Origin of the sequence: Sphingomonas sp. Leaf412, assembly GCF_001425405.1 — a bacterium.
In the GTDB taxonomy this organism is placed as follows: Bacteria; Pseudomonadota; Alphaproteobacteria; order Sphingomonadales; family Sphingomonadaceae; genus Sphingomonas.
In genome coordinates, this window is sequence record NZ_LMQP01000003.1 from 1395526 (window position 1) to 1451721 (window position 56196).

At 69.5% G+C, this 56196-nt stretch carries 56 protein-coding genes (1 of these 56 only partly in view); 25 read left to right on the forward strand and 31 right to left on the reverse strand.

All coding sequences use genetic code 11. The features are described from left to right. The first annotated feature begins 32 nt into the window (after positions 1–32). Complete coding sequence (gene dinB, locus ASG29_RS13840) at positions 33–1109, forward strand: DNA polymerase IV (RefSeq protein ID WP_268796239.1); 1077 nt, start codon at positions 33–35, stop codon at positions 1107–1109. 79 nt (positions 1110–1188) lie between these two features. Here dinB and ASG29_RS13845 read toward each other — a convergent pair whose 3' ends face one another. Beyond that, on the reverse strand, positions 1189–1950 hold the full coding sequence (locus ASG29_RS13845) for a competence/damage-inducible protein A (RefSeq protein WP_055984976.1): 762 nt from the start codon (positions 1948–1950) through the stop codon (positions 1189–1191). A 51-nt stretch (positions 1951–2001) separates the two neighbouring features. Here ASG29_RS13845 and map point away from each other — a divergent pair, with 51 nt between their 5' ends. After that, on the forward strand, positions 2002–2832 hold the full coding sequence (map, locus tag ASG29_RS13850) for a type I methionyl aminopeptidase (protein ID WP_055984979.1): 831 nt from the start codon (positions 2002–2004) through the stop codon (positions 2830–2832). A gap of 71 nt (positions 2833–2903) precedes the next feature. After that, positions 2904–4565, forward strand: a complete 1662-nt coding sequence (locus ASG29_RS13855) for a helicase HerA-like domain-containing protein (protein ID WP_055984982.1) — start codon at positions 2904–2906, stop codon at positions 4563–4565. Positions 4566–4694: 129 nt separating this feature from the next. Here the strand turns inward: ASG29_RS13855 and ASG29_RS13860 are convergent, their stop codons facing one another. Further along, on the reverse strand, positions 4695–5651 hold the full coding sequence (locus ASG29_RS13860; RefSeq protein WP_055984985.1) for an isopenicillin N synthase family dioxygenase: 957 nt from the start codon (positions 5649–5651) through the stop codon (positions 4695–4697). A 104-nt stretch (positions 5652–5755) separates the two neighbouring features. Here ASG29_RS13860 and ASG29_RS13865 point away from each other — a divergent pair, with 104 nt between their 5' ends. The 3 genes from ASG29_RS13865 to ASG29_RS13875 all read left to right on the forward strand — a co-directional run bounded on the left by ASG29_RS13865 (position 5756) and on the right by ASG29_RS13875 (position 7798). Then, complete coding sequence (locus tag ASG29_RS13865) at positions 5756–6988, forward strand: multidrug effflux MFS transporter (protein ID WP_055984988.1); 1233 nt, start codon at positions 5756–5758, stop codon at positions 6986–6988. Positions 6989–7049: 61 nt separating this feature from the next. Continuing rightward, on the forward strand, positions 7050–7385 hold the full coding sequence (locus ASG29_RS13870) for a hypothetical protein (protein WP_055985703.1): 336 nt from the start codon (positions 7050–7052) through the stop codon (positions 7383–7385). Continuing rightward, on the forward strand, positions 7382–7798 hold the full coding sequence (locus ASG29_RS13875; protein ID WP_055984990.1) for an MliC family protein: 417 nt from the start codon (positions 7382–7384) through the stop codon (positions 7796–7798). Before ASG29_RS13870 ends, ASG29_RS13875 begins: the two co-directional genes overlap by 4 nt. A 186-nt stretch (positions 7799–7984) precedes the next feature. Here the strand turns inward: ASG29_RS13875 and grxD are convergent, their stop codons facing one another. From grxD to ASG29_RS13920, 9 genes are all read right to left on the reverse strand, one after another. Then, entirely contained in the window at positions 7985–8305 is a 321-nt protein-coding gene (gene grxD, locus ASG29_RS13880) for a Grx4 family monothiol glutaredoxin (RefSeq protein WP_055984993.1), read from the reverse strand. Between the two features lie 29 nt (positions 8306–8334). Further along, complete coding sequence (locus ASG29_RS13885) at positions 8335–8568, reverse strand: BolA/IbaG family iron-sulfur metabolism protein (RefSeq protein WP_055984996.1); 234 nt, start codon at positions 8566–8568, stop codon at positions 8335–8337. 4 nt (positions 8569–8572) lie between these two features. Beyond that, the gene (locus ASG29_RS13890; RefSeq protein ID WP_055984999.1) at positions 8573–8896 is read right to left on the reverse strand and encodes a DUF1476 domain-containing protein; all 324 of its coding nucleotides are present in this window, start codon (positions 8894–8896) and stop codon (positions 8573–8575) included. A 62-nt stretch (positions 8897–8958) separates the two neighbouring features. Further along, positions 8959–12447, reverse strand: a complete 3489-nt coding sequence (gene dnaE / locus ASG29_RS13895) for a DNA polymerase III subunit alpha (RefSeq protein WP_055985001.1) — start codon at positions 12445–12447, stop codon at positions 8959–8961. A gap of 177 nt (positions 12448–12624) precedes the next feature. Further along, positions 12625–13098 (reverse strand): glutathione peroxidase, encoded by a 474-nt coding sequence (locus ASG29_RS13900; protein WP_200932468.1) that lies wholly within the window; start codon positions 13096–13098, stop codon positions 12625–12627. Continuing rightward, entirely contained in the window at positions 13095–13679 is a 585-nt protein-coding gene (locus tag ASG29_RS13905) for a GNAT family N-acetyltransferase (protein ID WP_055985007.1), read from the reverse strand. The genes ASG29_RS13900 and ASG29_RS13905 overlap by 4 nt, the downstream gene beginning before the upstream one ends. Beyond that, entirely contained in the window at positions 13676–14347 is a 672-nt protein-coding gene (locus tag ASG29_RS13910; RefSeq protein ID WP_055985010.1) for an ABC transporter ATP-binding protein, read from the reverse strand. The genes ASG29_RS13905 and ASG29_RS13910 overlap by 4 nt, the downstream gene beginning before the upstream one ends. Before the next feature lie 150 nt (positions 14348–14497). Continuing rightward, positions 14498–15748 (reverse strand): lipoprotein-releasing ABC transporter permease subunit, encoded by a 1251-nt coding sequence (locus ASG29_RS13915; protein WP_055985013.1) that lies wholly within the window; start codon positions 15746–15748, stop codon positions 14498–14500. Between the two features lie 931 nt (positions 15749–16679). Then, positions 16680–19133, reverse strand: coding sequence for a TonB-dependent receptor domain-containing protein (locus ASG29_RS13920; RefSeq protein ID WP_082516122.1), 2454 nt, complete (start codon positions 19131–19133; stop codon positions 16680–16682). Between the two features lie 223 nt (positions 19134–19356). On the opposite strand from ASG29_RS13920, the gene ASG29_RS13925 reads away from it, so the two are divergent. After that, positions 19357–19824, forward strand: coding sequence for an Hsp20 family protein (locus tag ASG29_RS13925; protein WP_055985018.1), 468 nt, complete (start codon positions 19357–19359; stop codon positions 19822–19824). An 82-nt stretch (positions 19825–19906) separates the two neighbouring features. Here the strand turns inward: ASG29_RS13925 and ASG29_RS13930 are convergent, their stop codons facing one another. From ASG29_RS13930 to secG, 4 genes are all read right to left on the reverse strand, one after another. After that, entirely contained in the window at positions 19907–20359 is a 453-nt protein-coding gene (locus ASG29_RS13930) for a SitI3 family protein (RefSeq protein ID WP_055985021.1), read from the reverse strand. A gap of 33 nt (positions 20360–20392) precedes the next feature. Next, positions 20393–21148 (reverse strand): hypothetical protein, encoded by a 756-nt coding sequence (locus tag ASG29_RS13935; protein WP_055985024.1) that lies wholly within the window; start codon positions 21146–21148, stop codon positions 20393–20395. A 291-nt stretch (positions 21149–21439) separates the two neighbouring features. Further along, on the reverse strand, positions 21440–23074 hold the full coding sequence (locus ASG29_RS13940; RefSeq protein ID WP_055985026.1) for a CTP synthase: 1635 nt from the start codon (positions 23072–23074) through the stop codon (positions 21440–21442). Between the two features lie 177 nt (positions 23075–23251). Further along, positions 23252–23605: a preprotein translocase subunit SecG gene (gene secG / locus ASG29_RS13945; protein ID WP_055985029.1), complete on the reverse strand. Its 354-nt coding sequence runs from the start codon at positions 23603–23605 to the stop codon at positions 23252–23254. Positions 23606–23844: 239 nt separating this feature from the next. Here secG and ASG29_RS13950 point away from each other — a divergent pair, with 239 nt between their 5' ends. The 9 genes from ASG29_RS13950 (at position 23845) to ASG29_RS13990 (ending at position 31783) form a co-directional block, all read left to right on the forward strand. Further along, positions 23845–24165, forward strand: coding sequence for a MarR family transcriptional regulator (locus tag ASG29_RS13950; protein ID WP_055985031.1), 321 nt, complete (start codon positions 23845–23847; stop codon positions 24163–24165). Between the two features lie 52 nt (positions 24166–24217). Beyond that, the gene (locus ASG29_RS13955; RefSeq protein WP_055985034.1) at positions 24218–24475 is read left to right on the forward strand and encodes a hypothetical protein; all 258 of its coding nucleotides are present in this window, start codon (positions 24218–24220) and stop codon (positions 24473–24475) included. After that, complete coding sequence (argC, locus tag ASG29_RS13960; protein WP_055985037.1) at positions 24472–25383, forward strand: N-acetyl-gamma-glutamyl-phosphate reductase; 912 nt, start codon at positions 24472–24474, stop codon at positions 25381–25383. The genes ASG29_RS13955 and argC overlap by 4 nt, the downstream gene beginning before the upstream one ends. An 89-nt stretch (positions 25384–25472) precedes the next feature. Next, entirely contained in the window at positions 25473–26936 is a 1464-nt protein-coding gene (gene zwf / locus ASG29_RS13965) for a glucose-6-phosphate dehydrogenase (protein ID WP_055985041.1), read from the forward strand. A 133-nt stretch (positions 26937–27069) separates the two neighbouring features. Continuing rightward, a complete protein-coding gene (gene pgl, locus ASG29_RS13970; RefSeq protein WP_055985045.1) occupies positions 27070–27774 on the forward strand; it encodes a 6-phosphogluconolactonase in 705 nt (234 codons plus the stop codon). A gap of 73 nt (positions 27775–27847) precedes the next feature. Next, positions 27848–29659, forward strand: coding sequence for a phosphogluconate dehydratase (gene edd / locus ASG29_RS13975; protein WP_055985047.1), 1812 nt, complete (start codon positions 27848–27850; stop codon positions 29657–29659). Positions 29660–29782: 123 nt separating this feature from the next. Then, the gene (gene glk, locus ASG29_RS13980; RefSeq protein WP_055985050.1) at positions 29783–30751 is read left to right on the forward strand and encodes a glucokinase; all 969 of its coding nucleotides are present in this window, start codon (positions 29783–29785) and stop codon (positions 30749–30751) included. Between the two features lie 14 nt (positions 30752–30765). Then, a complete protein-coding gene (eda, locus tag ASG29_RS13985) occupies positions 30766–31365 on the forward strand; it encodes a bifunctional 4-hydroxy-2-oxoglutarate aldolase/2-dehydro-3-deoxy-phosphogluconate aldolase (protein ID WP_055985704.1) in 600 nt (199 codons plus the stop codon). 34 nt (positions 31366–31399) lie between these two features. After that, positions 31400–31783: a hypothetical protein gene (locus ASG29_RS13990; RefSeq protein ID WP_055985053.1), complete on the forward strand. Its 384-nt coding sequence runs from the start codon at positions 31400–31402 to the stop codon at positions 31781–31783. Positions 31784–31789: 6 nt separating this feature from the next. On the opposite strand, the gene mltG is transcribed toward ASG29_RS13990, so the two are convergent. The 8 genes from mltG to ASG29_RS14030 form a co-directional block, all read right to left on the reverse strand. Further along, positions 31790–32755: an endolytic transglycosylase MltG gene (gene mltG, locus ASG29_RS13995; protein WP_055985056.1), complete on the reverse strand. Its 966-nt coding sequence runs from the start codon at positions 32753–32755 to the stop codon at positions 31790–31792. Positions 32756–32837: 82 nt separating this feature from the next. Then, positions 32838–34097, reverse strand: coding sequence for a beta-ketoacyl-ACP synthase II (gene fabF / locus ASG29_RS14000; protein ID WP_055985059.1), 1260 nt, complete (start codon positions 34095–34097; stop codon positions 32838–32840). Between the two features lie 150 nt (positions 34098–34247). Beyond that, complete coding sequence (locus tag ASG29_RS14005) at positions 34248–34484, reverse strand: acyl carrier protein (protein WP_055985061.1); 237 nt, start codon at positions 34482–34484, stop codon at positions 34248–34250. 139 nt (positions 34485–34623) lie between these two features. Continuing rightward, the gene (gene fabG, locus ASG29_RS14010; RefSeq protein WP_055985707.1) at positions 34624–35361 is read right to left on the reverse strand and encodes a 3-oxoacyl-[acyl-carrier-protein] reductase; all 738 of its coding nucleotides are present in this window, start codon (positions 35359–35361) and stop codon (positions 34624–34626) included. Next, positions 35361–35795: a GxxExxY protein gene (locus ASG29_RS14015; RefSeq protein WP_055985064.1), complete on the reverse strand. Its 435-nt coding sequence runs from the start codon at positions 35793–35795 to the stop codon at positions 35361–35363. The genes fabG and ASG29_RS14015 overlap by 1 nt, the downstream gene beginning before the upstream one ends. A 69-nt stretch (positions 35796–35864) precedes the next feature. Then, the gene (gene fabD, locus ASG29_RS14020; RefSeq protein WP_055985067.1) at positions 35865–36824 is read right to left on the reverse strand and encodes an ACP S-malonyltransferase; all 960 of its coding nucleotides are present in this window, start codon (positions 36822–36824) and stop codon (positions 35865–35867) included. A gap of 48 nt (positions 36825–36872) precedes the next feature. Next, positions 36873–38165 carry a metal-dependent hydrolase family protein gene (locus tag ASG29_RS14025; protein ID WP_055985070.1) on the reverse strand — a complete coding sequence of 431 codons (1293 nt, stop codon included), beginning with the start codon at positions 38163–38165 and terminating at the stop codon, positions 36873–36875. A 33-nt stretch (positions 38166–38198) separates the two neighbouring features. Next, a complete protein-coding gene (locus ASG29_RS14030; RefSeq protein ID WP_055985073.1) occupies positions 38199–39647 on the reverse strand; it encodes a glycosyltransferase family 39 protein in 1449 nt (482 codons plus the stop codon). Positions 39648–39805: 158 nt separating this feature from the next. Between ASG29_RS14030 and rpsF the strand changes: the two genes are divergently transcribed. The 3 genes from rpsF to rplI are packed head-to-tail and all read left to right on the forward strand — an operon-like array spanning position 39806 to position 41091. Next, positions 39806–40237 carry a 30S ribosomal protein S6 gene (rpsF, locus tag ASG29_RS14035; protein WP_055985076.1) on the forward strand — a complete coding sequence of 144 codons (432 nt, stop codon included), beginning with the start codon at positions 39806–39808 and terminating at the stop codon, positions 40235–40237. Continuing rightward, complete coding sequence (rpsR, locus tag ASG29_RS14040; RefSeq protein ID WP_007403456.1) at positions 40237–40461, forward strand: 30S ribosomal protein S18; 225 nt, start codon at positions 40237–40239, stop codon at positions 40459–40461. Before rpsF ends, rpsR begins: the two co-directional genes overlap by 1 nt. 12 nt (positions 40462–40473) lie before the next feature. Next, positions 40474–41091 carry a 50S ribosomal protein L9 gene (gene rplI, locus ASG29_RS14045; protein WP_055985080.1) on the forward strand — a complete coding sequence of 206 codons (618 nt, stop codon included), beginning with the start codon at positions 40474–40476 and terminating at the stop codon, positions 41089–41091. 307 nt (positions 41092–41398) lie between these two features. Here the strand turns inward: rplI and ASG29_RS17750 are convergent, their stop codons facing one another. Next, on the reverse strand, positions 41399–41524 hold the full coding sequence (locus tag ASG29_RS17750) for a hypothetical protein (protein ID WP_268796241.1): 126 nt from the start codon (positions 41522–41524) through the stop codon (positions 41399–41401). Between the two features lie 92 nt (positions 41525–41616). On the opposite strand from ASG29_RS17750, the gene ASG29_RS14050 reads away from it, so the two are divergent. The 3 genes from ASG29_RS14050 to ASG29_RS14060 are packed head-to-tail and all read left to right on the forward strand — an operon-like array spanning position 41617 to position 43918. Then, a complete protein-coding gene (locus ASG29_RS14050) occupies positions 41617–42177 on the forward strand; it encodes a DUF1285 domain-containing protein (RefSeq protein WP_055985082.1) in 561 nt (186 codons plus the stop codon). Further along, a complete protein-coding gene (locus tag ASG29_RS14055) occupies positions 42174–42758 on the forward strand; it encodes a CoA pyrophosphatase (RefSeq protein WP_055985085.1) in 585 nt (194 codons plus the stop codon). The genes ASG29_RS14050 and ASG29_RS14055 overlap by 4 nt, the downstream gene beginning before the upstream one ends. Further along, positions 42752–43918: a CCA tRNA nucleotidyltransferase gene (locus ASG29_RS14060; RefSeq protein ID WP_055985087.1), complete on the forward strand. Its 1167-nt coding sequence runs from the start codon at positions 42752–42754 to the stop codon at positions 43916–43918. The genes ASG29_RS14055 and ASG29_RS14060 overlap by 7 nt, the downstream gene beginning before the upstream one ends. A gap of 20 nt (positions 43919–43938) precedes the next feature. On the opposite strand, the gene ASG29_RS14065 is transcribed toward ASG29_RS14060, so the two are convergent. From ASG29_RS14065 to ASG29_RS14090, 6 genes are all read right to left on the reverse strand, one after another. Then, complete coding sequence (locus ASG29_RS14065; RefSeq protein WP_082516125.1) at positions 43939–45576, reverse strand: bifunctional diguanylate cyclase/phosphodiesterase; 1638 nt, start codon at positions 45574–45576, stop codon at positions 43939–43941. A gap of 107 nt (positions 45577–45683) precedes the next feature. Next, entirely contained in the window at positions 45684–47936 is a 2253-nt protein-coding gene (gene parC, locus ASG29_RS14070; protein ID WP_156458015.1) for a DNA topoisomerase IV subunit A, read from the reverse strand. A gap of 89 nt (positions 47937–48025) precedes the next feature. After that, positions 48026–49690, reverse strand: a complete 1665-nt coding sequence (locus ASG29_RS14075; protein WP_055985717.1) for a putative bifunctional diguanylate cyclase/phosphodiesterase — start codon at positions 49688–49690, stop codon at positions 48026–48028. Positions 49691–49777: 87 nt separating this feature from the next. Further along, positions 49778–50311 carry a Smr/MutS family protein gene (locus tag ASG29_RS14080; RefSeq protein WP_055985090.1) on the reverse strand — a complete coding sequence of 178 codons (534 nt, stop codon included), beginning with the start codon at positions 50309–50311 and terminating at the stop codon, positions 49778–49780. Next, positions 50289–51587: a murein transglycosylase A gene (locus ASG29_RS14085; RefSeq protein ID WP_055985720.1), complete on the reverse strand. Its 1299-nt coding sequence runs from the start codon at positions 51585–51587 to the stop codon at positions 50289–50291. The genes ASG29_RS14080 and ASG29_RS14085 overlap by 23 nt, the downstream gene beginning before the upstream one ends. A gap of 10 nt (positions 51588–51597) precedes the next feature. Beyond that, on the reverse strand, positions 51598–52257 hold the full coding sequence (locus tag ASG29_RS14090) for a Tim44/TimA family putative adaptor protein (RefSeq protein ID WP_156458016.1): 660 nt from the start codon (positions 52255–52257) through the stop codon (positions 51598–51600). 159 nt (positions 52258–52416) lie between these two features. Between ASG29_RS14090 and secB the strand changes: the two genes are divergently transcribed. From secB to trpS, 3 genes are all read left to right on the forward strand, one after another. Continuing rightward, on the forward strand, positions 52417–52917 hold the full coding sequence (gene secB, locus ASG29_RS14095; protein WP_055985096.1) for a protein-export chaperone SecB: 501 nt from the start codon (positions 52417–52419) through the stop codon (positions 52915–52917). A 124-nt stretch (positions 52918–53041) separates the two neighbouring features. After that, complete coding sequence (murJ, locus tag ASG29_RS14100; protein WP_055985098.1) at positions 53042–54613, forward strand: murein biosynthesis integral membrane protein MurJ; 1572 nt, start codon at positions 53042–53044, stop codon at positions 54611–54613. Next, positions 54613–55620, forward strand: a complete 1008-nt coding sequence (gene trpS, locus ASG29_RS14105) for a tryptophan--tRNA ligase (RefSeq protein ID WP_055985101.1) — start codon at positions 54613–54615, stop codon at positions 55618–55620. The genes murJ and trpS overlap by 1 nt, the downstream gene beginning before the upstream one ends. A gap of 427 nt (positions 55621–56047) precedes the next feature. Here the strand turns inward: trpS and recJ are convergent, their stop codons facing one another. Continuing rightward, positions 56048–56196, reverse strand: the final stretch of a protein-coding gene (gene recJ, locus ASG29_RS14110; RefSeq protein ID WP_055985723.1) for a single-stranded-DNA-specific exonuclease RecJ. 1600 nt of this gene lie beyond the right edge of the window; the window shows 149 of its 1749 coding nt (coding positions 1601–1749); its start codon lies off the right edge, out of view — the gene reads right to left on this strand; its stop codon occupies positions 56048–56050.

Sequence of the window (56196 nt, forward strand, 5' to 3'; positions counted from 1 at the left end):
CCGTTCCGGGGAGGAATGCTATATCCGGCGGAGTGACCGAAAACACTCGCAAGATCATCCACATCGACATGGACGCCTTCTACGCGTCGGTGGAGCAGCGCGACGCGCCCGACCTGCGCGGGCGGCCGGTGGCGGTGGGCAGCGCGAAGGGACGCGGGGTCGTGGCGGCGGCCAGTTACGAGGCGCGCGCGTTCGGGGTGCGGTCCGCCCTGCCCTCCGTCACCGCGCTCAGGCGCTGTCCCGACCTGGTGTTCGTGCCCCCGCGCTTCGACGTGTATCGCGCGGTCAGCCGGCAGATCCACGCCATCTTCGCCGACTATACCGACCTGATCGAGCCTTTGTCGCTGGACGAGGCGTATCTGGACGTGACCCAGGACCGCCGCGCGCTGGGATCGGCGAAGGCGATCGCGCAGGAGATCCGCGCGCGCATCCGCGCCGATACCGCGCTGACCGCATCGGCGGGGGTCAGCTACAACAAGTTCGTCGCGAAACTGGCATCGGACCAGAACAAGCCCGACGGCCTGTGCGTCATCCCGCCCGCGAAGGGCGCGGCGTTCGTCGCCGCGCTGCCGGTAAAGCGCTTCCACGGCGTCGGCCCCGTCACCGCGGCGAAGATGGCGCGGCTGGGGATCGAAACCGGCGCGGACCTGCGCGACCGCCCGATCGATGTCCTGCGCGCGCATTTCGGCAGCCATGCGGATTACCTGTACGGCGCCGCGCGCGGGATCGACGAGCGTCCGGTGCGCGCCGACCGGGAGGCGAAGTCGATCGGTGCGGAACGGACGTTCGAAACCAACCTGACCGGGGAGGACGACCTGCGCGCTGCCCTAGAACGCGTCGCCGACGCCGCCTGGATCCGCATCGAGCGGCACGAGGCGCGCGGGCGGACGGTGACGCTGAAACTGCGCCACGCCGATTTCCGCACCGTCACGCGCGCGCGGTCGACCACGGTGGCGGTGACGACGCGGGAGGTGCTGCTGGAGACGGGATGGTCGCTGCTGCTGGCCGAGCTGCCCGTGCCGGGCGGTATCCGCCTGCTGGGCCTGACGCTGTCGGGACTGATGCGCGAGGCGGAGGGACCGGTGCAGCCGGGGTTGCCGTTCGCTTAGATCCTTTCGTGTCCCCGCGAAGGCGGGGACCCAGTCTGGGCTCCCGCCTTCGCGGGAGAACAATGAGGCAGGGTAGCGGCTAGATGCCCCCCGCCGTCACCTCATATCCCACCGCCTCCAGCTCGGCGGTCAGGTCGTTCAGGCAGGCATCGACCAACGCTTCGTCGGGCGAGCGCACCACGAAATTGGCGCCCACGCGCCCTTCGCGGAAGAACGGATAACTGCCGATCGCGACGCCCGCGTGGCGCTTCTCGGCCGCGCTCAGCAAGTCCGCGACCTCGCTTTCCGCGACCCAGCCGCCGATCGACTTGCTGACCACCGGGCGCCCGCCCTCCAGCGTGCCGGTCAGCGCGTCGAGCATCCCCGCGGTGATGTGCGGGACGCCTGCCATTATGAAGACGTTGCCGATGCGGATGCCCGGCGCGCCCGACAGCCGGTTCTCGATCAGGTCCGCGCCCTCGGGCACGCGCGCCATGCGCAATCGCGCCTCGGTCACCGCCCCGCCCTTCGATTCGTAATAGCGCGTCAGCACCGCGACCGCCTTGGGATGATGCACGACCGCCACGCCCAGCGCCGCGGCGATGGCATCGACGGTGATGTCGTCGTGCGTCGGCCCGATCCCGCCGGTGGTGAACAGATAGTCGTTGCGGGCGCGCAACGTGTTCACCGCCTCCACGATCGCTTCCTCGCGATCCGCGACGACGCGCACCTCGGCCAGCCGGATGCCCTGCACGTTCAGCCACTGCGCGACCTGCGCGATATTCCTGTCCTGCGTGCGCCCCGACAGGATCTCGTCGCCGATCACCGCCAGCGCCGCGGTCCAGATGCGTTCCTCTGCCATGTGCGTGGGCATAGCCTCGCAAAGCCGTACGCACCACGCTATATCGCGCCGATGACCGAATACGTGACCGTCACCTCCGACGCCCCGCTCGTGCGCACGGGCGCGATCAAGCTGCATGGACCGGAGGCGTTCGCGGGGATGCATGCGGCGGGGCGGCTGTGCGCCGAGACGCTGGACATGCTGGTCCCGCACATGGTGCCGGGCGTGACGACGGGCGAGATCGACCGGATGATCCACGATTTCGTCGTGGCGCGCGGCGGCACGCCCGCGACGCTGGGTTATCGCGGCTACACCCATTCCAGCTGCATCTCGATCAACCACGTCGTCTGTCACGGCATTCCCGGCGATCGCGCGCTGAAATCGGGGGAGATCGTCAACGTCGACGTCACCCCCATCCTCGACGGCTGGCACGGCGATTCCAGCCGCATGTACCTGATCGGCGACGTGCCGTTGAAGGCGCGGCGGCTGGTCGACGTCACGTACGAATGCCTGATGCTGGGCATCGAGCAGGCGCGGCCCGGCAACACGATGGGCCACGTCGCGCATGCGATCCAGCGGCATGCGGAAGGGCATCGCTACGGCGTGGTGCGCGATTTCTGCGGCCATGGCCTGGGCCGCCTGTTCCACGACGCGCCGGAGGTGGTCCACGTCGGTCGTCCGGGGACCGGGCCGGAGTTGAAGCCCGGCATGATCTTCACGATCGAACCGATGATAAACATCGGCCGCCCGGACGTGAAACTGCTGGAGGACGGGTGGACGGCGGTGACGCGCGACCGGTCGCTGTCGGCGCAGTTCGAACATTCGATCGGCATCACCGAGGACGGGTGCGAGATCTTCACGACCTCCCCCGCCGGGCTGGACCGGCCACCCTACGCGGCATAGCGCCTGCACGCGATCGCTTCCCCACCGCCGCGCCGACACCTAAGGTCGGCGCAAACACGGGAGGACGGCGAGTGACCGAGGGCAGCATCTTCATCGGCGCGCAGGCGGGCGGCGCGCAGCCGCAGAACCTGGAACTGAAGCGCGCCAATCGCCACGGCCTGATCGCGGGCGCGACCGGCACGGGCAAGACCGTGACGTTGCAGGGGATCATCGAGGGATTCTCCGCCGCGGGCACGCCGTGCTTCGTCGCGGACGTGAAGGGGGACCTGTCGGGCCTCGCCATGCCCGGGTCCCCCACCGCCAAGACCCACCCCATCTTCGCCGCACGCGCGGCGGAGATCGGCATGACCGACTGGGCCTATGCCGACACGCCGGTGCAGTTCTGGGACCTGTACGGCGAACAGGGCCACCCGATCCGTACCACGATCAGCGAAATGGGACCGCTGCTCCTCGCCCGCCTGATGGCGCTGAACGAGGTGCAGGAGGGCGTCCTGACGATCGCGTTCCACGTCGCGGACAAGGACGGGCTGCTGCTGATCGACCTCGACGATCTCCAGGCGATCCTGACGCATTGCGGCGACCGCGCCGACGAGCTGACGACCACATACGGCAATGTCAGCAAGCAATCGATCGGCGCGATCCAGCGATCGCTGCTGCAATTGCGCAGCCAGGGGGCCGAGCATTTCTTCGGCGAGCCTGCGCTGGACCTCCACGATTTCATCGGCACCGACGATCGCGGCCGGGGCATCGTGAACGTGCTGGCGGCGGACAAATTGATGTCCTCGCCCAAATTGTACGCGACGTTCCTGTTGTGGCTGCTGTCCGAATTGTTCGAGGCGCTGCCCGAGGTCGGGGACGTCGACAGGCCGGTGCTGTGCTTCTTCTTCGACGAGGCGCACCTGCTGTTCGACGACGCGCCCGAGGCGCTGGCGGAGAAGATCGAGCAGGTCGTGCGCCTCATCCGCTCCAAGGGCGTCGGCGTCTATTTCATCACGCAGAATCCGATCGACATCCCCGACAAGGTCGCCGGACAGCTGGGCAATCGCGTGCAGCACAAGCTGAACGCCTTCACCCCGCGCGACCAGAAGGCGGTGGCGGCGGCGGCGGACACGTTCCGGCCCAACCCCGCGATCGACGTGAAGGCCGCGATCACCGAATTGAAGGTCGGCGAGGCGCTGGTGTCGCTGCTCCGGCCCGATGGCGCGCCGTCGCCGGTCGAACGCACGCTGATCCGCCCGCCCGCCAGCCGCGTCGGCCCGCTGACCGCGGTGGAGCGCGGCGTGCTGATCGCCAACGATGCGATCGGGGAGAAATACGACACGCTGGTGGATCGCGAATCGGCGGAGGAATTGCTGGCGGCCAAGACGCAGGAGGCCGCCGCGGCCGTTTCCGCCGCGCGCGCGCAGGACGATGCGGCGAAGGCCGCGGCGTTGCAGGCGAAGGAGGACGCGCGCCTCGCCAAGGAAGCGGAGCGCGCGCGCATCGCCGACCGGCGCGAGGCCGACCGCGCGGCGCGCGAGGCGGAGCGCACGCAGCGCGCGGCGGAGCGCGAGGCGGCGAACTCGCCGTGGAACAAGGCGGTAACGTCGGCGACCCGCTCCGCCTCGTCCACGATCGGGCGCACGGTGGCGAGCGAGGTGACGAAGGCGGTGCTGGGCGGCGGGCGGGGGAAGTCCGGCGGCCTGCTGGGGCAGGTGATGCGCGGCGTGCTGGGCGGATTGTTGCGGCGGTAGGGCACGCCGCCCACCACCTCCGGTCGGGCTGACCATGACCCCCGTTCGGGCTGAGCGACGTCGAAGCCTGTGCGCGACCGTCGGCGGATACCCTTCGACTTCGCTCAGGGCGAACGGAGGTGGTGAGGATCAGGCCTTGATGAGCCCGATCTCCACCAGCCGCTCGTGCAGGTAATCATGCGCGGTGATCGGCGTCGGATACCGGTCCGGCCGCGCCGCCGATACGCATCCCGGCAACGTCTCGATCAGGAAATCGGGCGCGGGGTGCAGGAAGAAGGGCATGGAATAGCGCGAATGCCCGCGCCGCTCGGGCGGCGGGTTGACGACGCGGTGCGTGGTCGACGGCAGGACGTGGTTCGTCAGCCGTTGCAGCATGTCGCCGACGTTCACGACCATCGCCCCCTCGGGCGGCTTGATCGCCAGCCAGCGGCCGTTCTCGCGATCCAGCAGTTCCAGCCCCGCTTCCTCCGCGCCCAGCAGCAGGGTGATGAGGTTGATATCCTCATGCGCGCCCGCCCTGACCCCTTCCGCATCGGCGGGGATCGGCGGATAGTGGAGCAGGCGCAGCACCGAATTGCCGTGCTTCACCGCCGGATCGAACCAGTCGGGGGTCAGCCCCAGGTGCCGCGCGATCGCGGACAGCAGGCGGTCGCCTGCGCGATCGAACGCGGCGAACAGCTCGACGAACGTGTCCCGGAACCCCGCGGGGCGCGTCGGCCAGATGTTGGGCGACATGACGTCGGCGAAGCGATGCCCCGCGGGCAGCTCGCGCCCCACATGCCAGAATTCCTTCAGGTCGACGTGCGTCGCGTCCTTCGCGATTTCCGTCTTGAACGGCGTATAGCCGCGCGCGCCGCCGCCGCCCTCGACGAAATAGCCGCGCTTCTCCGCATCGGGCAGGGCGAACAGCGCCTCGGTCTCCCGCCACGCACGCGCGATCAGGTCCTGCGGCACGCCGTGGTCCGCGACGATCGCGAAACCGAAGCGTTCGAACGACCCGCCGAAGGCGGCGGCGAAGCCGTCGGGGTCGCGGTCCTGATCCGCGAGGCTCAGCGTCGGGACCTGTTCGGCGGGGGTGTCGAGCATATGCAACTATCCGTTTTCCTTGGACGACCGATATAGCCGCCCGGCCGCCGCACGGCCACCCTTCAACCGTGACACCGCCCGCTCCGCCGCCTACAGGCGCCGCCATGGCCGATCGCGACACCCCCCTTCCCGCCGGGCACGGCGCGCCGCTGGCGTTGCCCGAATTCGTGGCGCTGGTCGCCGCGCTGATGGCGCTGGGCGCGCTGGGGATCGATTCGATGCTGCCCGCGCTGCCCGCGATCGGATCGGCGCTGGGCACCGCGGACGCGAACGCGAACCAATATGTCATCACCGCCTTCTTCGCCGGGTTCGGCGCGGGGCAGTTGATCCACGGGCCGCTCGCCGACCGCTACGGCCGCCGCCGCGTCCTGATCGTCGCGCTGGCGATCTACGCCGTCGCCAACGCCCTTTGCGCGGTCGCGGCCAGCTTTCCGTTGCTGCTGGCGGCACGGCTGATGGGCGGGCTCGCGGTCGCCGCCACGCGCGTCGCGACCGTCGCGATGGTGCGCGACTGCTTCCACGGGCGCGCGATGGCGCGGGTGATGTCGATCGTGATGATGGTGTTCATGATCGTCCCCGTGCTGGCGCCCGCCTTCGGCGCCGCGGTGCTGGTGTTCGGCGGGTGGCGCGACATCTTCTGGGCGATCGTGGCGACCGCGGGCATCGTGCTGGCATGGTTCGCGTGGCGGATGCCCGAGACGCTGCACGCCGGGGACCGGCTGCCGATGTCGTTGTCGCGCATCCTGGCGGGATGGCGGACGACCGTCACCGACCGCCGCTCGCTGGGCTACACGCTGGCGACGGCGGTGCTGCTGGGCGCGTTGTACGGCTACCTCAATTCGGTGCAGCAGATCATGGCGCAGACCTTCGCGCGCGCCGACCTGCTGGTCGTCATCTTCGGCGCGACCGCGTCCACGATGGCGGTCGCGAACCTGTTCAACGCGCGGCTGGTCATGCGGCTGGGAATGCGGCGGCTGGGGCATGGCGCGGTCGCCGCGATGCTGGTCGCCAGCATCGTCCACCTCGCCATCGCCGCGTCCGGCCACGAAAGCCTGCTGACCTTCGCGATATTGCAGGCGGTGACGATGGCGTCCTTCGGCCTGTCGACCGCCAATTTCTCCGCCATGGCGATGGAGGACATGGGCCATATCGCGGGCGTCGCGTCCAGCGTGCAGGGGTTCCTGAGCATCTCGATCGCGGTCGGGATCGGCGCGGTCGTCGGACAGGCGTTCGACGGCACCACGCTGCCGCTGGCGACGGGCTTCGTCGTGGCGTCCGGCCTCGCGCTGCTGATCGTCGCATCGACCGAGCGCGGTCGGCTGTTCGCCGCGACCTGACGGAACCCCGCCCCTCATGCGCCGTTCGACGGAAACGAATAAAACGAAGGAGCGCAACGCGATGGGCGGCCACCAGGTGAACAGCCACGGTTCCGGCGACGACGGCTACGACGAGGACGGCTACGACGAGAGCCAGCGCGCCGAAATCCTGGAGGCGACGCGCGACGGCCCCAGCGACGGGACGATCATCACCGATCTGGAACCCGACGTGGACCAGGACGACGACGAGGACGAGGACGCGCTGACCATGGCGGAGGGCGAGGTCGGCACCGTCGATTCCGGCGCCGCGCAGGACGAGGAGGACCTGGAGGAAGACGACCTTCAGGAGGATTTCGAGGACGGCACCGTGGCCGAGGGCGAGATCGCGGATCGCGACGACGACAGCCTGCGGCCGTGACGATCGCGCGGGCGGCGCTGGTGTCCCTCGCCGCCTGCCTTTTGGCCGCGTGCGGATCGCGGGCGCGCGACGCATCGTCGACGGTCGACATCGCGGATGCGGCGGCGGACGCCAGCAATTCCGTCGCCGCCTACGACCGGGTCACTCCGCGACGGCTGCTGCCCGCCGGGATGCCCGCGGTAGCGGTCGCGACCTATCGCTGCGCGGGCGCCGTCACGCTCGATGCCCGGTTCGACAACCGGGCGGATAACGTCCGGCTGCGCGGGGCAGGCATCGCCGCAACGCTGGCGGGGCAGCATCCGGCGTCGGGCATCTGGTACGGCGGGAAGGGGGGCGAATTGCGCGGCAAGGGCCGGAACGCCACCTTCACCTATCCGGACGGCCGCGCGATCGCGTGCGTCGCCGACGACTGACTGTCGGTCAGGCTTACACCTGTCCCGCCCGCACCCGCGCGATTAACCATCGAAACCCGCGCAACTCCGTCGCCGGCGTGTCGTGGCACGGGGGATGCAGAATGGATCGTGCACCGAGCGTCTCGACGCTTTCAGCCGGGCGGGGGCCCGCTTCTTCGATCTCGCGCCCCCGCCCGCACCCGGTGCCTACGCCGCCTCCGCCTTCAGCAGGTCGGCCAGCTCGCCCGATTCGTACATCTCCATCATGATGTCGGACCCGCCGACGAATTCGCCGTTCACGTACAGCTGCGGGATCGTGGGCCAGTCCGAATAGGCCTTGATCCCCTGGCGCACGCCCTGGTCCTGAAGCACGTCGACGCTCTCGAACTCGGCGCCCAGCCGCTCCAGGATCGCGATCGCGCGGCTGGAGAAGCCGCACTGCGGGAACAGCGGCGTGCCCTTCATGAACAGGACGACGGCGTTGTTCTTCACCACCGCATCGATGCGGGCGTTGGCGTCTTCGGTCATGTCGCAAATTCCTTGATCGTCCGAGGACGCTATTTCGGGACGGCGGTCGTCAGCTGCAAGGCGTGGAGCACGCCGCCCATCCGCCCGCCCAGCGCGGCATAGACCGCCTGGTGCTGCTTCACCCGCGGCATCCCGGCGAAGGACGCGCTGACGACCCGCGCGGCCCAGTGGTCGTCGTCGCCCGCCAGGTCGGTCATCTCGACCGTCGCATCGGGGATCGCGGCGGTGATGAGCGCCACGATCTCATCGGCTGCCATCGGCATGTCGCTATTCCGACTGCATGAGCTGGCGGCGCGCCTCGACGGTCTGCTCGTCCAGCGCGCGGCGGACGGTGGCCTCGTCCATGTCGACGCCCGCGGCGGTTAGGTCGCCGACCAGCTTGCGCACGACGTCCTCGTCCCCCGCCTCCTCGAAATCGGCCTGCACCACCGCCTTGGAATAGGAATCCGCCTCCTCCGGGGTCAGCTTCATCAGCGTCGCGGCCCATTGCCCGACCAGGCGGTTGCGCCGCGCGGTGATGCGGAACGCGACTTCCTCGTCACGCGCGAACTTGGTTTCGAAGGCGCGCTCGCGATCGTCGAAGGTGGTCATGTGGGCTCCGATGCTTGATTTGGGACAACCTAGGGCGATGCGACCGGGCGCGCAACGTCGCGTCAGCCGACCGACTTCAGCCGCGTCTCCTCGATATCGAACGCGACCGCGGTGACGCCCGGCAGCGCCTCGATATGGTCCGCCAGTTCGGCGTCGATGCGGAAATGCCGCCCCAGCAGCACGCGCGCGACCGCCCCGTCGGGCAGGGGCGCGAGCAACGTCACCTTCCCCCGCGCATCGCGCTCCGACCCCAGCAACGCGGCCAGCCCCGCGACCCCGCGCGCGTCCGCCACCGTCACCTCCAGCGCGAAGCGCGTGGTGGTCGCCAGCCCCTCGAACGGCTTCAGCGCCTTCACCGTCACGCGCGGCGTCTCCTCGCCCGGGCGTCGATCCAGCTCGACCGTCGCCAGCGCGCAGCCGCCGACCCGCGCCGCATCCTCCAGGTCCTTCGCGACGGGATCGTCGAAACAGGTCGCGACGAACTGCCCGCTGGCGTCGGACAGCGTCGCCATCATGTACCTCTTGCCGCGCGCCGACGTGCGCCAGCGCGCCTCCTCCACCAGCACCGCCATCGTCGCGCCGACGCGCGCGCCGTCCGCGATCGCCAGGTCGCCGAGCGCGGCATAGCTGCGCGCGCCGTGCATCTTGGCCAGGTGGCGGTGGCGATCGACGGGGTGGGCGGAGAAATAGAAGCCGAACGCCTCCTTCTCCTGCTCCATCCGGTCCGCGATGCTCCAGCGGACCGACTGCGGCAGCTTGATCGCGTCGCCAGCATGCGCCTCCGCACCGAACAGGCCGCCCTGCCCGCTGATCCGCCCTTCATGCGTGCGCGCGGCGACCGCCAGCATCGTTTCCGCGACCGCATGGACCTTCGCGCGATCGGGCTCCAGTGCGTCGAACGCGCCGCCCGCGGCCAGCGTCTCCAGCTGCCGCTTGTTCACCAGCCGCGGATCGACGCGCGTGGCGAAATCGTCGATCGTGGCGAAGGCGCCGTTCGCGCGTTCCTCGACCAGTTTCTCCATCGCGCCCTCGCCGACCGATTTCAGCGCGGCCAGCGCGTAGCGCACGGCGTTGCCCTCCGCCGTCTCCTCGACATCGAATTCCGCCACGCTGGCGTTGATGCACGGCGGCAGCAGCGGCACGCCCATGCGCCGCGCATCGTCGACGAACACCGCCAGCTTGTCGGTCAGGTGCAGGTCGTAGCACATCGATGCGGCGTAGAATTCGGCCGGGTGATGCGCCTTCAACCACGCGGTCTGGTACGCCAGCAGGGCGTAGGCCGCGGCGTGCGACTTGTTGAAGCCGTAGCCTGCGAACTTGTCGATCAGGTCGAACAGCTGGTTGGCGTAGGCCGCGGGGATTTGGTTATGCGTCGCGCATCCCTCGACGAAGGTCGCGCGCTGCGCGTCCATCTCCGCCTTGATCTTCTTCCCCATCGCGCGCCGCAACAGGTCCGCGCCGCCCAGCGAATAGCCCGCCAGCACCTGCGCCGCCTGCATCACCTGTTCCTGGTAGACGAAGATGCCGTAGGTTTCGTTCAGGATCGGTTCGAGCAGCGGGTGTGGATAGGCGATGTCCTCCTGCCCCTGCTTGCGGCGGCCGAACGACGGGATATTGTCCATCGGGCCGGGGCGGTAGAGCGAGACGAGCGCGATGATGTCGCCGAAATTCGACGGGCGGACCGCGGACAGCGTGCGGCGCATCCCCTCCGATTCCAGCTGGAACACGCCCACCGTGTCGCCCTTCTGGAGCAATTTGTAGACCGCCTCGTCGTCCCACGACAGCGCGTCGAGATCGATCGCGACGCCGCGCTTCGCCAGCAGTTGCACCGCCTTCTTCAGCACCGACAGCGTCTTCAGCCCGAGGAAGTCGAACTTCACCAGCCCGGCATCCTCGACATATTTCATGTCGAACTGCGTCACCGGGATGTCCGACCGCGGATCGCGATACAGCGGCACCAGCTGCGCCAGCGGCCGGTCCCCGATCACCACGCCCGCGGCGTGGGTCGACGAATGGCGCGGCAGTCCCTCCAGCTTGGTGGCCAGGTCCCACAGGTGGCGGACCTGGTTGTCGTTCGAATATTCCTTCGCCAGCTCGGGCACGCCGTTCAGCGCGCGCTTCAGGTCCCACGGATCGGTCGGGTGATTGGGCACCAGCTTCGCCAGCCGGTCGATCTGGCCGTAGCTCATCTGCAACACGCGGCCGGTGTCCTTCAGCACCGCGCGTGCCTTCAGCTTTCCGAACGTGATGATCTGCGCCACCTGATCGCGGCCGTATTTCTCCTGCACGTACCGGATCACCTCGCCGCGCCGCGTTTCGCAGAAGTCGATGTCGAAATCGGGCATCGACACGCGCTCGGGGTTCAGGAACCGTTCGAACAGCAGGCCCAGCTGCAACGGGTCCAGATCCGTGATCGTCAGCGACCACGCCACGACGCTGCCCGCGCCCGATCCGCGGCCCGGACCGACGGGGATGTCCTGTCCCTTCGCCCATTGGATGAAGTCCGCGACGATCAGGAAATAGCCGGGGAACCCCATCTGGATGATGACGTCCAGCTCGAACTCCAGCCGGTCGCGATAGGGCCGGCGCCAGTCGCCCTCCCCGCCCTTCCCCAGTTCCGCGATCCGCTGCAACCGCGCGTCGAGCCCGCGCCGCGCCTCCTCGCGCAGCATCGTCGCCTCGCCCTCGCGGTCGCCCGCCAGGCTGGGCAGGATCGGCTTGCGCTTGGGCGCCGCCACCGCGCAGCGCTGCGCGACGATCAGCGTGTTCTCGACCGCCTCGGGCAGATCGGCGAACAGCCGCCGCATCTCGTCCGCGCCCTTCATCCACGCATGGCCGCAGCTGCGGATGCGGTCGTCGCTTTCGACATAGGTGGAATGCGCGATGCACAGCATGGCGTCGTGCGCGTCGCCGAACGCCGCCTCCTCGAAACAGCAGGGGTTGGTCGCGACCAGCGGCAGGCCGCGGTCGTACGCCAGGTCGACCAGCTCCGCCTCTGCCGCCATCTCCACCGCGTCGTCGCGGCGGCACAATTCCACGTACAATCGGTCGCCGAACGCCGCCGTCAATCCATCGACATAGGCGCGCGCGCGATCGGGCTGCCCCTCCGCGAACAGGCGCGCCAGCCCGCCCTCGCCCCCCGCGGTCAGCGCGATGACGCCCGCCGCATGCGTCGCCAGCATCGCGAAGGGCACGTGCGGCACCTGCTCGATCGGGCGATCGAGGTGGGCGTGGCTGACCAAGGCGCACAGATTGTCGTAACCGCCCGCGTCCTGCGCATATAATGCGATCCAGTCGACCTGCGGCGCGACCCCCTCGGGCAGGCCGGGACGCGCGACGCCCAGCATCGTGCCGATGACGGGCTGCACCCCCGCGCCGAACGCCGCGTCGGAAAAGGCCATGGCGGCATACAGGCCGTTGCGATCGGTCAGCGCGGCGGCGGGAAAGCCCAGCTTCGCCGCACGCTTCGGGATCGCCTTCGGCTCGATCGCGCCGTCCAGCATCGTGTAGGACGAGAAGATGCGGAGCGGCACGAACCCGGAATGTTGCATGCCCGTGACGCTACAGCGCGCGGCGCGATTCGACCAGCGACGAAGGGCTCGGCCCGTCGCGCAATCCCGACCGGCGACCGGCATCGCATGGCCTTCGACGACGCTCAGGCCGAACGGATCGCAGCGACAATCACCCCCACCCGTTCATGCTGAGCGAAGTCGAAGCACTTGTGCCGCCTACAGCAACGCCTCGATATCCCGCGCGATATCTTCCGGCCGGGTCGTCGGTGCGTAGCGGCGCACCGTCCGGCCCTCGCGGTCGATCAGGAACTTCGTGAAGTTCCACTTCACCGCCTTCGACCCCATCAGGCCGGGCGCCTCCGCCTTCAACCGCTCGAACAGCGGGTCGGCGTTCGCGCCGTTGACGTCGACCTTCGCGAACACCGGGAAGGTCACGTCGTAGGTCAGCGTGCAGAAATTCGCGATCTCCGCGGCATCGCCCGGCTCCTGCGCGCCGAACTGGTTGCAGGGAAAGCCCAGCACCGCGAACCCGCGCGCGCCGTATGTGCGGTGCAGCGCCTCCAGCCCCTCATACTGCGGGGTGAAGCCGCATTTCGACGCGGTATTGACGACCAGCAGCACCTTTCCGCGATACGCGTCCAGCGCCACCGCGCCGCCGTCCGCGGCCTTCACGGTCAAATCGTCGATCATCGCGCACGCTCCAGCAGCCAGTCGAGGTTGCGGCGGACGCCCGGCCATTCGGACGCCAGCACCGAATAGACCACGATATCGCGCACGCGGCCATCCCGCACCTGATGCCCGCGCAGCACGCCGTCGCGCTTCGCCCCCAGCCGCTCGATCGCGGCCTGCGACCGTTTGTTGAACCAGTCGGTGCGGATCTGGACGACGTTGCATCGCATCGCGTCGAACGCATGCGCGAACAGCATCCGCTTCGCCTCCGTGTTCACGCCGGTCCGCTGCACGGCGCGCGCGTAGAAGGTGCCGCCGATCTCCACGCGCCGATGCGCTTCGTTCATCCGCATCAGCCGCGTGACGCCCACGACCGCGCCGTCGGGCCGGCACACCGCCAGCGGAAAGGCGCGGCCCTCGTCGCGTTCCCGGACCATCGCCGCCATCGCCGCGTCGGGATCCGCGAACAGCGACACGTTGGCGAAGAACAGGTCCAGCTGGTCCGCCGCCGCGGCGGCCAGCGCATCGCGATCACCCGGCTCCAGCGGGCGCAGGACGGCATGGCGGCCGACCAACGTCGGCGCGTCACGCCACGGGTTCATGTCAGCACGCCCTCGTGCAGGCGCACGACGCGGTCCATCTTCGCCGCCAGCCGCTCGTTATGCGTCGCCACCAGCGCCGCCGAGCCTTCGCCACGCACCAGCCGCAGGAATTCGGCCAGCACCTTGTCCGCGGTATGTTCGTCCAGGTTCCCGGTCGGCTCGTCCGCCAGCACCAGCGCGGGGCGGTTCGCCAGCGCGCGCGCCACCGCGACGCGCTGCTGCTCGCCGCCCGACAGTTGCGCGGGCCGGTGCCGCAACCGGTGCCCGACGCCCAGCGCGGTCAGCAGCACCGCCGCCCGCTCCTCCGCCGCCGCGCGCTCCGCGCCATGGATCAGCTGCGGCAGGACGACATTCTCGGTCGCGTCGAAATCGGGCAGCAGGTGGTGAAATTGATAGACGAAGCCGAGCTGGTCGCGCCGCACCGCGGTCCGCCCCGCCGCATCCAGCTTCGCCGCCTCGGTGCCTGCGATCCGGATCGATCCCTCGAACCCGCCCTCCAGCAGGCCGACCGCCTGCAACAACGTCGACTTGCCCGACCCCGACGGCCCCAGCAGCGCGACGATCTCCCCCGGCGACACCGACAGGTCGACGCCGCGCAGGACGTGGATCGTCTCGCCCCCCTGCGTGAAGCTGCGCGAGAGGGAGGTGGTCTGAAGGACGGCGCTCATCGATCCTCCCCGAGCCTGCTCGGGGAGGGGGACCATGCCGCAGGCATCGTGGAGGGGCAGGCCCCGCCATCGTGCCGCACCGGCCACTCCACCACGCGCTGCGCGCGCGGTCCCCCTCGCCAGGCGAGCCTGGGGAGGATCGGTATGCCCCTATTCATACCGCAGCACCTGTACCGGATCGGTGCTCGCCGCCTTGTACGCGGGATAGACCGTCGCCAGGAACGTCATCACCAGCGTGATCGCCACGATCGCGCCGATCTCCACGAAATCGGGCTTCGACGGCAATTCGGTCAGGTAGCGGATCGACGGGTCCCACAGATTCTGTCCCGTCACCAGCTGCACGAAATTCACCACCGCCTGGCGATAGAACAGGAACACCGTCCCCAGCACCAGCCCGGCCAGCGTCCCCAGCACGCCGATCGTCGTCCCCACCGTCATGAAGATCCGCAGCATCGCCCCCCGGCTCGCCCCCATCGTGCGCAGGATCGCGATGTCGCGCGTCTTGGCGCGGACCAGCATGATGAGGCTGCTGGCGATGTTGAACGCCGCGACCAGGATGATGATGCACAGCACGACGAACATCGCCACGCGCTCCACCGCCAGCGCGTCGAACAGTTCGGCGTTCAGCCGCCGCCAGTCCGCGATGATGCCGATCCCCGCCACCTTGGGCGCCAGCGGGGCCAGTATCTCCCCGACCCGGTCCGCATCCACGGTGTCCAGCTCCACCATGCCCACGCTGTCGCCCATCAGCAGGAACGTCTGCGCGTCGGGCAACGGCATCATGACGTATGCCTTGTCGTAATCGTAGATGCCGACCTCGAATATCGCGGCGACGCGGTAGTTCACGATGCGCGGCACCGTGCCGAACGGCGTCGTCTGCCCCTGCGGACTGACCAGCGAGATCTCCGACCCCACCGTCGCGCCCAGCGCTTCGGCCAGCCGCGCGCCGATCGCGATGTTGTTGCTGCCCGCGGTCACGCTGCTCAGGCTGCCGACGACCACCTTGCTGCGGATCGCGGGGTTGGCGCGGATATCCTCGACGCGCATGCCGCGCAGCAGGATGAATTCGGCGCGGCCGTTGTACGTGGCGAACAAGGGCTGCTCGATCAGCGGCGTCGCGCTGGTCACGCCCGGCGTCGCCTTCGCCTCCGCCACCACGCGGCGCCAGTCGGGCAGGCGGCCGTTGAACCCCTGCACGACGGCATGGCCGTTCAGCCCGACGATCTTGTCGAACAGCTCGGCGCGGAAGCCGTTCATCACGCTCATGACGATGACGAGCGCGGCGACGCCCAGCATCACCGCCCCCAGGCTGAACCCCGCGACGAGCACGATGAACCGCTCGCCCTTGCCCGGCAGCAGATAGCGCCGCGCGATCATGCCTTCATAGCGCGACAGCAACATGCGCGTGTCCCTAGGGGCTGCCGCTCATCCGTGCAATCGGGCGTGTGGCGGGCGTGTGGCGGAATCGTCACAGGGTTTCGGCAATCCGTTTATCTCCCGTTCATTTCGGTCGACACGCCCCCATGGCGGACCGTACACGAATGCCACTGGCACACAGGCAATGGCCGTGGTTCGGGGAAAAGGGTCCACCAGCCCCGCTTCGTTTGACGAGGCGCGCGGGCAGGAGGAAAAATGGGGGCTGACGAGCGATCGTCACGCAGGCGCCCGGATCGCGACACCGCGGTCCGGGCGTTTGGCGTTTTGGGCCGAACCGCCGGTCGAGGCGTGGGCAAATACTTATCGTTAACGGCGATCCAGCCAATAAATCGTCTTGAGAGATAGACGATATTCTGGCGATCTTGCCTCGGCATCCCGGTTGATTCACAAAAACCGAAAATATGGCAGATAAGTTATGTCGAGCATGATCCTGGCTCTTACGGCGGTTCTTGCCACCGCCTTACAGACACATCCGTCGGGTAAGGAAACTCCCCTATCCGAGGAACAGGTCCGGAAAGTCCTGTATAGTGGCGGTATTATATCGATTGCGCCTAACGGCACCCCTTACATGACAGAATATTTTCGCCCCGATGGTACTTACGTTCAATACCTAATACCGGCACTGTCAATACACTCGGACTATACCGTTGAAGGTCATAAGGTATGCGTGCAGAACTATAATTGTCGTATCATGCGGCGATTTGGCCAAAACTATTTTTGGGATTTCAACCGCGGTCGAGAGGTGGATCGCTTTCGAGGTATTACAATCGAGCGGATAGGAGTATCTGCGTTTTTTCGAGCAGATCATCGGATCACCCTTCGCTGACGCGATCATAGGCGGCATACATGACCGCGCTGCCGGGAGGGAGCGACACCGCCCCCTCCCCGCCCCGCCTCAGAAGCTCGCGCCCAACGTCACGCCGTACGTCCGCGGATCGCCGACGTTGCCCGCGATCAGGCCGGTGTTCCCCGGCGTCGTCGCCAGCACCTCGTAATAACGCGTGTCGAACGCGTTGCGGACCCAGCCGAACACGTTCACCCCCGAATCGGTGCGGAAGCCCGCGCGCACGTTCGCCAGCGTGTAGCCGTCGATGTCGGTGTAGATCGACCGCGACGCGTTGGAGGAGAATTTGGTCCGCGAATTGGCGTCGACCCCGACATAGGCCTCGCCCGGATTGCCGAGCACCGTGGCGGGCAGGTTATACTCGCCGCCGTAGGAGAAGGCGAACTTCGATATCCCCGGCAGCCACTGGCCGGAGATGTCGCACACGATCGGGCTGTTCGTTCCCGGCTGTCCCGGCGCGCCGATCGACGGGTTCGCCGCGGTCGGTGTGCCGCCGCCCGACAGTTCGGGCGGGCATGGCGCGTTGGGGAAGTCGAGGTAGCGCGCGTCGTTGAACGCGCCGTTGGCGTACAATGTCACGCGGTCGCTCGGCCGGATCGAGAAGTCCGCCTCCACGCCCCGCACGCGCACCTTGCCCGCATTGGCGAGATAGCCGCGCAGCGTGGAGGTCGACTGGTTGTTCACCACCGCCTGATAATCGCGGATCTGCGTCCAGAAGCCGGTGAGGTTCAGCGTCACGCGCCGGTCCCAGAATTGCGATTTCAGCCCGATCTCGAAATGGTCGACCTTTTCCGGATCGATCTGCGCCAGCTGCGTCTGCACCACGCCGTTGACGACGGGCACGCCGTTCAGGTTCAGGCCCCCCGATTTGAACGTGTGGGCATAGGTGCCGTACAGCAGGACGTCGCGCGACGGCTTGTACGACGCGGTCAGGTCGTAGGTGGCGTTCCATTCGCGGAACGCCTCGTCCCGGAACGCCTGCGGCTGGATCGCGTCGCGCTGCGCCGCCTGCCGCGCGGTGCCGCCGGTGGCGGGGACGAGGTTGCCGGCCGCGTCGCGCACGATGCTGACGTAGCTGCCGACCTTGTCGTCGTAGTTCAGCCGTGCGCCGGGCGAGAGCGTGATCGTGTCGGTCACGTTCCAGTTGACCTTCGCGAACGCCGCGCCCGAGAAGTTCTTCAGCCGGATGTCGTTGCTGGCAGTCAGGCCGTCCAGCACCGACGGATCGTTCGCCAGCGCGCTGGACGGGTTGATGAGCCAGCGGCTCGCCGCCGATCCCTGCCGCTGCGTGCCCGTGGTGTGGATGTCCTGGTAGAAGCCGAACAGGCCGAGGACATAGTCGAACCCCCTGCCCTCCCCGGCGTAGCGGAATTCCTGCGTATACTGGTCCTGCCGCGTCGGGTTCTGCGACAGGGTTGTGATCGGCAGGCCGGTGAAGTCGCGGTCGTTGGCGGGCAGCCATTTCCAGAACCGCCACGCCGTGACCGACGTCAGCGTGCCGTCGCCCAGCGCATATTCGCCGCGTAGCGACAGGCCGCCCAGTTCGTTCTTCGCGTTCAGGTCCGCGTCGAGGTCGGTCAGCCGGTCGAACGCGTTGCGGCTGGGCGGTTCGTAGTTCTGCGCCGCCGCCAGCGCGTCGAACTGCCGGTTGAGCGGCCGCTGCGTCGCGCCGACGCGGACGAACGTCTGTGCGCAGCATTCCGGATTCTGGCGGCTGTAATCGCCTGACAGCGTCAGGCTGAGGTCCGCGGTCGGTTTCCACAGGATCGCGCTGCGCAGCCCGATATTGTCCTGTTCGTTCACGTAATTGCCGCTGGCGACGTTGAAGACGGTGCCGCGCCGGCTGGTGGAGGACAGGCCCAGCCGGATCGCGATCTGGTCGGTCAGCGGGCCGGATATGGACGCCTTGGCCTGCTTGAACTCCAGGTTGCCGACGGTCACCTCGGCGCGGCCCTCGAAATCGAAGCTCGGCGGCTTGCTGGTGATGCTGATCGCGCCCGCGACCGTATTCTTGCCGTACAGCGTCCCCTGCGGCCCGCGCAGCGTCTCGATCTGCTGCACGTCCAGGAAGTCGAGCGTCGCGGCGGCGACGCGGCTGAGATACACCTGGTCGATATAGACGCCGACGCCCTGCTCGATCCCGTCGTTGGTCAGGCCCAGCGGCGCGCCCAGCCCGCGGATGTTGACCGAGGAATTGCGCGGGTTGGTGGAATAGAATTGCAGCGTCGGCTGAAGCTGCTGCAACCGCGCCACGTTGAAGCTGCCGGTATTGTCCAGCTCCTTCACGCCCACGACGCTGATCGCGATCGGCACGTTCTGCGCCTGTTCGGTCCGGCGCCGCGCGGTGACGACGACGTCGGCGGACGCGGAACTGCGCTGCACGTCCTCCTCGGTCCGGTCGGGCTCGCCCGGCGTCGTCGTCGGCCGTTCGGGCGCGCCGACCACCACCGGGGGCGTCGTCTGGGCCGGCGGGGTCGGAGCGGAAGCCTGGGCGGCCAGCAGCATGGCAAGCGTGATCGACACGTAGGTCCCCTTTTATCGTCGTCGATCGGAAGGGTGCCCGCCGCATCAATGCCTATCAACATAGTAGGTATTTATGGCGCCCTTGAAACGCTTCGCGGTCCGCCCATCTTTCGGGCGTGCGGTGCCGGCGATCGGGCCGCACGACGATACGGCGTCGCGCCTGTGCGGACGCCGGGTTCAACTCGCTCGTATGAGGAATTGGCACATGCGTTTCGACCTTACCCCCTACCGCCGCTCGACCATCGGTTTCGACCGCCTGTTCGACATGATCGAGGCCAACGCCCGCGGCGCATCCGAGAATTATCCGCCGTTCAACCTGGAACGCCTCGCCGACGACCGGTACCGCATCACCCTTGCCGTCGCGGGCTTCGCGCGCGACGAGGTGGAGATCGTGGCGCAGCAGAACATGCTGCTGGTCACCGGCCGCAAGGACGAGAAGGACGGCAACGCCAACTTCCTGCACGTCGGCATCGCCAACCGCAGTTTCGAGCGGCGCTTCGAACTGGCCGATTTCGTGTTCGTGGAGGATGCGCGGCTGGTCGACGGCCTGCTCGTGATCGACCTGGTCCGCGAGGTGCCCGAGGCGATGAAGCCGAAGAAGATCGCGATCCGGACCGGCGCCCCGCTCGCCGCGGTCGAGACCACGGCCGACGACGCGGCGCAGGCTGCCTGAACCGACGGGATCGGCGCCTCTTTGCTCCCTTTTCGAGGCGCCGTAGGGGGCGTCCGGGCCGAAAGGTCCGGGCGCCCTTCGCTCAGATGATCGGCAGCGGTTCCAGTCGATAGGATTCGTCCAGCCGCTCGGCGAGGCTGGGGGCGAAGGTGGGCCGGATCCACCAGTCGTCGCGGTTGGTCAGCACCAGATCGCCGCGCGACCGAAGCGCCAGCACGGTTTCGTCGTCGCGCGCCAGCGCCACGTCGCCCGGCACCTCCCGCAGCAGCAGCGCGACCGTTTTGACGAGCCGTGCGACCGCGTCCGCATACGGCGCGAATTTGTCCTGCACGAAAAGGATCTCGACATGCGGCTCGAAGCCGAGCGGCGCCCACCGCCCGGCGATGTCGCGCGCGCCGCCGATCGTCGCGGTCAGGCCGGGAGCGGTGAAGGTGGCGGGGCTGCCCGTGTCCGCGAACCCCGCGGTGCGCAGCCAACCCGCCAGCACCGACGGCTTCACACCCGGCGCGAATTTCAGCTGATACTCGATCGCCACCTCGGGCGCTCCTCCGCAAGGTTGTGGTGCAGGTCAGTTCGGGAAGGTCTTGTGAACCCCGCCGCTCCTGTCAATGACGATCACTTCCTGCAGACCCTGGACCGGATGGTCGCGCAACGCCTGCTGGATGTCACCGGGCCGGACCGGGCTGTCGCCAAGGTTCAGCACGATGCGATGCGCCTGCCCCTTCTCTACCTTGGCCGCGATACCGGCATAGACCCCGCCGACGCTGCCGGTCTGCGGCGAATAGCCGTCGAATATGCGACCCTCGATGCGATAGTCTGGGTTCTTGCCCGGCTCGATCCCGTGCGCGGCGCGATCGGCGTCGGTCAGGACGGGGTTCTGTTCGACCCTGTAGCCCTTCCCCGCGAGGATGTCGGCCGCCTCGTTCTCGCGCGCGATGCCGCGCTTGAAGCCCGGATCGGCATTGGGTTCGTTCGCGGCGCGTCGGCCCAAGGGCGTGCCGCCCGGCGCGCCGGTGGGCGCCGTGCGCGATGGAATGAACGACGGCGCCCGGGTCGAGGTGCCCAGCACCTCGTCCACCTGCCGCCCGATGCGCGCGAGATGCTGGCGCGCCGTGGCGGATAGCGCGTCGAGCGCGCCCTGCGGGATCGCGCGGATCGCATCCTGCACGCCCTGAAGCGCGGGTCGCACGGCCTGCGCGAAGCCCGGATCGCGTTTGGCGAGGTCGACCGCGTTGCCGATCGTCTGCGCCCACTTGCCCAGCTTCCCCAGCTTGGCGGTATCGCCGACATAGGGCACGACGCCCCCCATCCATCGCCGCGCCATAACGAGATGCCGGTATTGGCAAGATCCGCGAACGGCGTCGGTTCGAAGATGCCGACGATGTCGAGCCCGATCTGCGTGATGTCGAGCGCGAGGTCGCCGCGGCCCGGCTTCGGCGACGGCGTGGGCGACGCACCGGCCGCGGTACGCGCCGCGGCGTCGGTGGCGACGGGTGACGCATGTCCGATGGAACTGACGCCGACCATGGGGACCTCTCCGGATCGCTCGACAAGATGCGATCGGGATAGGCGGCACGCGCCGGCGGTGCGATAATCGTTCCGACTAGCGCCCGCGCTACACCAGCCGGCTCTGCTTCACCGCCGCGCCGATGAAGCTCGCGAACAGCGGATGCGGGTCGAACGGCTTGCTCTTCAGTTCGGGGTGGAACTGCACGCCGACGAACCACGGATGGTCGGGCCGCTCGACGATCTCGGGCAGCATCCCGTCGGGCGACATGCCCGAAAAGACCAGCCCGCCCTTTTCCAGCGCCGCGCGATAGCCGGTGTTCACCTCGTAGCGGTGGCGATGCCGCTCCTCGATCGCGTCGGTGCCGTAGATCGACGCGACGACGCTGTTGCCCGTCAGCGCGGCGGGATAGGCGCCCAGCCGCATCGTGCCGCCCAGGTCGCCGCCCTCGGCGCGCTTCTCCAGCCCGCGCTCGCCCATCCATTCGGTGATGATGCCGACCACCGGCTCCTCGGTCGGGCCGAATTCGGTGGAAGAGGCCGCCGTGATCCCCGCCAGGTCGCGCGCGCCCTCGATACACGCCATCTGCATGCCGAAGCAGATGCCGAAATACGGCACGTTGCGCTCCCGCGCGAACCGGACGCTGGCGATCTTCCCTTCCGCGCCGCGCTCCCCGAACGCGCCGGGGACGAGGATCGCGTCGCACGGTTCCAGATGCGCCGCGATCTCCGCATCGTCGCCCTCGAACAATTCGGCGTCGATCCAGCGGATATTGACCTTCACCCGGTTCGCGATCCCGCCGTGGACCAACGCCTCGTTCAGCGACTTGTACGCGTCCTGAAGGCCCACGTACTTGCCGACGACGCCGATCGTGACCTCACCTTCCGGGTTCATCAGGCGATCGACGATCTCCTCCCAGCGGCTGAGGTCCGGCGCCGACGACGGCGTGATGCCGAACGCGCGCAGCACTTCGGAATCCAGCCCCTCGCCATGATATTGCAGCGGCACGGCGTAGATCGACTTGGCGTCCAGCGCGGGGATCACCGCGCCTTCGGGCACGTTGCAGAACAGCGCGATCTTCGCCCGCTCGCTGGCCGGCAGCGGCTGTTCGCAGCGGCAGACCAGCACGTCGGGCTGCACGCCCAGCGCCGCCAGCTCGCGCACCGAATGCTGCGTCGGCTTGGTCTTCAGCTCGCCCGCGGCGGCGATGTACGGGACCAGGGTGACGTGGATGCTGATCGCATTCCCGCGCCCCACCTCGTTCTTCAGCTGGCGGATCGCCTCGATGAAGGGCAGCGATTCGATGTCGCCCACCGTCCCGCCGATCTCGCACAGCACGAAATCGAGGTCGTCGGTCTCCGCCTTCGCGAACGCCTTGATCGCGTCGGTGACGTGCGGGATCACCTGCACCGTCGCGCCCAGATAGTCGCCGCGCCGCTCGCGCGTGATGATCTGCTGATAGATCCGGCCCGACGTGACATTGTCCGACTGGCGCGCCGACACGCCGGTGAAGCGCTCGTAATGGCCGAGGTCGAGGTCGGTTTCCGCCCCGTCGTCGGTGACGTACACCTCGCCGTGCTGATACGGGCTCATCGTGCCCGGATCGACGTTCAGGTACGGATCGAACTTGCGGATCCGCACGCGATAGCCGCGCGCCTGCAACAATGCGGCGAGGCTCGCCGCCATTAATCCCTTGCCGAGCGAGGAGACCACGCCGCCGGTGATGAAGATGTACCGCGCCATGGGAGAAAACCCCTAACGTTCAAACACGAGTCCGGGCAAGCGCGGCGACGACGCCGCGCCGAATGATTTGCGGCTACTCACCTTCCGTTCGCCCCGAGCGACGTCGAAGGGCACGCGCGACGCATGTGCTTCGACGGCGCTCAGCACGAACGGCTGGCGAGAGAACGGCCGCATGGCTCAGCGCGCGAGCGGGACCCCGCCGTTGTCCGCCGGCACCGTCGCCGGCGGCTGCCCGGTCGCGGGCTGCGCCGCGGGCGCGGCGGCGGCCGGGACCTTGCGCTGCAACGACGTGTCGACCGACACCGCGCTGCGATTCGCCGCAAGGAACGCCAGCAGGATGCTCATCAGCACGAACGCGCTCGCCAGCACCGACGTGGCGCGCGTCAGGAAATCCGCCGCGCCGCGTGCCGACATCAACCCCGACGGACTGCCCGACGAGGTCAGCCCGCCGCCTTCCGACCGCTGCATCAGGATGACGGTGACCAGCGCCGCCGCGATGATGGCCTGCACGACGAGGAGGAAGGTGAACATGGGGACTGGGTTCGATCTGCTGGAAACTGACCGCGGGCACATAGGCCCCGGCGCCCGATCGATCAACCACATGCGCCCCGCCGCCGAATCGCGGCGCGCCGCCGGACAATTCGTGACACCGCTGAAACCACCCGCGCCAGCGGGCGTTAACCTGTGGACGAACCCGGAACGCCCCTCGCGGCTCAGCTGAACAGGACGGTAACGTGGCGACGCTTGTGCAGCCCGAACTCAGCTCTTGGATGAACGCCCTGGTGGACTATGTCCGTTCGGGCGAACCCGACCTCACGAATCGCCAGATGGCATTGCTGCTGGTCGTATATCTGCGCCCCGGTCCGCACACGGTGCGCGGCCTGGCGCGGATATTGAACGTCTCGAAACCCGTGGTGACGCGCGCCTTGAACAGGCTGGGCACGCTGGGCTATCTGCGGCGGCAGCGCGACGACAGCGACAAGCGCAATATCTTCGTCGCGCGCACTTCCGAAGGGGAAGAGTTTCTTGAGGAGTTCGGTCAGTTCATCGGCGACGGGGACGTCCCCGTCCACGCCGCCGCCCGCGCGTAGCGGCTTCGCGCTGACGGGGCGGTCGCGCGCGCTGGACCCGCGCACCCACGCGGTGCGTGCCGATCTGGCCGACGCGCGCCTCGCCGACCGCATCTTCGCCCCCCATTACGCCTTGCCCGTGCGTCGCATCGTGACGCGCGCCGTGGCGCTGCGCGATACGCGCGGCGCGGGCGGGACGGACATGGTCGCGCTCGACGCGGGCGCGGCGTTCGACCTGCTGGACGTGACCGGCGGCATCGGCTGGGGAATCGCGGTCGCGGACGGTCTGGTCGGCTATGTCGATGCGGACGCACTGGCGGCCACGGCATGACCGTCCGGGTGTTCATCGACGGCGCGGAGGGGACAACCGGCCTCGAGATCCGCGAGCGGCTGGCGGGGCGCACCGACGTGTCGCTGGTCACGCTGGACGATGCGCGGCGCAAGGACGTGGAGGCGCGGCGCACGGCGCTGAACGCCGCCGACATCGTCGTGCTGTGCCTGCCGGACGACGCGGCGAGGGAGGCCGTCGCGATGATCGCGAACGAGCGCACGCGCGTGATCGACGCGTCGAGCGCGCATCGCGTCGCCGACGGATGGACGTACGGCTTCCCCGAACTCGGCTTCGACGTCGCGACCGCGCGCTTCGTCTCCAATCCCGGCTGCTACCCCACGGGCTTCCTCGCCCTCGTCGCGCCGCTGGTCCGCGCGGGCCTGATCCCCGCGGACTGGCCGCTGACGGTCAACGCGGTGTCGGGCTATTCCGGCGGGGGCAAGGCGCTGATCGCGCGGGTCGAGGCGGAGCCCGACCTGGCCTTCCGCGGCTACGGCTATGCCCTGTCGCACAAGCATGTGCCCGAGATGCGGGTCCATGCCGGCCTGACCCACGCGCCCGTGTTCGCCCCCGCCGTCGTGCGCGCGTATCGCGGCATGGTGGTGGAGGTGCCGCTGCACCTGTCCGCCCTCCCCGCGCGCCCGACGCGCGACGACCTGCTCGGCGCGCTTCACGCGACCTTCGACGGCGCGCCGCTGGTCCGCGTCCACGACGATACGCCCGCCGAACTGCTGCTGTCCGCGCAGGCGGCGCCGTCGGACCTGCTGCATCTGTACGTGTTCGCGGACGCGGATCACGCCCGCCTCGTCGCGACGCTCGACAACCTGGGCAAGGGCGCATCGGGCGCCGCGGTGCAGAGTTTGAACCTGATGGCCGGGCTGGACCCGCTGGCGGGGCTGACCGTCTGATCCGCCGCGCGGGCGAATGACTACGTATTCGGGTGGCCGCGTCCCGGATCATCCGCTACGCGTCCGCCCGCACTGACGAAGGAGCGAACATGCAGCGCAATCCGGTGGCCAAGATGCTCCTGTTCGGCGCGACCGGCGACCTGGCGAAGCGGATGCTGCTGCCGTCGCTGTACGGCCTCCATGCCGACGGCCTTCTGTCCGACACGCTCACCATCACCGGCTCCGCGCGCGGCGACCTGGACGACGCGGGCTTCCGCGACGAGGCGAGGAAGGCGCTGGACGAATTCCTGCCCGCCGACCGCAAGGACGACGCCGCGATCGGCACGTTCCTGAACCGCCTGTTCTTCCAGCCCGCCGATTTGTCGGACGAGAGCACGTTCCAGGCGCTGGCGGACAAGGTCGGCGACGTGTCGGGCGGCCTCGCCATCTTCCTGTCGACCGCGCCGTCGCTGTTCGAACCCGCGGTGAAGGGGCTGGAGAAGGTCGGCCTCGCCGGCGACACCGTCCGCATCGGACTGGAAAAGCCGCTCGGCTACGACCTGGCCTCCTCGAAGGAGATCAACGACACCGTCGCCGCGGTCTTCCCGGAGGAGCGGATCTTTCGCATCGACCATTACCTGGGCAAGGAGACGGTGCAGAACATCCTCGCCCTGCGCTTCGGCAATTCCTTCTTCGAACCGGTATGGAACGCGCGCGGCATCGACAACGTCCAGATCACGATCGCGGAGACCGTGGGGCTGGAGGATCGCGCCGGTTATTACGAGGGCGCGGGCGCATTGCGCGACATGGTCGCCAACCACATGCTCCAGCTCCTCGCGCTGATCGCGATGGAGCCGCCCGCGCGCTACGACACCGCCGAGATCCGCGACGAGAAGGCGAAGGTCTTCCGCTCGCTGCGCCCGATGACGCCGGAGGAAGTCCCGCACAGCACCGTCACCGGCCAGTATCTGGGCGGCGCGGTCGCGGGCGAGATCGTCAAGGGCTACGACGAGGAACTGGGCAAGGATTCCGCGACGGAAACGTTCGTGGCGATCAAGGCGCATGTCGACAACTGGCGCTGGCAGGGCGTGCCCTTCTACCTGCGCACCGGCAAGCGCATGGCCAAGCGCCAGAGCGAGATCGCGATCCAGTTCAAGGCGGTGCCGCATTCGATGTTCGCCGGGCGCGGCGGGCTGCTCCAGCCCAACACGCTCGTCATCCGGCTCCAGCCGGAGGAATATATCGAGCTGCTGGTGATGGCCAAGGAACCCGGCCTCGACCGCGACGGCGTCCGCCTGCGCGAGGTGCCGCTGAAGCTCAGCCTCGACGCCGAATTCGCGGGGAAACGCCGCCGCATCGCCTACGAGCGCCTGCTGCTCGACCTGATCGAGGGCGACCAGACGCTGTTCGTGCGACGCGACGAGGTGGAGGCGCAATGGACCTGGATCGATGCGATCCGCGCCGGATGGGAAGCCAACGGGACGAAACCGAAACACTATCCCGCCGGCACCTGGGGGCCGAGCGCCGCGATCGCGCTGACCGAGCGCGACGGCGTGACGTGGATGGACGATTGAACGTGGGGGGGATGGGAGCCAAGTGCCCTACCCCCCGTTCGGGCTGAGCGACGTCGAAGCCTATGCCCGACCGTGGACGCGTACCCTTCGACGTCGCTCAGGGCGAACGGATGTGGATTTTCAGGATTAGAGCATGACCGAAATCGAATGGTGGGAATATGACGACGCCGCCGAACTGGCCGATGCCATCGCGGGCGACGTGCAGTTCGTGATCGAAAGCGCGCTCGACGCGCGCGGCTCCGCGGTCGTGGCGCTCGCGGGCGGGAAGACGCCGCTGCCCGCGTACGAGAAGCTGGCGAAGGCGAAACTGGACTGGAAGCGCGTCACGATCGTGCCGACCGACGAGCGGATCGTGCCGCTGGGCGACGCGCTGTCGAACGTCACCGCGCTGGCGAAGATCTTCCTGCCGAGGGGTGCGCGCGTGATGCCGATCGTCCCGGAGGCGACGAAGGATTACAAGGCCGCGGGCCGCAGCGCCGACGCGTTGCTGGGCGACCTGCACTGGCCGCTCGACCTGTGCCTGCTGGGCGTGGGCGGCGACGGCCACACCGCGTCGATCTTCCCCGGCCCCGACCTGGACGAGGCGCTCAACGGCCCCAAGGAACGCCGCGCGCTGGGCGTCATGCCCGACCCGCTGCCGCCCGAGGCGCCCGTCGCGCGCGTGTCGCTGTCTCGCCACGGCATCGCCACCGCCCGCGCGCTCATGATCGCGGTCACGGGCGCGGCGAAGCGCAAGGTGCTGGAAGATGCGATCAGCGAGGGCGCGGGATCGCCCTACCCCATCGGCCGCGTGCTGGCGGATGTGGAACTGCCGGTGGATATCCACTGGGCGGCGTGAATTTATTGTACCTCCGCGAAGGCGGAGGTCCAGACTGGGTCCCCGCCTTCGCGGGGACACATGGAAACGGACGATGAACCCAGTTGTAAGCGCCGTCACCGACCGCATCATCGAGCGTTCGCGCCCGACCCGCGCGCCGTATCTCGCGCTGATCGAGCGCGAGCGCGAAACGTGGATCGGCCGCCCGCGCCTCGGCTGCGCCAACCTCGCGCACGCCTATGCCGGCACGCCCGAGGATCGCGACGCGATGAAGGCGGATGCGGGGATGAACATCGGCATCGTCACCGCCTACAACGACATGCTGTCCGCCCACGCGGTCTATTATCGCTACCCCGAACTGATGAAGGTGTGGGCGCGGGAGGTCGGCGCGACGGCGCAGGTCGCGGGCGGCGTGCCCGCGATGTGCGACGGCGTGACGCAGGGCTATGCCGGCATGGAATTGTCGCTGTTCAGCCGCGACACGATCGCGCTGTCGACCGCGGTCGCGCTCAGCCACGGCACGTTCGAGGGCGCGGCGCTGCTGGGCATCTGCGACAAGATCGTGCCGGGCCTGCTGATGGGCGCGCTGCGTTTCGGCCACCTGCCCATGATCCTGATCCCCGGCGGCCCGATGCCCACCGGCATCCCGAACAAGACCAAGGCCGCGGTGCGCGAACGCTATGCCACCGGCGAGGCGAGCCGCGAGGAACTGCTCGATAGCGAGATCGCCGCCTATCACGGGCAGGGTACCTGCACCTTCTACGGCACCGCCAACACGAACCAGATGATGATGGAGGTCATGGGCCTCCACATGCCCGGCGCCGCCTTCGTCAATCCGGGCACGAAATTGCGCCAGCAACTGACCCGCGCCGCGACGCAGCGGCTGGCCGCGATCGGCTGGCGTGGGCAGGACTATCGCCCGATCGGCCATTGCGTGGATGAGAAGGCGATCGTGAACGCCGCGGTCGGCCTGCTCGCCACCGGCGGATCGACCAACCATCTGTTGCATCTGCCCGCGATCGCGCGCGCGGGCGGGATCGTGATCGACTGGGACGATATCGACCGCCTGTCGGGCGCGGTGCCGACGATCGCGCGCGTCTATCCCAACGGATCGGCGGACGTGAACGGGTTCGAGGCCGCTGGCGGCATGCCCTATGTCATCCGCGAGCTGCTCGGTTCCGGCCACCTCCATCGCGACATCATGACCGTCGCGGGCGACGACCTGACCCCCTACGGCACCCGCCCGACGCTCGACGGCGACACGCTGGCATGGACGCCCGCGGGGCCGAGCGGGGACGAGACGATCCTGCGCCACCCCGCCGATCCCTTCACCCCCGACGGCGGCGTCCGCATCGTCACCGGCAACATCGGCCGCGCCTGCATGAAGGTGTCGGCGGTGGAGCGCGACCGCTGGGTGGTGGAGGCGCCCGCCCGCGTCTTCTCCGACCAGCTGGACGTCCTCGCCGCGTTCCAGGCGGGTGAGCTGGAACGCGACGTCGTCGTCGTCGTCCGTTTCCAGGGCCCGCGCGCGAACGGGATGCCCGAACTGCACAAGCTGACGCCCGCGCTGGGCGTGCTCCAGAACCGGGGTTATCGCGTCGCGCTCGTCACCGACGGCCGCATGTCGGGCGCCAGCGGCAAGGTGCCCGCCGCGATCCACGTCAGCCCGGAGGCATTGGGCGGCGGCGCGATCGGGCTGATCCGCGACGGCGACCTGATCCGCGTGGATGCGGAGACGGGCACGCTGGAGGCTCTGGTCGCCCCCGACGAATGGGCCACCCGCGACCCCGCCGACGCGCCCCCCGCCGCCACCGGCATGGGCCGCGAACTGTTCGGCCTGTTCCGCGGGCTGGCGGACGAGGCGGAAAAGGGCGCCAGCGCGGTACTGGCGGGGGCGGGATTGTAGGATAGGTAGTGCCCTCACCCTTCCCACCGCCTCCGGCGGCGGGCCCCTTCCCTCTCCCGGCGGGAGAGGGAGGGAGCGACGCGAAGCGGCGCGGAAGGGTGAGGGCGGTCGGGAGTGAATCGCATGCAGCTCGTTTCGGTCGACATCGGCGGCACCCACGCCCGCTTCGCCATCGCGGAGGTCGACGACGGCCGCGTCCGGTCGCTCGGCGAGCCGGTGACGCTCAAGACCGCGGAACATGCCAGCCTGCAAACCGCGTGGGAGGCGTTCGCGCAGCGTCACGGCGCGCCCCTCCCCCCCGCCGCCGCACTGTCGGTCGCCTCGCCGATCACGGGCGACGTCATCCGCCTGACCAACAATCCCTGGGTCATCCGCCCGTCGCTGATCCCCGAGCGGCTGGGCGCGACGACCTATACGATCGTCAACGATTTCGGCGCGATCGGCCACGCCGTCGCGCAGCTGCCGCACGAGGATTTCGAGCATCTGTGCGGCCCCGACGAGCCGATCCCGGCCGCGGGAATCACCACCGTCTGCGGCCCGGGCACGGGACTGGGCGTGGCGCAGGTGTTCAAGACCGGCACCGGCTACCACGTCCTGCCGACCGAGGGCGGGCATATGGACTATGCCCCGCTCGACGGGATCGAGGACGCGATCCTGAAGCGGCTGCGCAAGACCTTCACCCGCGTATCGGCCGAACGCGTCGTCGCCGGCCCCGCGATCGTCGCGATCTACGAAACCCTCGCCGAGCTGGAGGGCCGCGCCCACGCGCATGTCGACGACCGGACGATCTGGACCGAGGCGCTGGAGGGGACCGATTCGATCGCGCTCGCCGCGCTCGACCGCTTCTGCCTCGCGCTCGGAGCGGTCGCGGGCGACCTCGCGCTGGCGCACGGCGCGAACGGCGTCGTCATCGCGGGCGGGCTGGGCTTGCGGATCAAGGACAAACTGCTGCGCTCCGGCTTCGACCAGCGCTTCGTCGCCAAGGGCCGGTTCCAGTCCATGATGGCGAAGATCCCCGTAAAACTCATCACCCACCCCCAGCCCGGCCTGTTCGGCGCCGCCGCCGCCTTCGCCCAGGAGCATCGCCAGTGACCATCGAACGGATCATGCGGACCAGCCCGGTCATCCCCGTGCTGGTCGTCCACGACGCCGCGAAGGCGCGCCCGCTGGCGGAGGCGCTGGTGGCGGGGGGCCTGAAGGTGCTGGAGGTGACGTTGCGCACCGATGCCGCGATGGATGCGATCGCGGAGATGCGGAAGGTCCCCGGCGCGATCGTCGGCGCGGGCACCGTGGTGTCGATCGACCAGGCCGACCGCGTCCGCGACGCGGGGGCGGAATTCATCGTGTCTCCCGGCCTGTCGACGACGCTGGGCGAACATATCGTCGCGTCCGGCATCCCCTTCCTCCCCGGCGTCGCGACCGCGGGGGACATCATGCGCGGGCTGGACCTGGGCCTTTCGCACTTCAAGTTCTTCCCGGCGGAAACCAGCGGCGGGACGAAGGCGCTGAGGGCGCTCGCCGCGCCGTTCCATCAATGCCTGTTCTGTCCGACCGGCGGCATCACGGCGGCGAGCGCACCCGAATGGCTGGCGATCGATCCGGTCCTGTGCGTCGGGGGAAGCTGGATCGCCGACGGCACGCCGGCGCAGGTGGAGGAGAAGGCCCGCGCCGCCGCCGCGCTGGGCCGACCGGACGCCCGGCGATGACGCGAAATTAACCTCGCCCGCGTAGGGAGGCCGGATGTTCGATTTCCGTTTCGACGCCGCGACCGGCATCCTTCATATCAGGACCGAGGGATTCTGGGATCTTGCGATGGCTCAGCGCTTCGCGGCGACAATGCTGGCGGAGGCCAGCGCGATCCGGGCCAGCCATGGCATATTCGCGGTTCTGACGGATGCGCGGGACTTTCCCGTCCAGCAGACCGCCGTTGGGACCGTGTTGCACGAACTGGCGATGCGCGGGCAATCGATGATGAACGGGCCGAACGCGACGGTGGTCAGGGCGATGCTGAACAAGTTGCAGAGCACCCGCCTGCTGTCGATGTCCAACCACCGGACCTTCACCGACATGGACGAGGCGGCGGCGTGGATCGACAGCGAGTGGACGTCGCGTCGCGCGGCCTGAGCCGGCCTACATCTCCCCGCGCGCGCGCCGGATCGCGTACCATTTGGCGACATTGGCGTTGTGCTGTTCCAGCGTGTCCGCGAACACATGCCCGCCCGTCCCGTCCGCGACGAAATACAGCGCCCTGGTCGTCGCCGGGTCCAGCACCGCATCGATACTGGCCCGCCCGGGATTGGCGATCGGCCCGACCGGCAGGCCCGCGCTGGCATAGGTGTTGTAGCCGTTCTTCGCGCGCAGTTCCGACTGGCGGATCCGCCGGCCCAGCGGGCGTCCCTTCGTGATCGGGTAGATGACGGTGGGGTCGGCCTGTAGCGGCATGCCGAGGCGCAGGCGGTTGGAATAGACCGCGGCGACGGTGCGGCGTTCGGACGGCTTGCCCGTCTCCTTCTCGACGATCGCGGCCAGGACGATCGCCTCGCGCGGGGTCTTCGCGACCGTCGCGGGCTTCCGCTTCTTCCACGCGGCGGCGAGATAGTCGCGCATCGCCGCCTGCATCCGCGCCAGCACCGCGGCGCGCGTCTCGCCCCGTTCGTAGGCATAGCCGTCGGGCAGGACGCTTCCCTCCGCCGGGACCGCGACGTCGCCCGTCAGCGCATCCGCCTTCATCAGCACGTCGCGGACCATGACGGAGGGATAGCCCTCCGGCACGATCGCGACGCGTTGCAGCGCCTTGCCCGATTGCAGGATGTCCAGGATCTGCGCCGCGCTGGCGTTCGCGGGGATTTCATATTCCCCCGCCTTGATCGATCCCCCGCCCCCGAACACGCGCGCCTGAAGGCGGAACCGCGTGGCCGACGCGATCGCGCCCGCCTTTTCCAGCCGGTCCGCCGCCGCGGCGAGCGAGGCCCCTTGCGGTACCGTGAAGGCCAGTGGCCGCGGCGCAGGCCCCGCGCCGTTCCACCCCTGCGCGACCCACAGGGCCGCGGCGATCAGGACGATGGCGATGACGCCGAGGCAGCCGATCTTCTTCATGTTCCTCCACCCCGGCGAACGCCGGGGTCCAGTTGCGACCGGCCCCATGCTGCACCCCGGCGTTCGCCGGGGCGGTCAGGCATCACACCGCCCGCATCACCAGCGACGCGTTGGTCCCGCCGAAACCGAAACTGTTGTTCAGCACCGCCTTCACCGACCGCTTCTTCGCATGATGCGGGACCAGGTCCACGCCCGCGCACCCGTCGCTGGGGTTGTCGAGGTTCAGCGTCGGCGGCACGATCTGGTCGCGCAGCGCCAGGATGCAGAAGATGCTTTCCACCGCCCCCGCGCCGCCCAGCAGGTGGCCGATCGCGGACTTGGTCGACGACATCGACAATTTACCGATATCGTCCCCGAACAACCGCCGCACCGCGCCCAGTTCCAGCTCGTCGCCCAGCGGCGTGGAGGTGCCGTGCGCGTTGATGTAATCGATGTCCGACAACGCCAGCCCGCTGCGCTTCATCGCCATCTCCATCGACCGGTACGCGCCCGATCCTTCCGGGTGCGGCGCGGTGACGTGATAGGCGTCGCCCGACAGGCCGTAGCCGATGACCTCGGCATAGATTTTCGCGCCGCGCGCCTTGGCGCGTTCGTATTCCTCCAGCACGACGACGCCCGCGCCCTCGCCCATGACGAAGCCGTCGCGGTCCTTGTCGTACGGGCGCGACGCCTTCTCCGGCTGGTCGTTGAACGCGGTCGACAGCGCGCGCGCCTGCGCGAAGCCCGCGATGCCCAGCGGGCAGATCGCTCCCTCCGCGCCGCCCGCCAGCATGACGTCGGCATCGTCCATCGCGATCATCCGAGCGGCGTCGCCGATCGAATGCGCGCCGGTGGAGCACGCCGTGACGACCGCATGGTTGGGGCCCATCAGGCCGTATTTGATCGTCACCTGCCCGGTGATGAGGTTGATGAGGCGGCCGTGGACGAAATGCGGGGACACGCGCGAGGGCCCCTTGTTCTCGCACACCAGCGATTCGCTCGCGATCCCCGGCAGCCCGCCGATGCCCGACCCGATCGACGCGCCCGCGCGATAGCGTTCCGCCTCGCTCATGTCGGTCAGGCCCGCATCCTCCAGCGCCTGGCTGGCGGCGTCGATGCCGTAGATGATGAAGGGATCGACCTGGCGCTGCACCTTGTGGTCGACGCGCAGGTTCGGGTCGAAGCCGTATTCGTGGCCCGCGGGCTTCACCTCGCACGCGATGCGGCATTTCTGGTCCGATGCGTCGAAGCGCGTGATCGGACCGGCGCCGGACCTGGCGGCGAGGATATTGGCCCACACGGTTTCCACGTCGGCACCCAGGGGAGTGACCAGACCCAGACCGGTGACGACGACACGACGCATAGGTTCTTCCTCTTGCCCGCCCGCCTGCCGTTGCCGGCACGGGCGGCTGCTTAACGTGAAACGGCTCCCCGTCCTCTAGCCGAGGAGGGGGAGCCGCTCAAATCCGGCTCTCCGGATGCGAGGCATCCGGACCCCGATCAGCCCCTGAAATCAGGCCTTGTGCTCGTCGATGTACGTGATCGCGTCACGCACGGTCGAAATCTTCTCGGCCGCATCGTCGGGGATTTCGACGCCGAATTCCTCCTCGAACGCCATCACCAGTTCGACGATGTCGAGGCTGTCCGCGCCCAGATCGTCGATGAAGCTGGCGTCCTCGGTGACCTTTTCGGCCTCGACGCCGAGATGCTCGACGACGATCTTCTTCACGCGGTCGGCGGTCTCGCTCATATTCAATCCCTCTCTCGAATTGGGGGGTAGGTAAGTGATTTCCTGAACGCAGGTAGAACGGGCGCGGTTTCGTGACAAGTGCGACGTTTACCGTGCGCCCCGCCCGGACCGGCGCCGCCGTGCCGCCGTCTTGCCGCCGTCACACCATCGCCATGCCGCCGTTGACGTGGATCGTCTGCCCGGTGACGTATCCCGCCTCGCGGCTGGCCAGGTACACCACCGCCGCCGCCACGTCCGCGCCCTCGCCCAGCGTCCCGGCCGGGATGCGCGTCGTCAGCGCGGCCTTCTGCGCCTCGGGCAGCGCATCGGTCATCGCGGAACGGATGAAGCCGGGCGCGACGCAATTGACGGTGATGTTGCGGCTGGCCAGTTCCTGCGCCAATGCCTTGGACATGCCGACCAGCCCGGCCTTCGATGCGGCATAATTCGCCTGCCCCGGATTGCCCGTCTGCCCGACGACCGACGTGATCGACACGACGCGCCCGAACCGCGCCTTCATCATCGGCTTCGCGGCGGCACGGACGAGGCGGAACGCCGCCTCCAGGTTGACGCGGATCACCTGGTCCCATTCGTCGTCCTTCATCCGCATCGCCAGATTGTCGCGCGTGACGCCCGCGTTGTTGACGAGGATGTCGAGCCGCCCCAGCTTCGCCACCGCCTGCGGCACCAGCGCATCGACCGCCGCGCCATCGGACAGGTCGCACGGCACCGCGACATGTTCGCCGCCCAGCGACGCGCGAAACTGCTCCAGCTTGTCCGTATTGGACCCCGAAACCGCCAGCCGCGCCCCCTGCCCCGCCAACGCCCGCGCGATCGCGGACCCGATGCCCCCCGAAGCGCCCGTGACGAGCGCGGTCATGCCGCTAAGGTCGAACATCATTCTCTCCGTTCGTGAAAGGGTTCGCGCAGAGGCGCAGAGGACGCAGAGGGACGATGGTTGTTGACGAGCCGGCGCAGCCCCTCCTTCAACGTTTCGCCACCGAAATTTATAAGCAGCCCAACGGGCTGCCTCATCAACCGCAAGTATGTCAGGACCTGCTTGGCGTGGACGGGAAGCAGCCGCTCCACCGATTTGATCTCTACGATCAGCCGCTCGTCGATCAGCAGATCGACGCGGAAAGCTGCATCGATCCGTACGTTCTCGAACTCCACGTCGATCGCACGCTGGCGGGCCACCTGATATCCCATACGTTCCAGTCGCCCGGCAAGCACCATCTCGTAGACGCTTTCGAGCAGACCGGGACCAAGGTCGCGGTGCAGTCGTATCGCCACATCGACGACGTCGCCGCTGATCGCATCGATATCCCGCACACTACCTCTGCGTCCTCTGCGCCTCTGCGCGAACTAAAAAACCTTCGTCTTCGCGTCTTCGCGCGAACTCTACAACCCCTTCGCCAGCGCCTCCAGGTCGTCCATCGTCACCACGCTCACCGCCGCCACGTCCGGCGCGATGCGTTTCACCATCGGGGCGAGCACCTTGCCGCCGAACTCGACGAACTCCGTCACCCCCGCCGCCGCCATCGCCAGCACCGATTCGCGCCACCGCACCCGCCCCGTGACCTGCTGCACCAGCAGGTGGCGGATCGCCCCCGGCTCCGCGACCGCCACCGCGTCGACGTTCGCAAACACGGGCACCAGCGGCGCGCGCAGGTCGGCGTCGAGCAGCGCCGCCTCCATCGCAACGGCGGCATCCTCCATCAGCGAACAGTGGAACGGCGCCGACACCGGCAAGAGCAGCGCGCGCTTCGCCCCCATGTCCTTCGCCAGCGCCACCGCGCGCTCCACCGCGACGCGGTGGCCCGAAATCACGACCTGCGTCGGATCGTTGTCGTTCGCCACGGTGCAGACCAACGTCTCCCCCATCTCGGCCAGGATCGCATCGACCGCCGCGCCCGCGATCACGCCCGCCTTCTCGACGTCCGCGCCCAGCAATGCCGCCATCGCCCCCTCGCCCACCGGCACCGCCGCCTGCATCGCGCGCCCGCGCACCTTCAGCAGCCGCGCCGTCGTCGACAGGTCCAGCGCCGCCGCGGCGCACAGGGCGCTATATTCGCCCAGCGAATGGCCCGCGACGTAATCCGCCTTGTCCGCCAGCGTCACGTTCCCGTCGCGCTCAAGCACGCGCAGCGTCGCGATCGCGTTCGCCATGATCGCGGGCTGGGCGTTCTCGGTCAGCAGCAGGTCCTCCGCCGGCCCCTCCGCCATCAGCCGCTGGAGCTTTTGCCCCAGCGCCTCGTCGACCTCCTGGAACACTTCGCGGGCATGGGGGCTGGCGGCGGAAAGCGCCGCGCCCATGCCGACCGACTGGCTGCCCTGTCCGGGGAAGATGAATGCGCGCAACGGGCCTCTCCTGCATCGAAGGCGCGCGGGTTAGGCCGCGGCGGCGCGTCAGTCCACCCCGGCGACCGGTACCCCGCCCTTCATGACGAAGGCGACTGACTTCAGCACGGTCACGTCGGTCAGCGGATCGCCCGCGACCGCGATCAGGTCCGCCGCCTTCCCCGCCTCGACCGATCCGATGTCCTTCGACAGGCCCAGCAGGTCGGCGGCGTTCAGCGTCGCGGCGGCCAGCGCGGTCGCGGGCGTCATGCCGTGCGCCACCATCAGTTCGAACTCGTCGGCGTTGCGCCCGTGCTTGGACACGCCCGCATCGGTGCCGAACGCGATCCTGACGCCGCCCTTCACCGCGCGCTCCAGCGCCTTGCCCGTGATCCCGATCCGCCACTCGATCTTCTCACGCACCGACGGCGGATAGGCGTTCGGATCGGCCGCCAGCCGCGCCTTGTACCCGTTCACCGTCGACAGCGTGGGGACGTAATAGGCGCCCGACTTGCGGAACAGCGCCACTTCCTCGTCGCCCAGCAGCGTCCCGTGCTCGATCGAATCCGCCCCCGCGCGCAGCGCCAGCGCGATCCCGCTGGCGCCGTGCGCGTGAACCGCGACCTTCTTGCCGTACAGGCGCGCGGTCTCGACCACCGCCTTCGCCTCGTCGTCGAACATCTGCTGGCCCAGCCCCGCGGCGATCACGCTGTTGACGCCCGCGGTCGTCGCGATCTTGATGACGTCCGCCCCGCGCCCGACCTGCCGGCGCACCGCCTTGCGGCATTCCTCCACCCCGTCGCACAGGTTCGCGGTATGCGCGAGCGCGTCGCCCGCCTCCATGTTCAGCCCCAGCCGCCCGTCCATATGCCCCGACGTGGTGGAGATCGCCTCGCCCGCGTCCACGATCCGCGGTCCCTGCGTCCATCCGCGCGCGATCGCATCGCGCAACGCCAGCGTCACCCCCGCCGCGCCGTCGCCCAGGTTGCGGACGGTGGTGAAGCCCGCGCGCAGCGTCTTCGTCGCGTTCATCTGCGCCTCGTACGCGTGGAGCGCGGTCGATTCGGTGACGCCCGACAGCAGGCCCTCGTTACCCGCGCGATCGGACGCCAGATGGACATGCGCGTCGATCAGGCCGGGCAGGACGGTCATCCGCGACAGGTCGATCAGCTTGGCGCCCGGCGGCGGCGGTTGCAGCCCGGTCGAGACGCGCTCGATCCGCCCGTTGCGGACGACGACGGTGGACGGCCCTTGCGCAGGCCGGTCCGCCCGCGCGATCAGGCGTCCGGCGTGGATCACCGTCACCGCATCCTGCGCCGCGGCGGGCGTCGCCGTCAGCAGGGCCAATAGAATCGCGCGCATGATCGTCCCCTCTTCCCGTTATCGGCAAAGGGGTTAGCGCGGACGGCGGACCAGTACCATCTCCGGCCCCGGCGCGAACAGCCGCCGCGCGACTGGCGCGGGCACCACGCCATCGAGACCCGCCGCCCGCACGATCGCCCCGACCCGCGTCGGCGGGATCGGATAGCGCGCCACGATCGTGCCCACGGGCACCGCATCGCCCCTCGCCAGTTGCAACCCGCCCGCCGCCGCCGGTGCGGCGCGCAGGTTCGCGCGGCCCGCGAACCGCATCGACAGGTCCGCGCGCCGCACGTCGCTCGCCGCGCCCGCCACCGTCTCGCGCGGGAAGTCGCCCGACGCGCGGACCAGCGCCTCCATCGGCCAGTGCGGATGCGCGTTGCCGACGCCCAGCAGCAGCAGGTCGCTCCCCACCACCGCCCCCAGCAGCATCGCGCGCCGCGCGGGCGGCATCCGCGCCGCCCAGGCCGCGACCACGATCACCGCCACCAGCGCGGGCAGCGTGAAATAGCGCGGGTTGAGAACCAGTTTCGTATACAGCGACGCCACCAGCAGGAAGCTGGCCACCGCCATCGCGCTCAGCAGCACCAGCCGCCGCCGCCCCGGCCACAGCAGCACCCGCGTCGTCCCCGCGACCAGCGCGACCGGCAGCAGCCAGAACACCAGCCCGAAATCGTCGTTCAGCAACAGCACCAGCAACGGATCGACCGGCGGCCACAGCAGGACGTTCCCCTCCATGTTGGCGGCGCGATCGATGTGCGAATCGTGGTGGAACGCGATGGTCCAGCGGCGCCACGGATCGCCGGTCAGCGCATGTTGATACGCCGCCTCCGCCCCCAATACCGCCACGCACCCGATGCCCGCCGCCAGGATCGCGGCCCGCGGCACCGGCTTTCCGCGCAGGAACGGCAGCGCCAGCCCCGCCAGCGGCAGCACGCTGGTCTCCCGGCACAGCACCGCCACCCCGAACGCCACCCCGCCCAGCGCGGCGCGGGTCAAACCCCGCCGGTCCGCCCCCGCATCCGCCAGCAGCATCGCCCCGATCAGCAGCGCGCTGGCCTCCAGCAGGTCGACCGACACCGTGGTGGCATTGCCGACGATCACGGGCAGCGTCGCGGTCAGCAGCGCCGCGATCCATCCCGCCCGCGCGCCCGCGACCCGCGTGGCATAGATGCCCGTCGTCGCCACGATCGCGACGTAGAAGACCAGCGCCGTCGCCGCGAAGGCCGCGAACCCCTGCCCCATCGTCGCCAGCATGGCGGCAAAGGGGAGCACCAGCGGGAAGCGCGTCGCCCAATGGTCCGCCCCCGCCGACGGCGGATGCGTCAGCCACGCGTCCGCCGCCTGCCAATACAGCGCGTCGTCCGACGCCATGTATCCGACCCATCCGGCCCACAGCGCGGCGATCCCCGCGACGACGACCGCCGTCGCCCACGCCCAGTGGCGCGGCGCGGCATCGAGGCGGGAGACGGGGCGCATGTCCATGACGCCTGCTATAGCGGGGGCGGTTGCGATATGGTTGCGTTTCCGCAGCGTCCCCGCTACAGGCCCCGCTCCCCGCAGGTCCGCCCGCGGGCACGACGACAGCCGGAGGGGCATGGCATGGGGCCATGTCAGCGATCGGCCAAGAGGAAAGAGAACGCATGGCTCTGTACGAGCATGTGTTCCTTGCGCGCCAGGATCTGGCACAGGCGCAAGTGGACACGCTGGCGGAAGCCGCCACGAAGATCGTCACCGATCACGGCGGCAAGATCGTCAAGACCGAGACCTGGGGGCTGCGCTCCCTCGCCTATCGCATCGCGAAGAATCGCAAGGCGCATTATGTGATGCTCGAAATCGACGCACCCGGCGACACCGTCGCCGAGCTGGAGCGTCAGTCCGGCATCAACGAGGACATCATCCGCTACATGACCGTCCGCGTCGACGAGCATGAGGCCGGCCCGACCGTCATGATGCGCAAGCAGGAGCGCGACCGCGAGCGTCGCAGCGAGCGCGGCGAGCGTGGCGACCGCCCGGATCGCGGCGACCGTCCCGATCGTGGCCCGCGTCGTGATCGCGAAGAGGAGAACGCATAATGGCGCGCCCGTTTTTCCGCCGCCGCAAGTCGTGCCCGTTCAGCGCGAAGGACGCGCCCCGGATCGACTATAAGGACGTCCGCCTGTTGCAGGGCTTCGTGTCCGAGCGTGGCAAGATCGTCCCCTCGCGCATCACCAGCGTGAGCGCGAAGAAGCAGCGCGAACTGGCGCAGGCCATCAAGCGCGCGCGTCACCTGGGGCTGCTGCCCTACGTCGTTAAGTAAGGAGTAGCGGACATGGATGTCATTCTGCTCGAACGCGTCGAGAAGCTCGGCAGCATCGGCGACGTGGTGAAGGTGAAGGACGGGTTCGCCCGCAACTTCCTGCTTCCCAACAAGAAGGCGCTCCGCGCGAACGAGGCGAACCGCAAGGTGTTCGAATCGAACCGCGCGCGGATCGAGGCCGACAACGCCTCGCGTCGCACGGACGCGGAAAAGGACGCGGGCTCGTTCAAGGACGCGACCGTCACGCTGATCCGTCAGTCGTCGAACACCGGCCAGCTGTACGGCTCGGTCGCGGTCCGCGACCTGATCGAGGCGCTGGAGGCCGACGGTCACAAGGTGACCAAGAGCCAGGTCGTGCTGGATCGTCCGATCAAGGCGATCGGCCTGTACGACGTCCGCGTGCAGCTGCACCCGGAAGTCGTCGTGACGGTGAAGGTCAACGTCGCACGCTCGCCCGAAGAGGCCGAGATGCAGGCGAAGGGCGTCGACGTCATGCAGCAGGTGTTCGAGGAAGGTCGCGATCAGGGCGGCTTCGTCGAGGCCTACGATCCCAACGCGGAACCCGGCGCCACCGCCGAAGCGCCGCGCGACAATCAGCGCGACGACCGCGAGGAGCCGGTCGAGGGTTGATCCCTCGACCCGGTCCGCCGGAAGGAAAACCCCGGTTCGCCGGGACGAAAGAAAGGCCCGCCGGGAGCGATCCCGGCGGGCCTTTTCCGTTGGCACCGCAAATGGGGGGAATACGGCGCCGGGGGAACTCAGGGCACCGCCACGCATGCGCCGCACACCATGGCGAAGGGAACAAGTGCAAGGAATAGCGGGACAAACTGCTTCATGATCCGTCCTCGAAAGCTGTCGGGGGGATGAATGATCGACCGTCCCGAAGGTTTCGAGCGGGGAGAAGAAAGTTACGGCGTCCCCGTACCGGCGTCCCCGCTCAGGCGAAGTCGCCCAGCCGCGCGGCTTCCTCCTCCGCCTCGGTGGGCTCGGCCGGGTCGCGCGCGGCATCCACGGGTTCGTCGTCCTGCTGCTCGGCGGGGTGCGGGTCGGGCGTCATCGTCATGCTCCTTGCGATACCACCGCCCAACGCATGGCGACCGGCATCGGCGCCCGCCCGCCCTTTACCCCGCCCGCGCGCGTCCCTACCTGCGGTCCATGCCCATGGCGCCGCCCCCCGATTTCGACACGCTGACGATGGCCGATATCGCGCGCCTCGCCGACGAGGACCGCCTGCCCCCGGTCGACCGCTGGCACCCCGCGCATTGCGGCGACAGCGACATGCGGATCGCGCGCGACGGGACGTGGTTCCACCAGGGGTCGCCGATCGGCCGCGCCGCGATGGTCCGCGCCTTCAGCCGCATCCTGCGCCGCGAACCCGACGGCGGCTACGTCCTCGTCACCCCGGGGGAGAAGCTGGACATCGCGGTCGAGGACGCGCCCTTCGTCGCGGTGGAGATGAAGCGCGCGGGCGAGGGGCGCGACGCCACGCTCGCCTTCCGCCTCAACACCGGCGACACCGTCACCGCCTCCGCCGACCATCCCCTGCGCTTCGTCGAGACGCCCGACGGCCCGCATCCGTATCTGCTGGTCCGCGGCGGGCTGGAGGCGCTCGTCACGCGCGCGATCTATTACGACCTGGCGGAGATCGCGCTGTCCGGCGACGATGCGACGCCGGGCGTCTGGAGCGCCGGCACCTTCTTCCCGCTGGCGGCATGACCGACATCGCCGAGCGGCTCGCCGCCGCGATGGTTTCCGCCTCCGCGACCGCGTCGATCGGCGGCGATTCGGACGACCTGCCGCATCACGACGCGCTGACCCCCGCCGCGGTGCTGATCCCCGTCACCGATCGTCCGCGTCCCGGCGTCATCCTGACGCAGCGTACCGACACGCTGCGCCACCACGCCGGACAGGTCGCCTTCCCCGGCGGCCGGCTCGATCCCGGCGAGGATGCGATCACCGCCGCCCTGCGCGAGGCGGAGGAGGAGGTCGCCCTGCCCCCGTCCGCCGTCCGCGTGATCGGCGCGTCGGACCGCTATCGCACCGGCACCGGCTATTCCATCACCCCCGTCGTCGGCGTCGTCCCGCCCGACCTGCCGCTGGTGGCCAGCGAGGCGGAGGTCGCCGCGGTGTTCGAGGTCCCGCTCGACTTCCTGCTCGACGTCGCCAACCACCGCGAGAATTCGGGCATCTGGCAGGGGCGCGAGCGGCGCTTCTACGAATTGCTGTGGGAGGATCGCCGCATCTGGGGCGCGACCGCAGGGATCATCGTCAACCTGGCGCGGCGGCTACGATGGTGATCCTGCCCGACGCGCCCTGGCGCCACCGCCCCGGGCTCGCGCCGCTGACCCACGCGCTGGGCGCGGGTCGGGCGCGCTGGGTCGGCGGCGCGGTGCGCGACACGCTGCTGGGGCTGGACGTGTCGGACATCGACCTGGCCACCGTCCACCCGCCGGAAGAGGTGATCCGCCTTTGCTCCGCCGCGGGGATCAAGACCGTCCCCACCGGCATCGCGCACGGCACGGTCACCGCGGTCACGTCGGGCACCGTGGTGGAGGTCACGACGCTGCGCCGCGACGTCGCCACCGACGGCCGCCACGCGATCGTCGAGCGCACCGACGACTGGCGCGAGGATGCGGCGCGGCGCGATTTCACGATGAACGCGCTTTACGCCGATCCCGCGACGGGCGAGGTCTTCGACTGGTTCGGCGGGCTCGACGATCTCGCCGCGCGCCGCGTCCGCTTCATCGGCGATCCGTATACCCGCATCGCGGAGGATCACCTGCGGATCCTGCGCTTCTTCCGCTTCCACGCGCGTTTCGGCGACGCGATCGACGACGCCGGCCTCGCCGCCTGCGTCGCGCGCGCGAACGACCTGATGGCGCTCAGCCGCGAAAGGATCGCGGCGGAACTGCTGAAGCTGCTGGTCGCCCCGGCGGCGGTGCCCGTCGTCGCGCTGATGCAGGCGCACGGCATCTTCCGCCCCGTCCTGCCGGAAATCGACGCGGACGGCGTCGCGCGCCTCGCCGCGCTGGCGGCGCGGGAAATGGATGCGGCCATCGCCCCCGACCCGATCCGCCGCCTCGCCGCCCTGCTCCCCCCGTCGACGGCGGAAGACGTCGGCGCGCGGCTGAAGCTGTCGAACGCCGACCGCCGCCGCCTGATCGCCGCTACCGCGGGTGCGGGCGACGAAGGCGCGCGCGCGCTCGCCTATCGCGCCGGTCCGGACATCGCGCACGATCGCCTGCTGATCGCGGGTGCGGACGTCGCCCCGATCCGCGACTGGACCCCGCCCCGCCTCCCGCTGTCGGGCGGTGCACTGGTCGCCCGCGGCCTGGCGAAGGGCCCGCAGGTCGCCGCCGCCCTCAAGCGGATCGAGACGCGCTGGATCGCGGAAGGCTTCCCCGAGGCGGCGCGGGTGGAGACGATCGCGGACGAGGAGGTGGCGGGACCGGCCTGAGATCGCGCGACCACATCCCCCTACCCGTTGCGCTCCAGCAGGAACGCATAGGCCTCATCCGCCTCCAGCGGCCGGGCATAGGCCCAGCCCTGCCCGTAGGTGCAGCCCAGCGCCGCCAGCGTTTGCCCGACCTCGACGGTCTCGATCCCCTCCGCCACCGTCGCCATCCCCAGCGCCTGCGCCAGGCTCAGGATCGCGCGCACGATGGCCACCTTGTCGCGGTCGTGCAGCATCGCGGTGACGAAGCTGCGGTCGATCTTCAGCACGTCGATCGGCAACGTCTGCAACGAGGCGAGGTTGGAGAAGCCGGTGCCGAAATCGTCCATCGCGATCGTCGGCCCCAGCGCCTTCAGCTGCATCAGCACCTTCGCCATCCGCTCCGGGTCCGCGATGATCGCGCTTTCGGTCAGCTCCAGCTTCAGCCGCTTGCCCGCCAGCCCGGCGGCGTCCAGCGCGCGGCCCACCACCTCGGACACGGTATCGCGCTGCAACTGGATCGGCGACAGGTTGACCGCCACCGACACGCCGCAATCGCGCCCGTGCCGCGCGTCCCAGCCCGCCAGGGTGCGGCATGCGGTATCGATCGCCCACCGTCCCAACGGCACGATCAGGCCCGATTCCTCCGCCACGGGGATGAACTTCACCGGCGAATGGCGGACGCCGTCCTCGTCGGTCCAGCGCGCCAGCGCCTCGAACGATTCGACCCGTCCCGTCGCCAGGTCGCAGATCGGTTGATAGACCAGGTGCAGCTGCTCGTTCTCGATCGCGCGGCGCAGCGCCGTCTCCATCGCGAACTCCTCGCGCGCGAAATCCAGCGCCTGGGTCTGGTACGCCTCCGCGCTCTTGCTCGCCTTCGACTTCTTCATCGCCACCTGGGCGTGGCGGATCACGTCCTCCGCCACCGCGGTATCGCTACCGCCGAAGGCCATGCCGATCGCGCAGGAGATGCGGATCTCGTAATCGCTCAGCCGGAACGGCGTGGACAGGGCGTTGCGGATACGCTGCGCGACATGCCCCGCCTCCGCATCGTCCTGATCGACCGACAGCAGGATGCCGAATTCGTCCCCGCCCGTGCGCGCCAGCACGTCGTGGCCGCGCAACGCGCCCTTGATCCGGCGCGCGACGGTGATGAGCAGCTCGTCCCCCGTCATCGATCCCAGGCAGGCGTTGAAGCGGCTGAACCGCTCCAGGTCGATCATCAGCACCGCCCAGCGCGACGATCCCGTCGCGATCATCGCCTCCAGCGCGTCGGTGAACCCGCCGCGATTGGGCAGGCCGGTCAGGCTGTCGGTCGCCATCTCGCGGCGCAGCGTCTCGTGCGTGCGCACCTCCGCGGTCTGGTCGACGAAGCACACCATCGCCACCGGCTCGCGCCGATAGGACAAGCGCGTCATCGTCACGCGATAATGCCGCCGCTCCACCGCCCCGCCCGCCAGGAAATCGATCTCGTCGCGCTCGCGCCCCGACGAAAGGAACGCGGCGATCGCCTCGTCCAGCCCCGATTCGCCCAGCAGGCAGGCCTGCGTGAAGGGCCGGTTGCTGACCTCGTGCACGACGCGCCCGTCCGTCATCGCCGCCATCGTCGTGGGAATGGGCAGCAATTCCAATGCGCCTTCGCTGGCGGTCAGGCCCGGCGCGATCACGCGCGGGACCGCCATCTCGCCCGACGGCAAAAAGGAATGGATCGGCTTCACCGCCATTGCGTACCGCATCACGCGTTAACAGGCGGCTTACGCTGGCCGTTTCTTACAATCCCCGGCCGCGGTCAGAAGCGGTTGTCGCGCGGGAAGCCGACCGGCGGCATCCGCCCCGCCGCGCCGCGCGCGGTGCGCCAGGGGGACAGGTCCGCCTCGGTCCGCGTCCGCCCGCTCTCGCCCCCCATGGCCCAGCTCAGCCCGTCGGCCATCACGAACGTCCGCGCATCCGCCAGCCCGCCGTCGCGATAGCGCTGCAACTGCACCCCCTGCCCGCGCGACAGCTCGACCAGCTCGGCCAGCGGGAAGACCAGGAACTTGCGATTGTCGCCGACCACCGCGACGTAATCGTCGCCGTCGGGAACGGGCCGCACCACCGACAAGGCGGCGCCCGGCTTCGCCGACATCACGGTCTTGCCTTTGCGCGTCTCCGCGATCACGTCCGCCACCGGCACCAGGAAGCCGCGCCCGTCGCTCGCGGCGACCAGCAGCCGGGTCGCGCGCCGCGCGGGCAGCAGCGCGACGATGGGGACGCTGCCGTCCAGGTCGATCGTGGCGCGCACCGGTTCCCCGAACCCGCGCCCGCCCGGCAGCCGATCCGCCGCCAGCGTGTAGAAACGCCCGTTCCCCGCCGCCAGCAGCAGCTTGTCCGTCGTCTGCGCGTGGAAGGCGAAGGCGGGGCCGTCGCCCTCCTTGAACTTCAGCGTTTCCGGCGCGGCCAGGTCGACATGCCCCTTCATCGCGCGGATCCAGCCGCGCTGCGACAGGATGACGGTGATCGGCTCGCGCTCGATCATCGCCTCCAGCGGGATGTCGCGCGTCGGCGCGGCCTCCTCCACCGTGGTCCGCCGCTTCCCCAGCAGCGTCTGCGCGCCGTACCGGTCGCGGATCGTGGCGAAGTCCTTCTTCAAGCGCGTCTTCTGCCGCGTCTCGCTGCCCAGCAACTGGTTCAGCGACGCCTGCTCCTTCTCCAGCGCGGCCCGTTCGCGCTTCAGCTCCATCTCCTCCAGCTTGCGCAGGGACCGCAGCCGCATGTTCAGGATCGCCTCCGCCTGCCGGTCGGTCAGGTCGAATTCCGCGATCATCAGCTTCTTGGGCTCGTCCTCGGTCCGGATGATCTCGATCACGCGATCCAGGTTCAGGAACGCGACGATATAGCCGCCGACCAGCTCCAGCCGGTCCGCGATCTTCCCCAGCCGATGCTCGGTCCGCCGCCGCAGCACGACGAACTGATGCTCCACCCACGCCGACAGCGCGCCGTGCAGGCTCATCACCCGCGGCGTCCGCTCCTTGTCCAGCACGTTCAGGTTCAGCGGCACGCGGATTTCCAGGTCGGACAGCCGGAACAGTCCGTCCATCATCACCTGCACGTCCACGGTCCGGCTGCGCGGTTCCAGCACCAGCCGGACCTCCGCATCGCTCTCGTCGCGCACATCGGCCAGGATGGGCAGCCGCTTGGCGTTGATGAGCTCCGCGATCTGCTCGATCAGCTTCCCCTTCTGCACGCCATACGGAATCTCGCTGACCACCACCTGCCAGCCGCCGCCCTTCTCGCGCTCGATCCCCCAGCGCGCGCGGACGCGGAAACTGCCGCGCCCGGTGGCATAGGCTTCGCGGATCGCGACCGGCGCATCGACCACCAGTCCGCCGGTCGGGAAGTCCGGCCCCTTCACGAACGCCAGCGGATCGGCGCTGGCGTCGTCGACCAGCGCGATCGCGGCGTCCAGCAGCTCGGCGGCATTGTGCGGCGGGATGCTGGTCGCCATGCCCACCGCGATCCCCGCCGCGCCGTTGGCCAGCAAATTGGGGAAGGCGCCGGGGAACAGTTCCGGTTCCTGCTCCTCCCCGTTGTACGTCGGCTTGAACGCGGTCGCATCCTCGTCCAGCCCGTCCATCAGGTCGATCGCGACCTGCGTCAGCCGCGCCTCGGTGTAGCGATAGGCGGCGGCGTTATCGCCGTCGATGTTCCCGAAATTCCCCTGCCCGTCGACCAGCGGATAGCGCAGCGAGAACGTCTGCGCGAGCCGGACCATCGCGTCGTAGACGGACTGGTCGCCATGCGGGTGGTATTTGCCGATCACGTCGCCGACGACGCGCGCGCATTTCTTGTACCCCTGGCTCGGGTCCAGCTTCAGCAGCCGCATCGCCCACAGCAGCCGGCGATGCACCGGCTTCAACCCGTCGCGCACGTCGGGCAGCGACCGCGCGGTGATCGTCGACAGGGCGTAGACGAGGTAGCGTTCGCTCAGCGCGCTGTCGAACGGCGCGTCGAACACGCCCACGGGCGGATTGTCGGGGGGAAGCACGATTCCGTCGCTGGCCATGGCGCGGTGCTAGCAGCGCGGCCCCATGTTCCACAACCGTTCCGATCGGTCCGGCCGCACACCGGTCGCCCCCGGTCCGTCCCCGGCCGCTACCGCCCCGCGGCGCCCGCGCGCGGCCGGTCCAGCCAGCCCGCCAGCGCCGCCGCATCCATCGGCCGCGCGATGACCCATCCCTGGATCGCGTCGCAGCCCAGGACGCGCAGCACGTCCGCCGCCGCCTCGGTCTCCACCCCTTCGGCGATCGCCTCGAAGCCGAGGCCGTGGATCAGGCCGACCAGCGCCTGCACGATCTCCCGCGCCACGCGGTCGTGCGCCACCTCGCGCACCAGCGTGCGGTCCAGCTTCACGCGGTCGACCGGCAACTGGCGCAGGCGTTGCAGGTTGGAATCGCCCGCCCCGAAATCGTCGATCGTGATGCGCGCGCCGTCCGCGCGCAATTCGGCCAGCGCCGCGATCGTGGGGGCGGGGCATCGCATCGCGAACGCCTCGCCGATCTCCAGCTCGATGCAGGTCAGCGGCGCGCCCACATCCTCCAGCGCGGCACGCAGCCGGGGTACGAAGGCGCGGTCCTCCAGCTGCCGCTGGTTCAGGTTCAGCGCGATCCGCCCCGGCCGCCCCTCGCGATGCCAATCGGCGGCGGTGCGCGCGACTGCGGTGGTCACCCAGTCGCCGATCGCGACCATCTGCCCGTTCGCTTCCGCCCGCTTCAAAAAATCGCCCGCGGGCCGCAATTCGCCCGACGGGTGGCGCCAGCGCAGCAACGCCTCCGCCGCCACCAGCGCCCGGTCCCCCGCCGCCGCGATCTGCGGCTGGAACAACAGCGCGAATTCGTCGCGGTCGAGCGCGTCGCGCAATTCCTGGTCGAGCAGGTCGCGCCCCGTCAGCTCCGCGGCCAGCCCCTCGCTGTAGCGCGCGATGCGCCCGCGCCCGTCGCGCTTGGCCTGGTACATCGCCGCATCCGCGGCGCGCATCAGCTCGTGCAACGTCGTGCCGTGGTCTGGGCGCAGCGCCACGCCCACCGACGCGCCGATCGTGACCAGCCCGTCGCTCAGCGCGAACGGCTGCCCCAGCGCGGCGACGATCGCCTGCCCCAGCCGCTGCACCGCCGCCGCATCGGCCATGCCGGGACACAGGATCGTGAATTCGTCCCCCGCCAGCCGCCCGACGATCGTCCCGGGGGTGCCGCTTTCGTCGCCGATCGTGCGCAACCGGTCCGCGACGCGCATCAGCAACTGGTCGCCGCTGGCGTGGCCGCGGCTGTCGTTCACCGCCTTGAACCGGTCGAGGTCGATGAAGAACAGCGCCGCCGCCGAATCGCCGATGCGCGACAGGACCGCCTCGGCGCCCGCGCGGAAATTGGCGCGATTGGCGAGGCCGGTGACCGGGTCGTACAGCGCCAGGTGGCGGACGTGGTCGAAATTGCTCGACAATTGCGTGAACAGGGCGGTCATCGCATCGGCCAGCCGCGGCATCAGCACCGTCGTCGCGCGCGGGACCGGCGCGATCAGGTCGCCCGCCGCCGCCGCCGCCAGCCGGTCGACCGCGCGATCGATCGCGCGCCGCGCCGTGGCCAGGAGTAGCGACGCCGCGCCCCATCCGATCACCAGGCAGGCGATGCCGGGGATCAGCGCGCGGGCATGGTGGCCTGCGACCCAGCAGGCATAGGTCGTCGCCATCAGCGCGAAGGACGAAAGCACCACGCCGACGCCCACCGCGATCGCGGTGGCCCGGATCCTGAGCGTGGCGGTCCCCATCTCGCTGAACAATCCCCCCGAACGAACGGTCGCAACCGCCCGCCGAAGCGATGGCAGCGGGAAGTTAAGGATCGGTGGAGACGATCCTCACCGCGCCCGCCGCAGGACGACGTACAACGCGCCCTGCCCGCCGTGGCGCGGATGCGCGTTGCGGACCGCGGCGATGCGCGACGCATGGCGCGACAGCGACAGCCAGTCGCCGATCCCCGCCCGGATCGCTCCGCGCGCATGCGGCCGCTCGCTCTCCCCGCGCGGCGGCCGGCCGGTCACCAGCAGGACGACGCGGTCGCCGCCGCGGATCGCCCGGTCCAGCCCCGCGTCCAGCGCCGCATGCGCCGACGCCAGCGTGTGGCCGTGCAGGTCGATCGTCCGGTCCGGAATGATCGCCCCCGTCGCCAGCCGCCGGTCCCACGCCTTGTCCAGTGTCTCGCCCGGCCCGCGCAGCGGCGCGGGGCGCGCCACCGGCCGGGCGACGACGCCCGGTACGGCGATCTTCTTCGTCGGCGCGGCCGCTGCCGCGGACGGCGTCACCGCGGTCGCGATGCGTCCCGGCATCGCGCGCACCGTGGCGCTGACCCGCGCCCACAGCGCGCTGTCCTCAGGGGACAGTGGCCGGCGCATTACCGGCGGCAAGCAGGCGGTCGGCCACGCCGACGGGCAGCAGGACGAACGCGGTTCCCCGGGCGCTCATGCCCCCCGCGATCGCCCGCGCTTCGTCGCCCGCGCCCCAGAAGGTGTCGAAGCGGTTGGCGCCCTTGATCGCGCCGCCGGTGTCCTGCGCGATCCAGATGCCGTTGGCGTCGGCGCGGTCCATCGACAGCAGGACCGGCGCGCCCAGCGGCACGAACTTCACGTCCGCCGCCACCGTCGCCCCGCCGCTGACCGGCAGGCCCATCGCGCCCAGCGGCGCGCCGTCGAGGATGCGGAAGAAGACGTAGCTCTTGTTCTCGCGCATGATCGCGCGGCCTTCGTCCGGGTGCGCGTGCAGGTAATCGACGATCCCCTGCATCGACGCCTGACCCGGTCCCAGCAGCCCGCGATCACGCATAAGCTTCCCGATGCCGGTATAGTCGCGCCCGTTCTGCGAGGCGTAGCCGATCCTCAGCACGTCGCCGTCGGGCAGGCGGACGTTCCCCGATCCCTGCACCTGGAGGAAGAACAGTTCCACCGGATCGGCGGCATAGCCCAGGATCCGCGCCCGCCCCGACAGCGCCCCTTCCTCGATCTGCGTCCGGTCGAAATACGGCACCAGCTTCGTGCCCTGGACCCGCCCGCGGATCGATTTCCCCGCAAGGGCGGTGGAAAACGTGCCCAGGTCCACGTCGACCAGATCGTCGGGCCGCGCGTAGATCGGGGCGTATCCCGCCCGCGCGTCGCGCGATCCGGCGATTTCGGGGATGTAGTAACCGGTGGCGAAGGCGCGGCCGTCGCCCACCTGTACCGGCTCGAACCAGCGCCGGAAGAACGCGACCGCCTCGCCCGGCACCGTGCCCGCGGCGGCGTCGCACGCCGGGCGCCAGTCCGCGCCATTGGTCAGCCCGGTGGGATCGGTCCGGCGGACCAGGCTGGGGCAACTGATCCGGAACGCCGCCAGCGCCGCCGCCGCCTGGGTCGCGTCCAGCGGCACGCCCGCGATCGCGGGCGCGCGCACCACGCCCGCGGCGCGCGCGGTCGTCGCTCCTGCGGGCATCGCCGCGGGAACCGGGACGACCGGCACCGACGCGGTCGGCTGGCGCGGGGGCGGGTTGGACGGGCGATACGGCCGCGGCGTCGCGCCGGGCGCGGTGGTTGCGGGCCGGTCGGACGGTACGCCCGGGCGCTGCGGCGCGGTGCCGGGGCCGACGCACGCGGCCAGCAGCGACGTTCCGGCCAGCGCCGCGAACGCCCCCCTCCCCATCATCGGCATCCTACGCCTCGTCGGTGTCGACGAGCGTCCAGTTCGGATCGGACGCCTTCACGCGCCGCGCGAAGGTCCAGACGTCGTGCGTCTCGACCGCGTCGCTGGTCGATCCGGCGACGACATTGCCCTCGCCGTCGCGGGTCACCGCCGCGATATCGGCGTCGAAGCGCATCGTGATCCGCGCCTCGGCCCCGTTGGCGCCCGGGGTCACGCCCGCCGCGACGATCGCCGCACGCTCGATCGTGACCAACCGGTTGTCGAGCACATGGCCCTGTTCGGCGCGTGCCGCGATCGCCTCCCGGAACGCGCCCAGGACGTCGTCCGCGACCAGGCCGCGCAACGCGTCCTCGTCGCCGCGCCAATAGGCTTCCAGGATCATGCGGTACGCCGCCTTCGATCCGTCGATGAAGCGGGACACGTCGAACCCCGGCTCGGCCGCGATCACGCCGCGCAGGCCCGCCTCCGCCGCGTCGTCGATCGGGCGCGGCGCGGTCTCGCGCGTTTCCGCCACCGCATCGACGGTGCGCGGGATCGCGGTGGACGGGACGCGATCCTCCGCGGCGCGCGGCAGCGGCTGCTGCTCGTGGCCGCCCCGCTTGCCCAGCACCGAGTAGAGGCGCAGGGCGAGGAAGGCGGCGACCATGGCGAGGAGGACAACGTAGAACACGGCAACTCCGACTGGTTGGACGCCAACATAGACACGTGTGCGCCCCAATTCAAATGAACCGCGCGGTCATTGTATCCCGCGACGCCGCTTGCTAACCGGCGCAGGCATTTTTCGCGGCCGGCCGGACATGCCGCCGCAGACCCGAGAAGGACGATCAGGATGGACGAGCAGGGCAATTTCGGCGGCGAGCCGCTGGCGAACGGTGCGGATACCGGCCCCGCGGTGGGCCTGATCTCGCAATATGTGAAGGATCTGTCGTTCGAGAATCCGAACGCCCCCGCCATCTACCAGACGCCCACCCCGCCCGAGATCAACGTCCAGTTCGACATCGCGGGGCAGCAGGTCGCCGACGACGTCCACGAAGTGACGCTGAAGATCGAGGTCAAGGCCGTGACCGAGGGCAAGACCGCGTTCCAGGTCGAACTGTCCTACGCCGGCCTGTTCGGCCTGCGCAACGTGCCCGCCGAGCATGTCCAGCCGTTCCTGCTGGGCGAAGGCCCGCGCCTGATGTTCCCCTTCGCCCGCCGCATCGTCGCCGACGCGATCCGCGACGGCGGCTTCCCCCCGCTGCTGCTGGAGCCGATCGACTTCAACGCATTGTTCCTGCAACAGGCGCAACAGCAGGGAATCCAGTTCGGCGCGACCGAGGGGCAGGCGTAACTACTTGCCGTCACCCCGGCGAAGGCCGGGGTCCAGTTGCGGGAAATCTGATATATGTCGCGCCCTTGCCACGAGGGCCTTCCCCGCTGGACCCCGGCCTTCGCCGGGGTGACGGAGAAGTAGGATGAACCTCACCCGCGCGCTCGGCTCCGTCGGCGGGCTCACGCTCGCCAGCCGCATCCTGGGCCTCGTCCGCGATTCGCTGTTCGCGCGCTTCGTCGGCGCGGGGTTCGCGTCGGACGCGTTCCTGATCGCGTTCCGCCTGCCCAACATGTTCCGCGCGCTGTTCGCGGAAGGCGCCTTCTCCGCCGCCTTCATCCCGATGTTCAACCGCAAGGTGGCCGACCCGGACGGCGACGGCCTGCCGTCGGGCGTGCGCTTCGCGGAGGACGCGCTGTCGGTGCTCCTGCCCATCCTGATCGTCATGACGGTGGTGATGGAGCTGGCGGCATGGCCGGTGACCTGGCTGCTGTCGGGCGGGTTCAACGGCGTCGACCGCGACCAGTTCGCCTTCGCGGTCGAACTGTCGCGGATCACCTTCCCCTACCTCCTGCTCATCAGCCTCGTGTCGCTGCTGGGCGGCATCCTGAATTCGCTGCACAAATTCTGGATCGCCGCCGCCGCGCCGATCCTGCTCAACCTGACGCTGATCGTCGCGCTGCTGTTCTTCCACGCCCCCGACACCCTGCTGACCGCGCGGACGCAGGCCATTGCGGTGACCGTGTCAGGCGTGCTGCAACTGGCGTGGCTGGTGTGGGCGTGCCGCCGCGCGGGCGTGCGCCTGAAGCTGAAGCGCCCGCGCCTAGGCCCGGACGTGCGGAAGCTGCTGAAACTGATCGGCCCCGCCGCCGCGGGCGCGGGCGCGGTGCAGATCAATCTCGTCGTCTCGACCGCACTGGCCGCCAGCCTGCTGGGCGCGGGATCGGTCAGCTACATCTATTTCGCCGACCGCCTGAACCAGCTGCCGCTCGGCCTCATCGGCATCGGGCTCGGCACCGTCCTCCTCCCCACCATCTCCGCCCAGCTGGGCCGCGGGGACGAGGCGGCGGCGACGGAGACGCAGAACCGCGGGCTGGAACTCGCGCTCTTCCTCACCCTCCCCGCCACCGTCGCTTTGGTCGCCTGCGGCCAGCCGATCGTCGCGGCATTGTTCCAGCACGGGAAGTTCACGCCCGCGGACAGCGCCGCCACCGCGCAGGCGCTCGCCGCCTTCTCGCTCGGCCTGCCCAGCTACATATTGGTGAAGGTCCTCACCCCCGGCTTCTACGCGCGCCACGATACGAAAACGCCGGTGCGCTTCGCGATGGTGTCGATCGCGGTGAACCTGATCCTCAACCTCGCCTTCATCGTGCCGCTGAAACACGTCGGCCCGCCGCTCGCCACCGCGATCGCCTCCACCGTCAACGTCGCGTTGCTGTGGCATGCGTTGCAGAGGCGCGGCCATTTCGCGGTCGACCGCCAACTGGCGCGCCGCGCGCCGCGGCTGGCGGCGGCGGCGCTGCTGATGGGCGCGGTGATCTGGTTCGCGAACAAGCCGCTGGAACCATGGACGACCGGCGCCAGCCTGCACCGCTGGATCGCGATGTTCGCGCTGGTCGGCGCCGGCGCGCTGGTCTATTTCGCCGCCACCTTCCTGTTCGGCGCCTTCTATGTCGCCGATGTGAAGACCCTCCTTCGACGCAAGAGAGCAAGCTGATGCGTGTCGTTTCCGGCATCAAGCCCACGGGCAACCTCCACCTCGGCAATTACCTCGGCGCGGTGAAGCAATGGGTGGCGATGCAGGACGAGGTGCAGGCGTCGGGGGGCGAGACGATGTTCTTCATCGCCGACCTTCACGGCCTGACCGAATTCATCCCCCCCGCGACGCTGCGCGCGCAAACGATCGAGATGACCGCGACGCTGGTCGCCGCAGGCATCGACCCCGCGCGTTCGGTCCTGTTCAACCAGGCGCGCGTGCCCGCACACAGCGAATTGTCGTGGCTGCTCAACAACGTCGCGCGCGTCGGCTGGCTCAATCGCATGACGCAGTTCAAGGACAAGGCGGGCAAAAACCGCGAGGGCGCCAGCGTCGGCCTGTACGACTACCCCGTCCTGATGGCCGCCGACGTCCTGCTCTACAACGCCACCCACGTGCCGGTGGGCGAGGACCAGAAACAGCATCTGGAGCTGGCGCGCGACATCGCGACGAAGTTCAACACCGACTATGCGTGCGATCTGTTCACCCTGCCCGAGCCATTGGTCAGCAAGGCCGCGCCGCGCATCATGTCGCTGCGCGATGCGACCGCGAAGATGTCCAAGTCCAACCCGTCCGAGATGTCGCTCATCAAGCTGGTCGACAGCGACGACGTCATCGCGGACAAGTTCCGCAAGGCGAAGACCGACCCCGACGCGCTGCCGGGCACGGTCGAGGGGCTGGAGGGCCGCGCGGAGGCACGCAACCTGGTGACAATCTTCGCCGCGCTGGCGGACCGGACGGTGGCGGACGTGCTGGCGGACTATGAAGGCAAGGGCTTCGGCCAGTTCAAGCCCGCCCTCGCCGACCTCGCGGTCGCGAAACTCGGCCCGATTCGCGACGAGATGCTGCGCCTGCTGAACGACGAGGCCGCGATCGACGCGATCCTCGCCAAGGGCGCGGAGACCGCGCGCGGCATGGCCGCGCCGGTGCTGGCGCAGGCGCAAAAGTCGATGGGCCTGTTGGCGTAGAACCGGTAGCCCTCTCCCCGGAGGGGAGAGCGGCCGAAGACTCACCGATGGCAACGCCGGTGTGAAGAAGGCAGGTTCACGCGAAGACGCGAAGACGCAAAGGCGTCTCGCACGACGCGCAGCGTCCTTCCAAGCCGAAGCGATGCAATGGCCACACCGCACCCCGCAACCACACCATCTTCGCGTCTTCGTGTCGTCGCGTGAATCAGCCTTCTTTCAGGCCAGAAAGAAGGGTGGTTCACGCAGAGGCGCGGAGACGCAGAGGTGTCCCGCCCGGCGCGAAGCGCCTATCAAGCCAACATGCCGCAGGCAAAAAGTTGGCCGCTATCGCGCCCGCTCTCCCCCAAAACTCGGCGCCTCTGCGCCTCTGCGCCTCTGCGCGAATAAACCTTCTTCTCCGCGCCTCCGCGCCTCCGCGTGAATCAAATCAACTCCGCACCCAAGCCGCATCGTCCACATGCAGCTCCGCCGCAGGCCGCGAGCCCCATTCGTCCAGCTTCGCGCGTCCCGCCAGCCACAACCGCCGCGACGGCCCCGCCGCCAGCAATGCCTCGCCCAGCGGCGTATCCGCCGCGC

What these genes read in the sequence shown, in the direction of transcription:
- ASG29_RS13885 (WP_055984996.1), bottom strand. Translation starts at nt 8,568, where the DNA reads ATGCCGATGGCAGCCGATGAGATCGTGGCGCTCATCACCGCCGCGATC.
- fabF (WP_055985059.1), bottom strand. Translation starts at nt 34,097, where the DNA reads ATGCGTCGTGTCGTCGTCACCGGTCTGGGTCTGGTCACTCCCCTGGGT.
- ASG29_RS13925 (WP_055985018.1), top strand. Translation starts at nt 19,357, where the DNA reads ATGCGTTTCGACCTTACCCCCTACCGCCGCTCGACCATCGGTTTCGAC.
- ASG29_RS13865 (WP_055984988.1), top strand. Translation starts at nt 5,756, where the DNA reads ATGGCCGATCGCGACACCCCCCTTCCCGCCGGGCACGGCGCGCCGCTG.
- ASG29_RS14065 (WP_082516125.1), bottom strand. Translation starts at nt 45,576, where the DNA reads ATGGCGGTCCCGCGCGTGATCGCGCCGGGCCTGACCGCCAGCGAAGGC.
- trpS (WP_055985101.1), top strand. Translation starts at nt 54,613, where the DNA reads ATGCGTGTCGTTTCCGGCATCAAGCCCACGGGCAACCTCCACCTCGGC.
- ASG29_RS13910 (WP_055985010.1), bottom strand. Translation starts at nt 14,347, where the DNA reads ATGAGCGCCGTCCTTCAGACCACCTCCCTCTCGCGCAGCTTCACGCAG.
- ASG29_RS13940 (WP_055985026.1), bottom strand. Translation starts at nt 23,074, where the DNA reads ATGGCGCGGTACATCTTCATCACCGGCGGCGTGGTCTCCTCGCTCGGC.
- map (WP_055984979.1), top strand. Translation starts at nt 2,002, where the DNA reads ATGACCGAATACGTGACCGTCACCTCCGACGCCCCGCTCGTGCGCACG.
- ASG29_RS13915 (WP_055985013.1), bottom strand. Translation starts at nt 15,748, where the DNA reads ATGTTGCTGTCGCGCTATGAAGGCATGATCGCGCGGCGCTATCTGCTG.
- ASG29_RS14030 (WP_055985073.1), bottom strand. Translation starts at nt 39,647, where the DNA reads ATGGACATGCGCCCCGTCTCCCGCCTCGATGCCGCGCCGCGCCACTGG.
- eda (WP_055985704.1), top strand. Translation starts at nt 30,766, where the DNA reads ATGCGGACCAGCCCGGTCATCCCCGTGCTGGTCGTCCACGACGCCGCG.
- zwf (WP_055985041.1), top strand. Translation starts at nt 25,473, where the DNA reads ATGCAGCGCAATCCGGTGGCCAAGATGCTCCTGTTCGGCGCGACCGGC.
- parC (WP_156458015.1), bottom strand. Translation starts at nt 47,936, where the DNA reads ATGGCCAGCGACGGAATCGTGCTTCCCCCCGACAATCCGCCCGTGGGC.
- grxD (WP_055984993.1), bottom strand. Translation starts at nt 8,305, where the DNA reads ATGACCGAAGACGCCAACGCCCGCATCGATGCGGTGGTGAAGAACAAC.
- rpsF (WP_055985076.1), top strand. Translation starts at nt 39,806, where the DNA reads ATGGCTCTGTACGAGCATGTGTTCCTTGCGCGCCAGGATCTGGCACAG.
- ASG29_RS14025 (WP_055985070.1), bottom strand. Translation starts at nt 38,165, where the DNA reads ATGCGCGCGATTCTATTGGCCCTGCTGACGGCGACGCCCGCCGCGGCG.
- argC (WP_055985037.1), top strand. Translation starts at nt 24,472, where the DNA reads ATGACCGTCCGGGTGTTCATCGACGGCGCGGAGGGGACAACCGGCCTC.
- secG (WP_055985029.1), bottom strand. Translation starts at nt 23,605, where the DNA reads ATGTTCACCTTCCTCCTCGTCGTGCAGGCCATCATCGCGGCGGCGCTG.
- dnaE (WP_055985001.1), bottom strand. Translation starts at nt 12,447, where the DNA reads ATGCAACATTCCGGGTTCGTGCCGCTCCGCATCTTCTCGTCCTACACG.
- ASG29_RS14055 (WP_055985085.1), top strand. Translation starts at nt 42,174, where the DNA reads ATGACCGACATCGCCGAGCGGCTCGCCGCCGCGATGGTTTCCGCCTCC.
- ASG29_RS14075 (WP_055985717.1), bottom strand. Translation starts at nt 49,690, where the DNA reads ATGGGGACCGCCACGCTCAGGATCCGGGCCACCGCGATCGCGGTGGGC.
- glk (WP_055985050.1), top strand. Translation starts at nt 29,783, where the DNA reads ATGCAGCTCGTTTCGGTCGACATCGGCGGCACCCACGCCCGCTTCGCC.
- ASG29_RS14085 (WP_055985720.1), bottom strand. Translation starts at nt 51,587, where the DNA reads ATGGGGAGGGGGGCGTTCGCGGCGCTGGCCGGAACGTCGCTGCTGGCC.
- ASG29_RS13900 (WP_200932468.1), bottom strand. Translation starts at nt 13,098, where the DNA reads ATGATCGACGATTTGACCGTGAAGGCCGCGGACGGCGGCGCGGTGGCG.
- ASG29_RS17750 (WP_268796241.1), bottom strand. Translation starts at nt 41,524, where the DNA reads ATGACGATGACGCCCGACCCGCACCCCGCCGAGCAGCAGGACGACGAA.
- ASG29_RS13950 (WP_055985031.1), top strand. Translation starts at nt 23,845, where the DNA reads ATGAACGCCCTGGTGGACTATGTCCGTTCGGGCGAACCCGACCTCACG.
- ASG29_RS14060 (WP_055985087.1), top strand. Translation starts at nt 42,752, where the DNA reads ATGGTGATCCTGCCCGACGCGCCCTGGCGCCACCGCCCCGGGCTCGCG.
- pgl (WP_055985045.1), top strand. Translation starts at nt 27,070, where the DNA reads ATGACCGAAATCGAATGGTGGGAATATGACGACGCCGCCGAACTGGCC.
- rplI (WP_055985080.1), top strand. Translation starts at nt 40,474, where the DNA reads ATGGATGTCATTCTGCTCGAACGCGTCGAGAAGCTCGGCAGCATCGGC.
- ASG29_RS13890 (WP_055984999.1), bottom strand. Translation starts at nt 8,896, where the DNA reads ATGACCACCTTCGACGATCGCGAGCGCGCCTTCGAAACCAAGTTCGCG.
- ASG29_RS14005 (WP_055985061.1), bottom strand. Translation starts at nt 34,484, where the DNA reads ATGAGCGAGACCGCCGACCGCGTGAAGAAGATCGTCGTCGAGCATCTC.
- ASG29_RS13920 (WP_082516122.1), bottom strand. Translation starts at nt 19,133, where the DNA reads ATGCTGCTGGCCGCCCAGGCTTCCGCTCCGACCCCGCCGGCCCAGACG.
- ASG29_RS13870 (WP_055985703.1), top strand. Translation starts at nt 7,050, where the DNA reads ATGGGCGGCCACCAGGTGAACAGCCACGGTTCCGGCGACGACGGCTAC.
- fabG (WP_055985707.1), bottom strand. Translation starts at nt 35,361, where the DNA reads ATGTTCGACCTTAGCGGCATGACCGCGCTCGTCACGGGCGCTTCGGGG.
- ASG29_RS14050 (WP_055985082.1), top strand. Translation starts at nt 41,617, where the DNA reads ATGCCCATGGCGCCGCCCCCCGATTTCGACACGCTGACGATGGCCGAT.
- ASG29_RS14080 (WP_055985090.1), bottom strand. Translation starts at nt 50,311, where the DNA reads ATGCGCCGGCCACTGTCCCCTGAGGACAGCGCGCTGTGGGCGCGGGTC.
- secB (WP_055985096.1), top strand. Translation starts at nt 52,417, where the DNA reads ATGGACGAGCAGGGCAATTTCGGCGGCGAGCCGCTGGCGAACGGTGCG.
- mltG (WP_055985056.1), bottom strand. Translation starts at nt 32,755, where the DNA reads ATGAAGAAGATCGGCTGCCTCGGCGTCATCGCCATCGTCCTGATCGCC.
- edd (WP_055985047.1), top strand. Translation starts at nt 27,848, where the DNA reads ATGAACCCAGTTGTAAGCGCCGTCACCGACCGCATCATCGAGCGTTCG.
- murJ (WP_055985098.1), top strand. Translation starts at nt 53,042, where the DNA reads ATGAACCTCACCCGCGCGCTCGGCTCCGTCGGCGGGCTCACGCTCGCC.
- ASG29_RS13905 (WP_055985007.1), bottom strand. Translation starts at nt 13,679, where the DNA reads ATGAACCCGTGGCGTGACGCGCCGACGTTGGTCGGCCGCCATGCCGTC.
- ASG29_RS13845 (WP_055984976.1), bottom strand. Translation starts at nt 1,950, where the DNA reads ATGGCAGAGGAACGCATCTGGACCGCGGCGCTGGCGGTGATCGGCGAC.
- ASG29_RS13860 (WP_055984985.1), bottom strand. Translation starts at nt 5,651, where the DNA reads ATGCTCGACACCCCCGCCGAACAGGTCCCGACGCTGAGCCTCGCGGAT.
- rpsR (WP_007403456.1), top strand. Translation starts at nt 40,237, where the DNA reads ATGGCGCGCCCGTTTTTCCGCCGCCGCAAGTCGTGCCCGTTCAGCGCG.
- ASG29_RS13935 (WP_055985024.1), bottom strand. Translation starts at nt 21,148, where the DNA reads ATGGCGCGGCGATGGATGGGGGGCGTCGTGCCCTATGTCGGCGATACC.
- ASG29_RS13990 (WP_055985053.1), top strand. Translation starts at nt 31,400, where the DNA reads ATGTTCGATTTCCGTTTCGACGCCGCGACCGGCATCCTTCATATCAGG.